Raw genomic sequence first — 44,938 nt, forward strand, 5'->3', positions numbered from 1 at the left:
TTCGATGCGGACGCCGCGCCGTCACCATCGACGCCGGCTACGGCGGCCGGCGGCGCCGGGCGCCCCCGATGGATCGCCGTTTGTGCAACGGCCCGGCCCATGACGCACCCCGCGGCTCGGGCGGCGAGGTTCACTAGGCCGATCATCGTGTCGCCGAGCCGGCCCTCGGCCAGGTCGCCGGCGGCCGAGCGCGAGAGGTGCCGGACCGTCTCGGTCAGATACGGCTTGGCGCTCTTGCGGTTCTTGCCGAGCGCGTAGCTTGCGAAATACGAGTGCCGGAACGCCTGGCGGGTCACCGCGTAAAGCCCGCCGCCCGGAACGTGATCGACTTGCGCCTTGGGCTCGTAAACGAGCGTGAATCCCGCCTGCGCGAGGCGGATGCTGATATCGACGTCTTCCCCGGCGCGCTCGAAGGAGGCGTCGAATCCGCCAACCTTCTCGAGCGCGTCGCGCCGAAACGCGCAGCAAAGACCCATCACCATCCAGGCGCCGTCGATGGCGTGCGTTCCGTGGTCCTGCGGCGTCGTGCGCGCGCGCCAGCGCTGCACCGAATTGACGATCGCGGCTTCCAGGCCCCGCCCGCCGACCGCGCCGACGCGCTTCTTGCGAAACGGCCGCAAGAGCGACGCGATGCAATCTTCGTACGGCACGGCGTCCGCATCGAAATAGACGACGACGTCGGCCTCCGTCGCGCGCCAGATCGTGTTACGGGCCGCGGCAAGGCCGAGGTTGCGGGAGTGCGTCAACACTCGGGCGCCGGCCGCGGCGGCCTCCGCGCCCGTTCCGTCCGTCGACGCGTCGTCGATGACGATGATCTCGTCCGCGGCGCGCGTCTGGCCCAAAACGGCCTCGACAACGCGCGCGACGGTGGGCGCCGCGTTATACGCAGGGATTCCGACGCAAATACGCATGATGAACCTCGAAAAAAGAGAAAAGATTGACGGCCACTTCGTAACCGCTCGATTCGGGCGGGCCGCAAAACGCAAGCTCCGGTGGCGATCGGGCGGTCTAGTTTCCTTGAATAACCTTGGTCGAATGTACTCCCGGCCGAGCGCCGCGTCCACGCGTTTTTGTCGGATTTTTCGCGCGATGCGAGGTGCCTAACGAGGATCGGCCGCCGGGTCAGAAATCCCGGATGGTGAACTGAACGTCGCGCCGGCCGTTGAATTCGTTGATTCCGAGCGTGAAGGCGATATCGACGCGCTCGGCGACGTCGCCATAGCGGTCGGCCATGCGCCAGCCCATGGCGGTGACGGCGCCCGAACCGGCGGTGGCCAGGCGCAGCTTGAGATGCTGTCCCTTGAGGATTTCCTTGTGCACCACGCGGGCGCCGCGCGTCGCCAGCACCGGCGTCGGATTGCCGATGCCGAACGGCGCCATCCGGTCGATCTGCCGCGCCGTGCGCTCGTCGGCCTCGTCGACCGGGCAGACCGCGTTGATTTGCAGGCTCGGCAGCAGATCGTCCGCGCGAAGATGCGAGCGCGCGTGCGTTTCGAAGGCGGCCATGAAGGGCTCGAGATTTTCGCGCTGGATCGTCAGCCCGACCGCCTGTGCGTGCCCACCGAATTTCTCGAGGTGCCCTCCGCAGGCGTTCACCGCGGCGAAAAGATCGAAACCGCCGATCGAACGCCCGCTTCCGCGCCCCTGGTCGCCGTCGAACCCGATGACGATCGCCGGGCGGTGAAATTCGTCCACGATGCGGCTCGCGACGATGCCCACGACGCCGTGATGCCACCCGTCGCCGGGGACGACCAGCGTGAACATCCCGCGCGGGGCGACGACGTCTTCCACCACCCGGCGGGCGCGATCCAGGATCGATTGCTCGATCTGGCGGCGCCGGTTGTTATCGCGGTCGAGCGCCTCGGAAAGGCGCGCGGCCTCGGCCCCATCGCGCGTGCGCAGCAGATCGACCGCGGCGGCCGCGGACGCAAGCCGCCCCGCCGCGTTCAGGCGCGGGCCGAGCGCGAAACCGATGTGCCCGCAGGTCATGCGCTTGCCGGAAAGGCCCGCCACCTCAGCCAGTGCCGCCACGCCCGGTCGTTTCCGCTGATCGAGCCTCGCCAGCCCCGCCGTGACGAGAATGCGGTTGACCCCGGTGATCGGCGCGAGATCGGCCACCGTGCCGAGCGCGACAAGATCGAGCGTGTCGCGAAGGTCGAGATCGTCGCGCGCGATGACGCCGCGCCGCGCAAGTTCCGCCCGGAGCGCGCCCGCGAGGAAAAATGCGATGCCAACGCCGGCCAGCGCGTGCCCGGCGAAGGCGCACCCCGCCTGATGCGGGTTCACGATCGCGTCGGCGCACGGCATCGTTTCGGGCAACTCGTGATGATCCGTCACGATGACGCGCGCGCCGAGGCGCCTGGCCGTTTCGCACGCCTCGTGACCCGTGATGCCCGTGTCGACGGTGATGATGAGTTTCGCGCCGCGTGTCACGACGGCCTCGACGATCGAGGCGTGAAAGCCGTATCCGTGGTCGTCGCGCTCGGGCAGCGCATAGAATGCGGGATGGCCGAGCGCCTCGAAAACGTCGAGCAGAAGCGCCGTCGCGGTCGTGCCGTCCACGTCGTAGTCGCCGTAAACGCAGATGGGATCGCGCTTATCGAGCGCGTCGAGAATCAGTTCGACGGCGCGAGCAAGCCCGGCGACGCCGACCGGCCGCGGCCGAGTCGTTCCTGAAGCCGGCCTTGGGGTCGCTGCCGCGGCGGCGTCCGCAAAGCCGCGCTGCGCGAGTACAGTGGCGGCGAGCGGCGTGAGGTCGAGCGCCTTCGCGAGCCGCCTCGCGCTGTCGTCGTTGCGGGGAAGCTCGATCCAGCGGCGCCGGGGCATGGTCAGCGCTTGCGTGTCGCCTGCCGGCGGCGGCGGGAATACGCCTCGAGCGCGACGTACGTCGGCGTGGCGATGAACAGCGTCGAATAAGTGCCGACGAAAACGCCAAGCAGCAGGGCGAAGGAGAAGTCGCGGATGATCTCCGAGCCGAGCGCGTACATCGCCGCGACGACCAAGAGGACGGTCAGCGAGGTGAGAATCGTGCGCGAGAGCGTGTCGTTGAGGCAGCGGTTGACGAGCGCGCTCAGTTCCATGCCGCGATAGGTCGTATGGCCTTCGCGGATGCGGTCAAACACGACGATCGTGTCGTTCACCGAATAACCGGCGATGGTCAAAAGCGCGGCGACGACCGTCAGGGATATCTCCCGGCCGGTGAGCGCGAAGGCGCCGGCGACGATGATGACGTCGTGCGCGATGGCGATGACGGCGCCCGGCGAGTAGCGGACGTTAAAGCGCCACGCGAGATACGCGAGGATGCCGAGCATCGAGAAGGTCACCGCGGACAAGGCCTTCCGCCGCAGATCCGCGCCGACGCGCGCGCCGACCATATCGGTGGAGACGATTTCCACACTGCCGAAACGCGCATTAAGCGCCTCGACGATGCGATGAACGGTGTCCGGGAGCGCTTCCTCGCCGTCGCCCGCTTGAGGCGCCTGTCCCTTGGCCTTGATGGCAAAGACGTTGCGCCCCTCGATCATGAACGACACAACATCGGCTCCGCCGATGCCGGCGCCCGTCACGGTGTCGCGGACCTCGCCCGCCGTCACGCCCTCGGGAAACTGCGCGCGGAGTTCCACGCCGCCCGCGAAGTCGATGCCGTAGTTGAAGCCCTTCAGGAAGAATACGGCGAACGACACCACGATGAGGACGCCCGAAAAGATCGCCGCCGGGCGCGAAAACTTCAGGAAGTCGATATTGGTTCCGGGTTTGATGAACTCCATACCGACCCTCAGATGGAAAGCGTCTTCATCGTGCGACGGCGCTGGAAGATGTGGTCATAGACAAGGCGCGTGCAAATGACGGCGGTGAAAACCGTGGCGGCAAGACCGATCATCAGCGTGACCGCGAACCCGCGAATCGGACCGGTGCCGAACTGGTAGAGAAAAATGCCGGCGAGCGCGGTCGTGATGTTCGAATCCAGGACCGCGGACAGCGCCTTGTCGTAGCCCGACTCCACCGCGCTTCTCGGCGTCTTGCCGGCGCGCAATTCCTCGCGGATGCGCTCGTTGACGATGACGTTCGCGTCCACGGCCATGCCGATCGTCAGGATGATGCCCGCGATGCCCGGCAAGGTCAGCGTGGCGCCGAAAAGCGCGAGGCCGCCCATGATCATGAGCACGTTCGCGACAAGCGCGCCGACCGCGATGGCGCCCGCGCGCCGGTAGTAGATGATCATGAAGATGACGACGGCCGCGCCGCCGACGATAAAGGACAGGAAGCCCTTTTTTATCGAGTCCTCGCCGAGCGTCGGGCCGACGGTGCGCTCTTCCTCGATCTCGACCGGCACCGGAAGCGATCCGGCGCGCAACACGATGGCCAGATCGCGCGCCTCGTCGTTCGTGAAATCGCCGGTGATCTGGCCGTGCGCGAAGATGCGCGACTGAACGTTCGGCGCGCTCACCACCTTATCGTCGAGAAGGATGACCAGCGGCTTTCCGATGTTCGCGCCGGTCAGCTCGGCGAACTGCTTCGCGCCGCCGGAGCCGAACTGGAAGCTCACCGCGGGCCGCTGGAGATTGTCCACGGAGCGCCGCGCGTCGACGAGATCCTTGCCCGATGCGTCCGGGACCTTCTTCAGAAGGTAGTAACCGCCGAGGTTCCGTTCCTTCTCGGACGAGGCGTAAATTTCGTATCCCTGGTTGAGCAGGCTCCCGAAACGCTGTTCGAGCTCCTCGCGCGTGTTCGCCCGGTGTCCCGGCTCCGCGAGAATCTTGAATTCCAGAACCGCCGTTTTGCCGATGAGCGACTTGGCGCGTTCCGGATCGACGATGCCCGGCAGCCGGACGACGATCTGATCGGAACCTTGCGTGTAGATCTGCGGTTCCTTCACCGCGAATTCGTCGATGCGGTTGGTGATCGTCTCCTGCGCCTGCAACAAAGCGTTCTGCTTCAGGTAGTCGATCTCACGCGGATCCATCGCGAGCACAAGCGCGCTGCCCTGATCGTCAATTTCGTAGCGCGACCAGTATTCGTTCAGGTAGGCCTTGGCCTGCTCGCGCATGGCGTCGGTGGCGAACGTCAGGCGCAGGCGAAGGCCGTCGACGACCTCCACGCTCGCGGGCTTTGCGTTTTTTTCCGCGAGCGCCTCATCGAGCCGCTTGGCGTCGTTTCCGACCTCGTCCGTGATGGCCTTTTCCGTTTGCACGGCGAGCACGACGTGCATGCCGCCCTTCAGGTCGAGGCCGAGGTTGATCGAATCCAGCCGCGCGGGGCCGAACTGGATCGTCTCTTTGCCGAAGATGTTCGGTAGCAGGAACACCACGCAAAGGCCGAGCACTCCGAGAACGAGCACCGTGCGCGGCGTCAGGTTCTTACGCATGAAAAATCTCGGCTCCGGTCCGGGAAATGGGTGCGCGCCCGCATGGGCGGCGCCGAAGACTAATCAGTTTGCCCCCGCGTGGCAACCGGGGCGCCCGTCAAATCCGCCGCGGCCGATCCGGCCCGTTCCCATGACCGGCGCCGGTTGCGGTCGCCCCTTGTCCGGCACGAAATGCCTACGACTTTGCGGCTTCGTCCGCCTTGTGATAGCTGCTCACCTGGCTCTTCACGAACTTGACCTGCGTATCCTTGGCGATCTCCAGCGTCACCACGCCGCGCGTGTCGTCGACAGCCACCACCGAGCCGATGATGCCGCTGGCCGTCACCACCTTGTCGCCGCGCTTGAGCGCCTCCAGGAATGTCTTGTGCTCCTTGGCGCGTTTGGACTGCGGACGCAGGATGAAAAAATAGAACACCAGGACGATCAGGACGATCGGGACGATATTGAACGCCGCCTCGCCCGGCGAACCGCCGGCGCCCTGGGCATAGGCGTTTGTCGCGAAAAAAAACATCACGGCTCCTCGGAGATGTCAGACGCGGAAGTTTCCGGCATGAAGCGGCGCGCATAGTAGTCCGCGAATCGCCCCTCGTAAATGGCCGCGCGCGCGCCTTTCACAAGTGCGATGTAGTACGCCACATTGTGGATGGTCAACAGGCGGTGTACGAGAATTTCGTCCGCCAGAAACAGGTGGCGAAGGTACGCCCGCGAGAACGTGCGGCAGGTGTAGCAGGCGCATTCGGCGTCCAGCGGGATATCGGCGTCGCGATGGATCGCGTTGCGGATGATCACCTTGCCGTCACTCGTGAACGCCTGCCCGTTCCTCGCGTTTCTTGTCGGCATGACGCAGTCGAACATATCCACGCCCAGGCGGATCGCGTCGAGCAGATCGTTCGGCGTGCCGATGCCCATGACGTAGCGCGGGCGATCCGCCGGCAAAAGCGGCACCGCGTGCGCCATGATGCGCAGCATCGTCTCCTTGTCCTCGCCGACCGACAGGCCGCCCAAGGCGTAGCCGTCAAAGCCGAGCGCGACGATCTCCTCCACGCTCTTCGCACGCAGGTCCTCGTGCATGCCGCCCTGCACGATGCCGAAAAGCGCCTGATCCTCGCGCGTCTTCGCCGCCAGGCACCGCGCGGCCCAGCGCGCGGTCAGCGCCGTCGCGCGTTCCACGTCCGCCCGCGGCGCGGGATACGGCGGGCACTCGTCGAACGCCATCGCGATGTCCGCGCCGAGCGCCTCCTGAATCCCAATGGCGCTCTCGGGCGTGAACCGGTGCCGGCTGCCGTCAACCGGGCTTTGAAACGTGACGCCGTCCTCGTCGATCTTGCGGAGCTTCGCGAGCGAAAAGACCTGAAAGCCGCCAGAGTCCGTGAGGATCGCGCGCGGCCAGCCCATGAATTTGTGCAGGCCGCCAAGCGTGCGGATCAGGTCGTGCCCCGGGCGCAGATACAGATGAAACGTGTTGCCAAGGAGGATCTCGGTGCCGGTCGCCGCAAGGTCGTCCGGGCCGAGCGCCTTGACGGTCCCCTGCGTTCCGACAGGCATGAAGACGGGCGTCTCCACCACGCCGTGCGCGGTGTGCATCGCCCCCGCGCGCGCGTCGCCATCGGTTGCACGCACTTCGAATCGGAATCGGCTTGTCATTCTGAGAGGAGTGTCGTCCTGAACGCTCTTGTCATCCTGAGCGCTCTTGTCATCCTGAGCGGAGCGAAGGATCTCGCCGGCGCCCCATCACGCGTTCGCCGAACCGCGCGGCTTGCGCGGCTTGCGCGGCGCCTTCGGTTTCGGCGCGGGTGCGTTATCCGCGTCGCCGCTTACGACGCGCATCGTCCCGCGTCGCCGCGGCACGACCATTTCCTGAATGAACGCCTCGATGTAGCGGTTGATTTCGCCGGGCATCTCGAGAGGCGCGTAGTGCGTGCCGCCTTCAAGCACATGCAGACGGCAATCCGGCAGCATCTTGCTTGCGTCCTCGGCGACCGCGACGGGCGTGAAAAAATCCCTGGTCGCGGCGATGACGCACGCCGGCATGGTGATCTCCCGTAAAAACGGCCGCGCGTCGTGCCGGCCGAGCTCGATCATGATCTGCGCGTAGGTGTCCATCTCCATGTTGACGTATTCGACGAGCATCTCACGGATCAGCTCGCCGCCTCCCTGCCAGAAAAGCCCCGTCGCGCCAATGATGTCCACCGCCTGCGGAAAATGCGCGAGCTGCCGCACGATCAGCTCGTATGGCCGATGCGCGGCCTTCATCAGATGGAAAAGCGGCGGCAACACGTAACCGGCGTAGTGCGTGTGCAGGGCGGTGTCGAACGGCCGCCCGGCCGCGCCGCAAAGAAGCACGATCGCCGTCGTACGCTCCGGCCGGCGCAGTGCGTGTTCCAGCACCACCTGCGACCCCATGCTCCACCCGACGAGCGTCGCTTCGTCCACGCTCTCGATATCCATGAGCCGCGCGAGGTCGTCGGCATGATCGGGAATCGTGCAGCGCGAAAGGTCGGGCCGCCCGGACTTGAACAGCCCGCGATAATCCCAACACAGCACGCGGTGCGTCTTCATCAGGTGGCGAACGAGGTACTCCCACACGACAAACGAACCGCCGAGGCCGTTCGCGAGAACGATGACCGGCCCCTCGCCGACATCCTGATAGCGGATGCGCGTGCCGTCGTACGCGGTAAAGTCTTTCTCTTTCAGTCCTTCGATCGCCATGCCGTCCCTCGAATCGATGAATGCGTCAGTTAATCAAAAATGTTGGGGTATGCATAGGACGCGGTGATGGTGATGCGGTATCGACCGCGCGCTCCGTCGCGCCACGGGCGCGACCGCGCTTGCGGCCCTGACGTCGCAACGCGCCGCGCGCCCGCGACTCACGGCCTACGCGTCGACGTCCGCCGGAACCGCGCGCGCAGGCTCGGATAGATGAAGCAGAACGTCAGCGCCGCAAGGAACGCGAAATTCTGCTTGGCGAAAAACGTCAGGTACGTCGGCGTGGCGCTCAGTGTGAGGTCGATCTGGGTGATGAGCTGCCCGGCCTGGAACGCGAGCTTGCCAAGGCGCGCCATCATCGTGCTCCAGCCCCACATCGCGAACACGAACGCGGCGAGCGCCCATTTCAAGAAGCCCGCGCGTTTCGCCCAGGCGTCGCGCCACGCCGCGATCGGGCGCACACTGACGGTCATCAGCGCGAATGTCGCCAGACCGGTGATCCACGCGGCGGGGTTATCGCCGATGTTCGGGACGGCGACCGAAAGCGCGATGCCGATGTAGAAGATGTAAACCCAATGGACGACAAGAAAGACAAGGCTTTCCTGCCCCCAATATTCGATGGCGCGCCCGGCTTTCGACTCGCCGCGATAGAAGGTCTCGCCGATCGTAAGGAGCAGCGGTAAAAGACCGGCGGCCATGACGAGGTAGCGCGCGTTCGCCTTCAAAAGGAACACCGCGGGCGTCGTGCCACGAAGCGGCGGCAGCAGGTGCGCGAACGCGAACAACAGCGCGCCGGCGATCATCCACCGCCGGCGCCCGCTCGCCGCGCGGCTCGTGCGATCGACAATGACGCCGTAGATGAAAAAGCCCGTCCACGGAATCGGCCCGAAGAACGCGATGAAATAGCGGATCGGCCGTACGCGCTCCATCGTGGCGTCGGTGATGGGCCCGGGGCCGACGATCGCCAGCGCCGCGAAAAATACGAACAGCACGTAGAGCGTCATCAGCCACGTCGGCGCGCGCATCCGCAAAAAGATGTACGTGACGAGCGTGCCGATCGCGATGGCCTGGATGATGTCGATGAAAAGCGACGTGCCGACGCACAGGTTGTACGTCCAGCCGAGCGCGAATAACGCCACGGAGCTTTTCAGGTAGAAGCGCGTCGCGTTCAGGTTCGGGTGCCTTGCCGCGCTCGCGAGAAAATTCTGGACGTTGATGCCGGAGGCGAACATGAAAAGCGCGGAGAAAAGCTCGCCGTAGTGGTTGTACAAAAGGCGCAGCGGATCGACCGTCACGTCCTCGCCATACACGTTCGCGCGCAACGGGTGGCCGATCGTCATCACGATAAGCGCCAGCCCGCGCAAAAAATCGAGCTCGCGCCGCCGCGAGACGGGCGCGGCACCCGGCGCGTTTACGGGCATCATCGGCGCGCTCATGGCGCGGCCGGGCGCATCGAACGCTCGCGAAGGCGCATGCGGACGTGCGGGTACAGAATCGTAAACGAAAACGCGGCCGCGAACGCGAACACGACGGCGACGGCGCGCATCGCCTTCGCGCCGGGCGCAATGCCGCGGCTCGCGGCGGCAAGCGCGACGAGAAAACACATCATCCAGCCGGCGAGGCCGGCGTAAAAGACGCGCCACGCCTTTTTCGGAAACTCGGGCTTTTTAAGCCACGCGTCGCGGCGCTCGGCGATGAGGCGCACGGTCAACGCCATCATGAACAGCGTGACGATGCCCGACGCCCAGGCGCCGACCGATTCGTTGAACCGGTGTTCAAACGCGAGCTGCCACGGGCGCAGCATGAAGATGAAAAACCAGTGGAACACGAGAAAGACGAGGCTCTCGGTGCCCCACCATTCCAGAAGACGCGCAACCGGAAATCCTCCTCGATACCAGCGCCGGCAGGCCAGGTGCAAGAACGGCAACAGGCCAAGCGCCATCACGAGGTAGCGCGGGTTCGCCTTGAATAGCAACGCGGCGGGTTTTGTCCCTTCAAGCGGCGGCAGGAAATGACCCGCGACAAATAACGCCAGCGCGAGCGGTATCGCGACAAGCTCCGCGCGCCCGCGCGGGATGCGGTCGATGAGCAATCCATAGCTGAAAAACCCGAGCCACGGGATCGGCCCGAACATCGCCACCGCGTAGCGCAGCCATCCGACGCGCTCGAGCGTGTGTTCGCCGAGCGGCTGCGGCCCGACGATCGCCAACCCTGCCGCAAGCAGCGCGGCGGTGATGATGGCGAGCGAAATCGCGGACGCGCGAATGCGAAGCAGCATGTAAGCGAACAGCGTTCCGACGGCGATCGCCTGGATGATGTCGATGACCACCAGCGTCCCGACGATCATGTTGTACGTCGAGCCCATTAGATAAAGCGCGACGGACGCGCGCACGTAAAAGCGCGTCGCATCGAAATCCGGCGTGCGCGCGGCGGATGCCACGAAGTTCTGCACGTTGATCGCGCTCATGAACATGAACATCGCGGAGAACAGCTCGCCGTAGACGTTGTAATGAAAACGCACCACATCTACCGATGTTTCCGCAAGATTCACGCGCAGCGGATGCCCGACCGTCATCACCACGAGCGCAAGCCCGCGCAGAAAATCGAGCTCGCGGCGGCGCGGCGTTTTCGCGGCGGGCTCCGGCGCGCTTTCGGATGCGGCGTTTTCGGTCACGCGCGAGTTTTACCGGCGAGGCGCGTGCGCATCAATGGGGCGATCGAGTGCGGAGGAAAATCGCAATCGGCGGTACACGGACAGCACAGGGGAGACACAGAGAGCACGGGGTTTTCTAAAATGAAGACAAGACTCCCCGTGTCCTCCGTGGCTTCTCCGTGATCTCAGTGTACCGTCGAATGTTCGGAAACCGGACCGGGTACGGGCATGCGCGCGTCGCGCGCGATCAGTCGCGCAGCAGCGAACGTGCGATGACGAGGCGCTGGATCTCGCTTGTGCCTTCGTAGAGCGTCGTCACCTTGCAGTCGCGATAGTGACGCTCGACGGGATAGTCCGTGCAGTATCCGTAGCCGCCAAAGACCTGCACCGCTTCCTTGCAGACGCGGTTGGCCGCTTCGCTGGCGAAGACCTTGGCCATCGACGCCTCCCGCGTGAAGCGCCCACGTCCCTGCTCCTTGAGCCACGCGGCGCGCAGCGCCAGAAGCTGGGCCGCGTCGAGTTCGGTCGCCATGTCGGCGATCTTGTGCTGGATCGCACCGATTTCGGTGAGCGGCTTGCCGAACGCCTCCCGGGTCGGCGCGTACGCCAGCGCGGCGCGCATCGCCGCGCGACCGATGCCGATCGCCTGGCTTGCCACGCCGATGCGGCCGCCGTCGAGCGATCCCATCGCGACGCGAAACCCGCGCCCCTCATCGAGCACGCGGTTTTGGACCGGCACGCGGCAATTCTCAAAGACAAGCTCGCAGGTGTTGGAGCCGTTCAGCCCCATCTTCTTCTCTTCCTTGCCGACGGTCATGCCGGGCGTGCCGCGCTCGATGAGAAACGCGGAGATGCCGTCCGATCCTTCTCCGCCCGTTCGCGCGAAGACGAGATACACACTCGCCCATGCCGCGCTCGTGATGAACACCTTCTGGCCGTTCAGCACGTACGCGTCGCCATCGCGCTCGGCGCGCGTGCGGATGTTCGTCGCGTCGGAGCCGGCCTGCGCCTCCGTGAGCACGAACGCGCCGACAGGGAATTCGCCGGAAACGAGCATCGGGATGAAGCGCCGTTTTTGTTCGTCCGTTCCGTCACGATTGATCGCTTCGGCGACCATGTTGGTCACGCTCATGACGACGCACAGCGACGCGTCGGCCTCGGCGACTTCCATCTGCGCCAGCGCCTGCGCCACCGCGCCCGCCGCGCCGCCGCCAAATTCCTCCGGAACGCACATGGCGAAAAGACCCATCCCGGCAAGCTGCCGGACGGACTCAATCGGAAATCGCCCGGTGCGATCCACGTCCGCGGCCTTCGGCGCAAGCTCGCCCTGGGCGAAATCGCGCACGGCCTCGCGGATCATCCGTTGTTCATCGGTGAACGCGAAGTCCACGCGCTATCCCTTGAAGAGGTTCGACGCGATGACGAGGCGCTGGATTTCGCTTGTGCCCTCGTAGATCTCGGTGATCTTCGCGTCGCGGTAGAGGCGCTCCATCGGGAATTCGCGGATGTAGCCGTACCCGCCGAAGACCTGGATGCCCTCGCGCACGGCGCGCATCGCCGCCTCCGCCGCGAAGAGCTTGGCCATCGACGCCTGCGTCGTGAACTTCTGGCCCGTGTCTTTCATCCATGCGGCGCGATGCGCGAGCAGGCGCGCGGCGTCGAGCTCGGTCGCCATATCCGCGATCTTCCACTGGATCGCCTGAAAGTTGCTGATCGGCTGCCCGAATGCCTGCCGCTCCTTCGCGTACTTCACCGATTCCTCGAGCGCGCGCCGGCCGATGCCGATCGCCTGGGCCGCGATGCCGATGCGCCCGCCATCGAGCGTGGACAGCGCGACCTTGAAGCCGTCGCCGATCGCGCCGAGGCGATTTTCGTCCGGCACCACGGCGCCGTCGAACACGAGCTCGGTCGTGCTGGAACCGCGGATGCCAAGCTTGTCCTCGATCTTGCCGACCGAAAATCCCGGCGTGCCGGCCTCGACGATGAACGCCGTGATGCCGCGATGGCCCTTCTCGCGATCGGTCTGCGCGAACACGATGGCGACCTTCGCCTCGCGCCCGTTCGTGATGAAATTCTTGGTGCCGGTCAGCGCCCAACCGTCGCCCTTTTTGACGGCAAAGGTGTGCTGGCGGCTCGCATCGGAGCCCGCCTGCGGCTCCGTGAGCGCGAAACAGCCGATCCACTCGCCGGAAGCCATGCGCGAGAGATACTTCTTCTTCTGATCCTCGCTGCCCCATTTGGCGATCGGATCGCACGCGAGCGACGAGTGCGCCGAAAGCACCACGCCCGTCGACGCGCACGCGTACGAAATCTCCTCGACCGCGATCGCGTAGGAAAGATAGTCCATCCCCGCGCCGCCGTAGTCCGGCGAATACGGAATGCCCATCAGGCCAAGGCCGGCCATCCTGGCGATGATCTCTTCCGGATATCGGTGATGCTCGTCGATTTCCGCGGCTTTAGGCAGCACCTCTTTGGCCGCGAAATCGCGCACCATGTCGCGAAGCGCGCCTTGTTCGTCGGTGAGTTCGAAACGCACGGCGGTTATCGATCTTCGAACTTGGCGGGACGTTTTTCGAGAAACGCGGCCATGCCTTCTTGTTTGTCGTGCGTCGAGAAGAGCGTCGCGAACTGGTCGCGCTCCACCGACAGGCCTTCGTCCATCGAGGCGTCCACGCCGCGATTCACGGCATCGAGAATCGACGCGATCGCGATCGCGCCCTTGCCCGCGATTTTCGCGGCCGTCGCCTTCGCGGCGGCGAGCACTTCCGCCGGCGGCAGGACCTTGTTGACGAGCCCCAGGCGATACGCCTCGTCCGCGCCGATCATATCGCCCGTCAGCATCAGTTCCTTGGCGCGCGCGCGGCCGATAAGACGCGGCAGGCGCTGCGTTCCGCCGAATCCAGGGATGATGCCGAGGTTGATCTCCGGCTGCCCGAACTTCGCCTTCTCCGACGCGTAGACGAAATCGCACGCCATCGCGAGCTCTGTGCCGCCACCGAGCGCGAATCCGTTGACCGCGGCGATAAACGGCTTTGGCGAGTTTTCGATTGCCGAAAAAACGGCCTGCCCGCCCCTGGCGAACTTGAGCCCCGCGCCGGGGTCGAGGTTCAGCATCTCGGAGATGTCCGCGCCGGCGACAAACGCCTTTTCGCCCGCGCCGGTCACAACGACGGCCTTCACGTTCTTGTCGTCCTCGATCTCCTTGACCACGTGCCCGAGTTCCTCGATCACCCTCGAGTTCAGCGCGTTCAGCTTGTCGGGCCGGTTGATCGTCACGGTCGCGACGCGGCCGTCCACCTCGTACAACAGCGTTTCGAAATTCATTTCATACTCCCCGTCATGAGATTCAAAGAAATGGACCGGGAGCCCCGACCCTTGGGACCGCGGGCGGCTCGCCCGCTTCGATCGCGCCCTGGAAAGGCGCTCCTACAATGCCGTGACCACGCGCACTCGCGCCAGCCAATTCTTCCCTTCGCGCTCTTTGCGTTTTCTTCGCGCCTTCGCGGTGAAAATCAAATTCTCTCCACCACCAGCGCGAAGCCCTCGCCGCCGCCGATGCATAGCGTCGCGAGACCGTATCGCGCGCCGCGGTCCTTCATCGCGTATAAAAGCGTCGTCAGGATGCGCGCACCGGACGCGCCGATCGGATGCCCGATCGCCACGGCGCCGCCGTTCACGTCCACCTTCGTCGGGTCGAGTCCGAGCTCGTCCATCGTCGCGAGCGACACGACCGAAAACGCCTGATTGATCTCCCACAGGTCGATCTGCTCCTTCGACACGTCCGCCTTGGCAAGCGCGTTTTTGATCGCGTCGATGGGCGCGAGCGTGAAGCGTTCCGGCTCGCGCGCCGCCGTCGCCTGCGCGACGATGCGGGCTAGCGGTTTCCATCCTTTCGATTTCGCGTACTCCGCGTCGGCGACCACGAGCGCCGCCGCGCCGTCGTTCAGGCTCGACGCGTTCGCCGCCGTCACAACGCCGTCCTTCGTGAACGCCGGTTTTAGGGACGGGATCTTGTCAAACATCACGCGGCCCGGCTCTTCGTCCGTATCGACAACCGTCGTTCCCTTCTTGCCCGCGATTTCCACCGGAACGATCTCGTCCTTGAACTTACCGGACTCGATCGCCGCGATCGCGCGCTTGTAACTTTCGGTCGCGAACGCATCGAGCTTTTCGCGCGTGATGCCGCGCTCGGCCGCCGTCTCGTCGGCGAATTTGCCCATGTGCGCGTCGCCGTAGGCGTCCCACAGGCCGTCGAGAATCATCGTATCCACGAGCTTCCAGTCGCCCATGCGCTGGCCCTCGCGCGAGCCCTTCAGCGCATGCGGCGCGGCGGACATGTTCTCCATGCCACCCGCGACGACGACCTTCGCATCGCCCGCGATGATCGCCTGCGCCGCCAGTCCGACGGCCTTCAGCCCCGATCCGCAAACCTTGTTGATCGTCATCGCGCCGACGTTTTTCGGCAGACCGGCGAAGATCCCCGCCTGGCGCGCGGGCGCCTGGCCGAGCGCGGCCGGCAGAACGCACCCCATGATGACCTCGCTCACCTCGTCCGGCGCGACGCCGGCGCGGCTGAGCGCTTCCTTGATGGCTATGGCGCCGAGTTTCGGCGCGGGAACCGACGCAAGCGCGCCGTTGAAGCTGCCGACGGGCGTACGCGCCGCGCCGACAATCCATACTTCTTTCGACATGAGAACCCCCGGGGGAACAAGCGGAAAACAAATGCGACGCAACGAATCCGTTGCCGAGCGATTATCGTAAAAGCGCAGGCATGAAGCGTCAACGCCGCCATGACGCGCCGCGTCGCATTTTCATCGCGACAAGACAGTGCCGCAAACGTAGCGCAGCGGAGTGCGCGGTCGGCTTCGCGTTCGCTTCGCGCCTTCGCGGTGAATCCTCAGACGAGCTTCATCTGATCGCCACTTTTGGGCGGCACGCGAAAATGCTCCGTCGAAAGCGGGCGCACCGGCCGATCGAGACCGTATCGCTTCCTTGCGGCGGCAAAGCGCGTCGCGATCATCTCCGCGTAAACCCCCGTACCGCGGATGCGTTCGCCGAATTTCGCCGAGTTCAGCTCGCCGCCGCGCGTATCGCGCACGCGGTTCAATACGCGATTGGCACGGTCAGGGTATTTCTGCCCGAGCCAGTCGGCAAAGATCTGCTTGACCTCAAACGGCAGGCGCATCATCTGAAACGCGCCGCTCGCCGCGCCCGCATCGGCCGCCGCCTTGCAGATCGCGTCGATCTCGTGATCGGTCAGGCCCGGCACGACCGGCGCGACCATCACGCCCACCGGCACGCCCGCCGCGTGCAATTCGCGGATCGTTCGCAGGCGCGCGGCGGGTACGGCGCCGCGCGGCTCCATCTTGCGCGCGGTGTCGTCCGATAGCGTCGTCACGCTGATGAAGACATTGCACAGGTCCTTGGCCGCGCCGGCCTTCAGAATGTCCAGGTCGCGCAGTACGAGCGACGATTTGGTCACGATCCCGAACGGATGCCCGAACTCGAGAAGCGTCTCGAGGATGCCGCGCGTCAGGTGAAAGCGGCGCTCGGCCGGCTGGTACGGATCGGTGTTCGTGCCAAGCGCGATCATTTCCGGCGCGTAGCCGCGCTTCGACAATTCGGCGCGCAGTCTCGCCACGGCGTCGGGCTTGTAGAAAATCCTTGTTTCGAAATCCAGGCCCGGCGACAGGTCGTGGAAGGCGTGCGACGGGCGCGCATAACAATAAACGCACCCGTGTTCGCAGCCGTTGTAGGGATTGATGGAGCGCGAAAACGGGATGTCCGGCGAGTCGTTTTTCGCGATGATCGTCCGCACCGAAAGCGGAATGTACTCAGTGCGCGCGTCCGGTTCCGGCTCCTCGTCCCACCAGATATCCGGATCGCGTTCGGTTTTTGAGACAGCAAACCGCCCCGGCGGATTGCTGACGGCGCCTCGCGCCGGGCTTTTGGTCGTTCGCATCGTCACGGGCTGATTGTCGCACAGCGCGGCGCGGCCGTCAGGGTCAGGACATTGCCCGGAAATTCAGGGCGGCTTTCGCAGGCGGTTGAAAGGCTTGCGGAAGTTCGCGTTCGGGAAGTGAAACGGCGATTTTTGGGGAAACTTTCGGCCAATTCCGTATTTCCAATTCGCGTCGATCCCGGTAGCATGAATGACCTCTTGAATACCGGGGCGAAATCCGCGGAACGCCGTGTTCCACGGGCTTCGCCTCGCGAGCGTCACGGGATCGGGTCACGCGCATGCCACACGGATTTCCATCGAGCGGAATCCCGACCGGATTCCTCATCCCGGTCAGCGCGCTGTTTGTCCTTCTTCTCGTCACGATCCTTCTCGTTTTAAGACGCACGCTTCGCCTTCGCCGGTTCATCGACACGGCGATGCAATTGCAGGATACCGCGCGGCGCATCGAGCTGCCGCATCAGGCGCTCGAGGCGCACGCCTTCATTACCGCGCTCGACGATCGAGGGCGCGTCGTGTACGCGAACGACGCCCTCGCACGCCGCGTCGGCTCCTCGCCGTCGGATCTGGCCGGTGTGCGTTTCGCCGATCTGATCGCGGACGGCGACGCCCTGGCGCGCGAGATGCTCGACGCGCTGGCGATCGATGGCGTCTGGCAACGCGTGCTGACATTCGAGGCGCCGGTGCCCCTCGTGACGGAATCCACGGTCATCACGCTCGCGGACAAGTCGATCCGCCCCGCGCGCTACCTGGCCGTGCACACGGACATCACCGAGCACGTGCAGACGCGCGCCGCCCTGGAGGAACGCGAGGTCAGCTATCGCGCGCTCGTCGATCATTCGCCGGACGGCATTTTCGTATTGCGCGACGGTGCGATCGAGTTCGCGAACGATACCGGCGCCCGGATGCTCGGGTACGGCGACGCCCAGGCCGTTGCGGGGCGCCCCTATTTCCCGTTCGAGGCGGAGGCGACCGGCGAGGACGTGACGACCCTGGCCACCCGCGCGCTTACGACCGGAAAGGCGATCGACACGACGGACGGCGTGGTCCTCCGCGATGACGGCACGCGGCTTGACGCCTCGTTCGTGGCCATTCCGTTCGCGCCCGGCGGGCGATTCGGTGTGCTGGTCATTTTGCGCGACATCGGCAAGCGCAAGGCGGTCGAGCGCGCGATCGGCGAGCACGAACGCCTGATGCGTTCGCTCGTCTCGCACCTGGGCGACGGCCTGTTGCTCGTTGACGGACTCGGCAACGTCTTGCTGGCGAATCCCGCGGCGGCCGCCCTGTTCGGGCGCGCGGAAGGCGAAATCGTCGGGCTCGACGTCGCGGACATGATCGGCGCGCAAGCGCGTAACAAGATCCGCGATCACTTCGGCGCGATGAATGGAAGCCAGGAGAAAACCCCCGCTCCGGGCGACGCGTTTCACAGTGAGATACGCGTGACGCGCAAGGACGGCTCGACGTTCGCCGCAGAGATCGACGTCAACTACATGACCTCGCGGCAGGGGGCGCTGTATATCGCGACCCTCCGCGACATCACGCGGCGGCAACTCGAGGCCGAGGCGCTGCGCGTCGCGAAGGAACGCGCCGAGGCGGCGAGCGCCTCGAAAAGCCAGTTCCTCGCGAATATGAGCCATGAGTTGCGAACGCCGCTCAATGCGATCATCGGGTTTTCCGATCTGCTGCGCGCGAGCCTCACATCCGCGGGCGACAAGCTCGGCGCCTCGAACTCGCAGCACATCCATAACGCCGGCAAGCATCTGCTCGCGCTCATCAACGACATTCTCGATTTCGCCAAGATGGACGCGGGGCTTTTCGAAGTGCGCCGCAAGGCGTTCGATCTGTCTCAGATGCTGACGGAATTGGCCGACACCTACGCGGAGATCGGCCGGCAACATTCGTTGCGCTTTCTGGCCGACATCCCCAAGCGCCTCGGCCACCTTTACGGCGACGAACTTCGCATCCGGCAGGTGCTCGTCAACCTTTTATCGAATGCGGTGAAATACACGGATGTGGACGGGCGCTTCGGGATGCGCGCGTGGTCCGAGGGCGATCGCGCGCATATCGAAGTTTGGGATACGGGCGTCGGCGTACCCGTCGAGCAGCGCGAATCGATTTTCCTGCCTTTTGTTCAGGGCGAAAATCCGATCAAGAAACAGGTCTCCGGCACCGGGCTCGGATTGACGATCTCCAAGGACCTTGTCGAGATGCACGGGGGTACGCTCACATTGTCGAGCGAACCGCGCCACGGAAGCAGTTTTCTCATCACCCTGCCCGGCCTGGATACGGCGCCGCAAAGCGAGGTGCCGGCCGAACGCGCGCCGGCGCCCGAACCCGAACGCGAGCCGCGCTCGGTGCTTTTGCTTGTCGAGGACGTCGCCGGGCAGTTCCGCCGCGCGGAGGCGGTGCTGACGACGCTCGGCTGGCGCGTCATCTGGGCGCGCAGCGGCGAGGAGGCGGTCCGTCTCGCGGGCAGTCACGAACCCGTGCTTGTCTTGCTCGACACGAGCCTGCCCGGAGAAATCACGGCGGACGTACTGCGTTCGTTGCGGGCGGTCCGGGGCGATCTACCGGTGTTCGCGATGGCGCCGGACATCGGACTGCACGGCGACGCGCCGTACCGCCAGCTCGGCTTCGACGGCCTGATCACCAAGCCGCTCGTGCGCCGGTCGATCGGCCAAAAACTTCGCAACTACAAGCCGCGCGAGGAACGCGCCCCCGCCGCCGCCGCGAGCGACGCCTAGAGGTTTCCGCACTCCAGGATTTCGGGGAATCCGTCGGCGCGGCTCCGCAAATCCTCGAGCAACTCGACGAACTGGATCATCGCCGGGCGCCATCCCTCGGGCGTCGGATGCTTGAACGGATAGCTCGGGTTGAACGATTCGCGCCCGGTGGCCTTGATCAGTTCGATTAAAAGCGCGCCGGGCGCGAAATCGAACGCCACGAGAACCGGCTTGAGCAGATCCAGATCGATCGGCTCCTCGTACAGGAAGTTCCGCTCGAACGCGCGGAACAGGTACATCAGGTTGATCGTGTCGGTCTTGGACAACTCGATGCCGAGGTCGAAGACCGGCCAGAACTCGTCGTCATCGAAGCGGAAGTTACGATTCGTGTCGCGATACCCCACGGCGCGGCCGTACTGGTTGTCCGTGCTGGCAAGTATGGCGGAGAGCATCTTCGCCCATTCGCCGAACATGTGGCCGATGGCGTCTCCCGCCTCGCTCATGTTCTTGACGGACTCTTCGTACGGTTCAAGCAGGCTGCCCGCGTTCGGGAAGATCGGATCGAACATCGTGTTGCGGATCGACTTGAGGAAGTCGTTCAGCAGAACCTTGCAGATCGATCCTGAAAACGTGAACTGGTCGAAGGTGACCACGTTGATATCGAGATTCTGTGCCGCCACGATGCGCACGAACGCGTGCCAGAACTGCGCGAGACCGGCGGAGAGATACAGCTCCGCGTCGGAGAAACGCCCGGGCAGATTGATCTCGAAAACTGGCTCGCGCAGCTCCCATTTGTAGGTGCGCAGGTAGTACTGGTAGTCGTCGGGCCGCGCGATCAGGCGGTCGACGAAGCTCAGCGTCTCGGGAATGCGCTTGTCGCCCACCTGGTTGATGATCACCTGCAGGCCGACGACGGTGTGCTCGAAACACGTGCGGTCGAAGCGGTGGCACTCGAACTCCGCGCGGTTCAGATAGCACTTGCTGTGCTTTTCGACGTACATGCGCGGGCATTGTTCGATGCACTCGTCCACGTCGTAGGTCGTGGGCGGGTTGATGTTGCCGCAGCGGTCGAGCGATTCGCACAGACGCCGGCAATCCTGCGGCGTCGTCTGGACGATCCACTCCGCGGCGCCGTAGCGCATGTCCTCGCATGTCGGCGCGGCGAGTACTTCCTCGAACATGAACGGCTGCAACTTGAACGGGCAATCGGCGACGCAGTTGTAGCGGTCGGTCCGAAACTCGTCGAGATAGTCGCAAGACTCGATCCGCTCGCAGGCGCGCTCGCAATCTGAGCGCGAGGGCTCCTTGACGTACACGCCGGACAACAGATCGATGATGCCCGTCAGGTTGCGCCAGATGAGCTGGTTGTTCGCCAGCACCGTTCCCCAAAGCGCGGCCGGATGATCCGGCGCGATGCCGCGGGCGCGCAAAAAGAGATTGTACGCCTCGCCCGCGTCGCCGGCCTCGAGCGAACGGCGTCCCTCGCGCAGCAGCGTGTAGAGATCTGCTCCTTCCGGATCGTCGCCCATGCAGGCGACGATCAGGACCGAGGAGGCCAGAAGGAGCAGGGCGGCAAGAATGATCGTGCGTTTCGAGGTCATGGCGTCGAGCCCATCTTGTAACGGTCCGGCACCGCCAGGGGCAAGCCGATGCCGAGTCCGATGGTGTAGACATCACGGAAAATCAGCGCGTTGCGCCCGTCGGTCTGGTATTCCATCGACAGGTTCAAAAGACCGGGGATATAAAGCGGCGTCAGCGGCACGTTCAGCGACATCAAAAGCTTGCCGTCGTCGCCGTAGCCGACAAGGCCGATCTCGTCGACGAGCTGCTTGAAGCCCTCGCTCGACGAGCGAAAACCCGGCGCGCCCGCGAACCCGTGGCGGTACGCAATCGAAAACGGGCCCGCGCCGATGCCGAACTGCGCGGCGAACCAGGGGCCCGGCGTGTAGTAGTAGTGCGAAGGCACGTCCGTCAGATCGGGGAAAATATCGACATCCACGCCCTGGCTCGAGAGATAATCCTTCACGTCCTGGTTCAGCGGCGGGAACTCGGGGCTCTCGCGCCTCGTCTCCAGAAAGTAAGCCCCTTCGAGCGTCAGGCTGAACGAAACGGACTTTACGGGATCCGGCGGGCGCGTATCGAAGGTCGTGCCGAACTTGGCGCCCCACGCGCCCGCGCCGGTGTCGATGTCCGGTCCCAGGCCGAAGATCAGGTTTTGTTGCGGGTGCGCGCGGTGCGAGGTCGGGAGGAAGACGCCGCCCTGAATCGACGTGGAGAAAAACTCCTCGCGATAGTAATTCCATTTCGCATCGACGGTGGTGTCGCCGAAGTCGACCGGATCCGAATCGTAGGTTGTCTTGGGAACGGGACGGCCGAGTTCGACCATCAGGTCGTAAAAATCGTCGAGCGTCACCAGGCCCACCTGATCGGAGCTGCCCGGCGTGAAGATCGGTTCGATGTCGATGTGGATAATCGCCCAGAAGGTGCTGATACCGACCATGAAGCGGTCGGTCACGCCGTACTGAAAGCCCGCGCCGTAACCTTGCAGGCGGCCCTTGATGCCGAAATCGAACTCGAAAAACTTGCCCTTGTGCTCGAAGGGATCGTCCGCGGAGATGACCGGCACGACGTCCACGATCTTGCGGTGCTCGTCAAATCGTTTCCAGGCGCGCCGGTGCTGCCACCCGAAAAAGAGGATGCCGTAGCCTTCCGGGATTGTGCCGGATGCGCCCCAGAGATCCATCCCGAGCAACAACTGCTCCTGAAAACGGATCCACTCGCCGTATCGCCCAAACCACGGCTTCTCGACGGGCAAGTCCGCCGCATTGTCGTCGGAAAGCGGAACGGGCAGATCGGTTTTCGTCTCCGTCGGCGTATCCGACGGCTCGATCTGCGCGAACGCGATGTTCGCGACGAGCGTGACCAGCGCAAGGACGCACACCGCCGCGCGCCGCGCTCTCCAGTTTCTCATAGCACCCTCCGCCGGCGGCGCTATTGTCGGCCGGCCGCATCGGCGTATCGGATTGAGGAAATCAAGGAAAAAGGCCAGCAAACGTAGCACGCCTGAACGCACCCGCAAAGCGTTCCCATCGCGTGAGGCAACCCGGTTATGCCGGTAACGGATATCGCCGTCAAATCGTGCTTTGATATGGCGTCTTTTCCGCGGAAATCGGCGCGCGATTTTGGGGTCGCGCCCGAAGTGCGTTCACACATTTCGAACATGGGGGATGACTATGCGGTGCATGCTCAAGGCGAAAATTCCCGTGGAGGCGGGAAACCGGGCGATCAAGGACGGCACGCTTCAACAGACCATCGAACGGGTCGTCGAACTGCTCAAGCCGGAGGCTGTGTACTTCACGGCAGACACCGGCTCGCGCTGCGGCCTCTTCTTTTTCGACATGACGGATTCGTCGCAGCTTCCGTCGATCGCCGAGCCGCTTTTTATGAACCTGAACGCGACGCTCGAGGTTACGCCGGTCATGAATCCGGACGATCTGGAAAAGGGCCTGGCCGAGGCGGTCAAGCGCGGCTGGTAGTTCGATGATAAGGCCAGGGCGGCGGCGCGCGCCGCCGTCCGTGCGCCTCAAAGGCCGTCGATCGCCGCGGCAAGCGCTTCCTTGACGCGATCGCCGACGGTCGGTCCGAAAAACGTCGAATCCGATTCGTAGGCGTCGGTTTCGTATTCGCTTGGCGTCGTCAGGTATCCCATATAGCCGTTGGCCGGCGCGACGACGAGGCACGTCGTCTCTTGCGGACACAACGTTTCGATATGCCAGCCGATCTTCGTCGTCGGTTCGCCCGGCACGGTCAGGATGCGGATCGGGCCGAGCGCGATCGCCTGAAATGCGAGTTCGGGCGTGGTGTAGAACGCCTTGGAGATGAATTCCGGCGCCTTCCATCGAAAGATCGGGCGGATCGTGACATCGCGAAACGCGCGGCGCACGCTGCTGGCGCGAATACCGTCGATCGCCAGCGGCCGTGCCGCGCCGTAAACCTCGCGAGCCTTTTCGGCGACGCGCAGGCCGTATTCCTCCATGTTCCGCACTTCCTCGGTCACGGTGTCTTCCCAGTCCGGCATCGGCGCGGTATCCCCAAGGCTCCCGTTCCAGTAGATCGCGACCGCCGTCGGCCCCATCGCGTTTTCCATCTCGCGATAGACGACGGACGGGAAATCCGCGGAGAACGCCATGTTCTTGGGAGACAGCACCGTCGGATGCGCCGTGAAATGTACGATCGCGCCGATCTCCGTTCCATCGAGCGCGGTAACGCGCAAAACCGACAGCCTGCGGTTTGTCGGGTAGCGCAGCGGATCGACCGGATTCGTGCTCTTGCCGAGGCCGTGTTCGAAACCCGGGTCGAGGCGGCTGCGGTTGAGATTCTCGACCTCGCGCATCGCGTACGAAACCCGCGCCGGCCGTGCGGAGGCCTGCGCCTCGCGCACCGCGTTCGCGATGCGTTCGACGGTCAGGTCGCGCAGCTCCTCGTCGAACGACCCCATCGCGAGCCGCGCGACGAAGCTGCGGTCGTACCCGGAAAAGGCCGCGTGCGTGTGCGTCGCCGCGATGAGCACGTTGTCTTGCGTGAACCCGTCCGCGGCAAGCCGGTCGATTACCAGATCGCGCAACGGGGTGTTGACGTAACACAGGTCGGTCCCGACAAGCGCGACGCTGCGCCCCTCGCGGTCGGTGATGACAAGCGCGCGCGCCATGATGGGATCAAGCGCCCCGCGCGCCGGTTTCTTGCGGCGGTCGCCGTAGCCGTTCAGCGAGACGTGAAAGCGCCCGAGATCCGGCGTGAGATCCACGGTCGCCATGCCGGCCATGACGGCGCCGTCGGGAAGCGACGAGTCCATCGCGATTTTCTCCTCGGCCGCGGCCGGCGTGACGAACGCAAACACCGCCGCCGCAAGAGCCACGGCCGCGATGCGTGCGCCGCACCCGATCGCGGATGGCGTGCCCAAGGGGTCCATAACTTTTCTCATATTCCTGGATTCTCGATAATCAATGCCCAAAAGTCCCACGGACCCGCCGCTTTGCCGTCAAGCGATTGCGCACGTATTCCGAATCGGTTAATGGCGAACGTTCCCGATACGCGAGGCATCATTTTGTCGTTTGACGACATCACTGTCCACCGGCTGACCGACGACGACCTGACGGAGGAGCTCGAGCGCCGCTGGAACGAGATTGCGAGCGCGTTTGGGCTTGCGAACGTCGCGCACACGCCCGCGTGGCATCGGCATTACCACGCCCGCAGCAAAACGTCCGCGGCGTTCGGCGTCAAGCGCGCCGGTGCGTGGATCGGCTTTTTCAACCTCAAGATCGGCGGCGACGCCATCCTGTTCACGATCGCGGAAAAACCGATCTGGAGCGTTCCGGTATCGCTCGCGGAGATCGCTTACCCCGGTGTGCCGGTGCCGGGCGACGACGACCTTCTCGAACATGTGCTCGCCGGGGCGATGGAACAGCTTCGCGATGTCGATGGCTTGCGCATCGACGCGATGCGTCTCGATTCGCCTTTTTACCGTCGCCTGAAAGCCGGTGAACGCGACGCGCGCGGCCCGTTCGCCGGATACATCCACCACGTCATGCCCGAGCAGACGCGATATCTGATTGAACACGAAGGCGACAAGCCGTTTCTGGAACGGTTTTCGGGCAAGACGCGAAACACGCTGAAACGCAAAAGAAAAAAGCTCGCGGAGCGCGCCGGCGGCGAGGTCCGCACGACGATGTTTACGCGGCCCGGCCAGATGGACGACTTTTTCCGCGATGCGCTCGTGGTGTACCGATCGACCTGGCAGCACCGCGTCCTCGGCACGACGATCGCCGCCGAGGAGGAGCGGCGCGAGCGAGGCCTGGCGGCTGAGGGCCTGTTCCTGGGCTTCATTCTTTACGCGGGAGACAGACCGATCGCGATGTGCAGCGGCAACGCCTGGAACGGAACTTTTTATTACAACACCGTCGGCTACGATCCCGCGTATCAGGATTTCAGCCCGGGCCTGTTGCTGCTCGCGGATCTGACGACGCGCCTGTTCGACGAGGGCGACGCGGTGCGCCGCGTCGATCTCGGTTTTGGCCATGCCGACTACAAGAAGATGTTCGGCACGTCGAACTATCCGGAGGCCTATTACGTCCTTTATCACAACACGCCGCGCATCCGGCGCGCGTTGCGGCTTCGCCGCGTGTATACGTGGCTTTACGACCTCGCCTTGCGTCCGATCGAACGCTTCAACCTGAAAGCGCGAATCAAGAAGCTGTTGCGCTGACGCCCTATTTCGCCTTCTTGTCCTTCTGCGCCGCGATGTAGCGTTCCACGCCGCGGTTGGCTTCCATGAGGTTCGGCTTGGTGAGCGAAAGCGCGAAGCTTTCAATCGTCGGCACGACCGTTCGCAGGATCACCTTAGGCACGTGGTGAATCTTGTCGATGTCGATGCGTAGCTCGCCCCCGATACGCACGCGCGTCGTCGATCCCTCGGCCTCGAATCGGTTAACGCCGGAGACACGCACCGCGTCGCTGAGCGCGGGGACGGTGATTTCGAAGTGGACGACGTGGTCGACGTTGTTCCATGTGGCGGTATCGGTCCACATCATCATGTTTTCGGGGATCAGGCGCGCGGCTACGCCCGGCAGCCGCGCCCGGGCGTGCCATTCGAGCACCGCGAAGACCCCTGTCTCCGTTTCCTCGCGGCTCACCAGATCGATCCGGCGGATATTCGGCAGGAACTCGGCGATCTTCGGCATCCGGTCGCGATAAATGGGCCACACCTTGTCGATCGGATATCCGATCGTGTCGTCGAACTCGAAGTGCTTTGCGATTTCATCGCGGCGACCCATGCGTTAGCCCTCGCGCGCTTCTTTCCGTTTCTTGATTTCGAGCGCCGTCTTGAGCCCTTTTTCGCGGATCGTCTTGATCGCGACGCGCGCCGGCGTCACCACATGGAATCGTTTGGCGTGCCGGCGCAGCGCGGCGTCGTCGATCTCGATACCCAGCCCCGGCGCCTGCGGCAAGGCGATCGCGCCGCGTTCGTTCACGAGCCACGGCGTTTTCAGGATCGCGTCGCGCCCGGCAGGGATCCAACCCGGCGGCTCGTACGGATATTCCAGAAGCTGCGGGGTTTTCGCCGCCGCCTTCAGATGCGCGTTGATCAGAAGGCCGATGCCGTTGGTCCACGTGTGCGGCGAATAGCCGACACCTCGCGCGCGGCATTCCGCGATCGCCCAGCGGGCATCCTCGATGCCGCCGGCGAACGTCGCGTCCGGCTGCAAAATGCCGAACGCCCCCTTCTCCAGTGACGTGCGCAACTCCTGCCGGCTGCCGAAAAGCTCGCCGCCGGCGATCGGCGTTTTCACTTGGCGGCGCACCTCGGCGTAGCCGTCGAAATCGTGCATGTCGAGCGGTTCCTCGATCCACGCGATGCCGAGTTCGTCGCACGCCTTCCCGAAACGCACCGCGCGCTCCACGTCCCACAGCGGCGCGTCGTCGATCAGCGTGACGCGCCAGCCCTGATTGGCGTCCACCATGATTTGGAAATCGGGTCCGACCTCCTCGCGCACGCGGCGCAGGATATCGATGTCCTCGTCCTCGGAGAACGAATGCACGCGGATCTTCACGCCACGGAAGCCCTGCCGGCGGATGTTGTCGAGATACGGTTTGCGCTCGTCGAACGGGCGAAGCGATCCGGTCGAGGCGTAGCAGGGCAGTTCGTCAACCGTCTCGTCGTTGCCGGCGACAAGCTTGTACACGGGCTTGCCCTCGGCCTTGCCGCGGATGTCCCAGAAAGCAGGCTCGATCCACCAGTTGCGCCAGCCCAGGTACGTCGCCTCCTTCAGGCGCTGGCGCACCGTGGCGATATCGAGCGCGTCCGCGCCGATCAAAAACCCGCCGAGCAATTCGCCGAGCCCCTCGCGTTCCGTCGTGAACGCGGCGCCCGCGGATACGCCGACAAGGCCGTCGTCGGTCGTGACGCGGATCAGCGTGAAGCGGTTGTGCGTCTGCGCGTAACCGGGAATCCAGGACGGATAAAACGGCGCGGAAAGTTTCGCGTCGACGTGAAACAGCTCGATGCGGGAAACGCGCGGCATGCCGGCCCCCTTGTGCGCTATTCGCCGATGATCTTGATGAGCGCCCGCTTTTTGCGGCGCCCGTCGAATTCGAAATAGAAAATCTGTTCCCACGGGCCAAAGTCCAGGCGCCCGTCCGTGATCGCGACGATGACCTCGCGCCCCATCACCTGCCGTTTCAGGTGCGCGTCGCCGTTGTCCTCGCCCGTGCGGTTGTGGAGATATTGATCGGTCGGCGCGTGCGGCGCGAGCTTTTCGAGCCAGCGGTCGTAGTCCTTGTGGAGGCCCGACTCGTCGTCGTTGATGAAGACGCTCGCTGTGATGTGCATGGCGTTGACGAGCGCGAGCCCGTTTTTCACGCCGCTCTTGCGGACGGCGTCCTCCACGTCGGGCGTGATGTTTTTCAGCCCTCGCCGCTCGGGAAAGTTGAACCACAGCTCCTGGCGAAGGTGTTTCATGAAAATTGTTCCCCCTTAAAAAAACGCGCGCGCACGTTAGCACGAAGAGGCGGGAAGTTTGAAAGTCTGGAAGTCCGGAAGTCCAGAATGTCACCGCCTACCGCCCCGCTTGAGCCGGCGCGCCGGCGTGTGTCATCGTAGGGCATGCCTTCCGATCCGCATCGCAACCACCGCCGCCGCCTGATCGTCCTTGTCGTTATCCTTGTCGCGCTTCTTGCCGTGTCCGCCTTCGCCGGCGGATACGACGACGCGCGCGAACGGATGGTGAAAACGACGATCGCGGATCGCGGCGTCACGGACGAGCGCGTCCTCGCCGCGATGCGCAAGGTGCCGCGTCACGAGTTCGTTCCCCCGGCGCTGCGCCCGATCGCCTACACCGACACGGCCTTGCCGATCGCGCGCGGGCAGACGATCAGCCAGCCGTACATCGTCGCGTTCATGACCGAGGCCGCGAGGATCGGGCCGAAGGACAAGGTGCTCGAGATCGGAACCGGCTCCGGATATCAGGCCGCGGTGCTCGCCGAGGTTGCGCGCGAGGTCTACTCGATCGAGATTCTCTGCGACCTTGCCGAAAGCGCGCAGAAAACGCTGAAGCGCATCGGTTATGGCCGGGTGAAGGTGAAGTGCGGGGACGGCTTTCGGGGATGGCCGGAGAATGCGCCGTTCGACGCGATCCTCGTGACCGCCGCGCCAAAGGAAGTTCCCAGGCCGCTCATCGAACAGCTCGCCGAGGGAGGCCGCCTTGTAATTCCCGTGGGCGAGTCATTCCAGAACCTGGCGCGATACGTCAAACGCAAGGGCGATTTCGTGCGCGAAGATCTGCTGCCCGTGCGTTTCGTGCCGATGACCGGGCCGGGCACCGGCGTGCCGACGCCAACCGCGCCATGACGCGCCGCGTCGCATGAGTTTCGAGCCTTTGCGCGTCCCTCGCCCGGCCGCTTACGCCATCGTGGCGGCGCTGTTTGGCGTGGTTATCTACCTTGCCGCGAACCTTGTGACCGACGAGCCGGCGATATATCTCGACCTGACCCTTGAATGGGACGAGGCGCGCACGGACCACGAATTTTACACGATGACGAACGTGGAAGGAGACGCGCCTGCGCGGCAGGTCGTCGAGATCGGCGTGCCGTGTGCCGTCGATCGGCGCACGCTCGTGAATCATCTGCGCGGCGCCCTGTTGGCGGCCGAAAATACGGCCGAGCGCGACGAGCCCTGCATCGGCGCGCGCGCGTGGCTCGTGGAATATGGCGACCGCCGCTGCGGGCCGATCGCCGCCGCGCGTTTCTGCCCGCGCGGCAACATCAAACCGCCCTGGCGATTCGAATTGATGTGGCGCGACCCGCGCGAGATCGCACCCGCCGGCATTGATCCCTGGGAGTTCATCGATGGCGTTTGCCGTTCGGCGATCAAGGACGTCCGCTGCCCGTTCGACCCGGCCGCCGCGGTCATTCCGTTGCAGGGAATGGTGTTGAGCGAACCGGTGGTGATCGAGCGGGAATATCGGGCGACAGGCGACTGATGGCTTTTCAACACAAAGTCACAAAGGGCACGAAGGTCAGACACAAAATGACTTTTGTGTCGTTCGTGTATTTTGTGGTTTTGTGTTGAATTGCGATTCGACCGCGATCAGCCGGCCGCCTCCGCCAGTTCCCCCGCGGTCACGAACTCCACGCCGCGCAATTTGAGATCGCGAATCAACGCGCGCAGGCGCGGCTCCATCTTCGCGAGGTTGTTGTAGTGGCGAAATCGCGCGCCGGCGGAGATGCCCGACACGCGCGGCTGGGCAGGATCAAACTCCCACGGGTGGCAGTAGAAAACCGCGTGGCCGAAGGCGTCGAGAACGCGGTGCATACCCGCGTTGTAGATCGGGCCGGGGATCAGGCGAAAGTATCCGCCGCCGCCCCACCCCACGCGCTTTCCCGCGAACGGCAGGTTCGCGACGCCAAGCTCGGTGAAACCGTCCGCGTCGCGAAGGATGCCCGGCGCGATCCGATCGAACGCCGAAAAGTCCGCTCGGCCGTAGCGGTCGTGTCCGCTCGTGTCGTTGTATGACGCGTCGTAGCGATAACCGCATTCGCGAGCGATACGCACGACGCGGTCGTCGATCGAAAAACTCGGCGCTCGATAGCCCGCGATTTCGGCGCCCGCGATCCGTTCGAGCACGCGTTTGCTTTCGGCGAGATTCCAGCGCACGCGCTCCTCGTCGTGCTCGAAATTCGAGATGTGATCCATGCTGTGCGACGCGATCTCAAATCCCTCGCCCGCAATGCGTTTGACGAGATCGGGATAGCGTTCGGCCACCTGCCCGACCACAAAAAACGTCGCGCGGCCGACGCCTTCCTCACGCAGGATCGCGAGCACGCGCTCCGTCGCCGGCACGACGCGCGATTCGAGGTTCGGCCACGACGAGATCGGGCATGCCGGGCGCAGGTTCTCGACCATGAACCATTCCTCGACATCGACGGTGAGGGCGAAACGGTGCGTCATTGACGTGATACTAGCGGGCGCCGTGCCGTGACGCGACAAGTTTTTGACCATTTCGCGAAGGATTCCTCCGTGTTCTCCGTGTCTCCTCCGTGATCTCCGTGTACCGCCGAATGCGTTCCCGCGTGTTGCGCGCCCGCGCCGCGAAATGCCAATATGCGCGCGCGTTTTGGGAGGTTCGATGAAGGGCATCATTCTGGCCGGCGGGACCGCGACGCGGATGCGCCCGCTGACCGACATCACGAACAAGCACCTTTTGCCCGTCGGGCGCGTGCCGATGATTTACCACCCCATCGCCAAATTTAAGCGCGCGGGGATCACGGACATCCTCGTCGTCACCGGCCGCGACCACATGGGGCACATGGTTCAGCAGCTCGGCTCGGGCCACCAGTTCGGCCTGGAATTCACGTTTCGCGTGCAGGACCGGCCCGGCGGTATCGCCCAGGCTTTGGGCCTTGCGCGCGGGTTTGCCGCGGGCGACGCCGTGGCCGTGCACCTTGGCGACAACATCTTCGAGGACGACATCGCGCCGTTCGCCGACGATTTCCGCGCCGGCGACGCCCACGGCGCGATGATCTTCGTCAAGGAAGTGGACGATCCGGAGCGCTTCGGCGTCGCGACGATCGAAGGCGACCGCGTCACCGGCATCGAGGAAAAACCCGCGAACCCCCGATCGAATCTCGCGGTGACGGGACTGTATTTTTACGACGCCACGGTGTTTGATGTCGTGCCGACGCTTGTGCCGTCCCGGCGCGGCGAACTTGAAATCACGGACGTGAACAACCACTACATCCGCCGCGGCGAGATGCGCCTGGCCCGCGTGTCCGGATTCTGGTCGGACGCGGGCACGTTCGAATCGTGGCACCGCGCCAACGCGGTGGCCTTTTCCATGGACTTCGGCGACCTGTTCGAGAAGGAATGACGATGGCGCGCGAACTGATCCACGGCGTAAAAGTCAAACCGCTCCGCGTCATCCCCGACGAACGCGGGCGGCTGATGGAAATCCTTCGCGTCGACGACGATATCTTCGAGAAATTCGGCCAGGTGTACATGACGACCGCCTACCCCGGCGTCGTGAAAGCGTGGCACTACCACCACCTGCAAACGGACCACTTCGCCGTCGTGCGCGGGATGATGAAGCTCGTGCTGTGGGACGGGCGCGATCCCGCGCTCGGACACGGATACCAGGGGGAAACGTCGCCGACCGCGAACATGGTGAACGAGTTTTTTCTCGGCGTGCACAATCCCATGCTCGTGAAGATCCCCGCGCTCGTCATGCACGGCTTCAAGGCCGTCGGCGACGAAGAGGCCATCGTCATCAACACGCCGACGATGCCCTATCGCTACGACGATCCCGACGAGTTCCGCATCGATCCGCATGATGGCGGCATCCCGTACGACTGGTCGCGGAAAGACGGCTAGATGGCCGCCCGGCGTATCCTCGTCACCGGCGCGGCCGGTTTCATCGGCGCAAATTTCGTTCGCGAACTGCTCGGCGCCGACCCCGAAGCGTTTGTCGTGGGGCTGGACGCGCTGACGTATGCCGGCAACCTGGAAAACCTCGCCGGCCTGCCGGACGACCGCTTCCGGTTCGAGAAGGCGGATATCCGCGACCGCGATCGGCTCGACGCCCTTTTCGCGCAAGACCGCTACACGCACGTCGTCAACTTCGCGGCGGAAAGCCACGTCGATCGTTCGATCGCCGGGCCGGAGATCTTCGTCGACGTCAACGTGCGCGGCACGCTGACGCTTCTGGAAGCCGTACGGCGTCACGGCGGCGCGCGCTTCGTGCAGATCGGCACCGACGAGGTGTACGGCTCGCTCGGCCCCGAGGGCGCGTTCACCGAGGACAGCCCGATCAGGCCGAGCAGCCCCTACTCCGCGTCGAAGGCCGGCGCCGACCACATCGCGCTCGCGTATCACGTGACGTTCGGGATGGACGTTCTTGTGACGCGGTGCTCGAACAATTACGGGCCGTATCAATTTCCCGAAAAGCTCATCCCGCTGATGATCCTGAACGGCCTGCGCGGCGAGCCGCTGCCCGTGTACGGCGACGGCAAAAACGTGCGCGACTGGATCCACGTGCGCGATCACGCGCGCGCGATTCTCTCCGTCATCGAACGCGGGCGCGCGGGCGAGGTTTACAATATCGGCGCGAAAAACGAATGGGCGAATATCGATATCGTGCATCTGGTTTGCGACATCGTGGACGAAACGCGCGGTAACGCGCCGGGCACGAGCCGAAAGCTCATCCGTTTCGTGAAGGACCGTCCGGGGCACGACCGCCGCTACGCGATCGATTCGGCGAAGCTCGCGCGCGAGATCGGCCACGAGGCTTCGATCGATTTTCCGGCGGGAATTCGCGAGACGGTGGCGTGGTACGTCGAAAACGAATCGTGGTGGACGCGCATCCTCTCCGGCGAATACAGGCGTTACTACGACGCGATGTACAAGGATCGCGGCGCGGCGGACGCGTAGCGAGAGAGAGATTCCTTGTTGACGCACCGTTGTGCTTTGAGCGCGACCGCCAGCCGGGGCTGGCCAGGTCCTTCGCTTCGCTCAGGATGACGAAAAGTCTCGCAGGATGACGAAAAGTCGCTCAGGATGACGAAAAGTCGCGCAGGATGACGAAAAGTCGCCCAAGATGACGAAAAGGCCCGCGCGGGGCCTTTTCGATGAGCCGTTTCCGGCAAATTCACCACGTCATCAGTACTTCACGCCGCAGCCGTACGCCTTGGTCTGCGCCGGGTCGGGCGTCTTGCCGGCCTTGTGCGCGGCGAGCGCCTTGTCGATGTAGTTGGTGACGCCATCCTTCTTGCGCGGGCTCGCGTTGTCGTCCATCGCGCCGGCATAAATCACCTTGCCCTTTTCGTCGATAACGAACATGTGGGGCGTCGTTTTCGCGCCGTAGCTCTTTCCGACCGTTCCGTCCTTGTCGTAGAGCGTCGTCGTCGCGTCGCCGTTTTCGTCGAGCCATTTTTTGTATTCCGCGGGCTCGAGGTAATCGCCGTGATCGGCCTTCGTGCTGTTGACCGCGAGGAACACGACGTCGGGGTGATTTTCCGCAAGCGTCGGCATCGTCTTTTCCTTCGCGTGCCGGACGATGAACGGGCAGCCTGGATTCGTCCATTCGAGCACGACGACCTTGCCCTTGTACGCGTCAAGCGCGTGCGTCTTGCCGTCGATGCCCGTCAGCGAAAACGCGGGCGCGGCGTCCCCGACTCTGACATCCGCCAACCCCTTTTCGGCACAGCCCGCGACGACGAACATCACCGCGAGGATCGCCACAATTCCACCGGTGTTTAGACCTCGTTTCATGAATCCTCCGTTAAAAACCCGCTCCCTGACGGTCGCGGTCCCAATGATCAGACCCGCTTCCTCACGGTCGCGGTTCCAATGATCAGACCCGCATCCTGATGGTTGCGGTTCGTATCCGGATCTGGAAAAACGCGGGCACGGTCAAATGCGCGCCGCCGCGGCGTAGCGCGCCTCGACGTCCGCGAAATCCACGACGTTCCACCACGCCTTGATGTAGTCGCCGCGCTTGTTTTGGTACTTCAGGTAATACGCGTGCTCCCAGACATCGACGACAAGAATCGGGATCGCTCCGACGACCGACGTGTTCTGGTGATTGTGGACCGAAAGAACGTAGAGCTTCCGAAACAGGGGGTGATACGCCAGCATCCCCCAGCCGTTACCCTCGACCTTTCCCGCCGCGGCGGTCAGGTGCGTTTTCATTTTGTCGAGCGAGCCGAAATCGCGCGCGATCGCATTGGCGAGCGCCCCTTCGGGCGCGCCCTTTTTCGCGTCCGCCGGCTTCATGTTGTTCCAGAACGTCGTGTGATTGGCGTGGCCGCTGCCGTGAAATGCCAGCGCCAATTCCGCCTTGCCGATCGCGCCGGCGTCGCCGGCGTCGCGCGCCTTTGCCAGCGCCTGTTCCGCCTCGTTCAGGCCGTCCACGTAGCCCTTGTGGTGGATGTCGTGATGGAGCTGCATCGTTTTGGCGTCGATGTGCGGTTCAAGCGCGTCGTAGGCGTACGGCAGCGGCGGCAGCTCGTGTTTGCCGTCGGCAACGTAACCGGCGCCGGGCAGCGCCACCTTTTGCAGACTCGGCTTGTCGGCCAAGGCGGATCGCCGGTCGAATAGCGCCAGCCCGCCAAGGGCGGCCGCGGATGCCGCCAATACGTTTCGTCGCGTCGGCATCAAGATTTCCTCCTCGATAAAGGGACCCCGGCGTCGCCGGGCAAGACTAGGCGCGCACGACCGCGCTTTCCGTGGAGCCGATTACGCTTTTGAACGACGGCTCTATCGGCCGCGAACGATGTGCCCGAGCGAGCGCTCCTGCCTTTCGCGCAGGCCGATATCGATCAACTCGTAGACCTTCGCCTTCACGATTTCCTGACACTCCTCGACGATGGCGGGGTCATTTTCGGCTTCCGGCGGATACGGAAGATGGATCGGCTCGCCCACGTATTGCGTCATTTTGACGGGTAGCGGGAACAGGCCGAGTCCGACCGGCACGCTGATCGGCAGCAACACCTTCTTCGTGCGGAACAATTGGTAGGCGGTGGTGTAGCCGTCGAAAAAAACGCGGTAGGTGTCGTCCGTGCCCACGTTCGCGGACGGGATGATCGGCGCGCGGTTGCGAAGCGCCAGGCGGACAAAGCCTGTGCGCCCGCGCCACAAAAGCCGGTAGCGGTATTTCGAGGATTTCCACGCCTCCTTCGACCCGCCGGGCATGATGAAGATGAGGTTCTCGTCTTGCAGCAGGCGATCGCCGTTTTCGTGGCTGCCGACCACCATCCCCATATCCATGAAAAGTTGGCGCAGCCACGGCAGGCGATAGATGCGCCAGTCCGTCAGGCCGCGTCCCCAACGGCCGCGATGCCGCCAGATTTCGTAGAACAAAAACCAACCGTCCACCGGCAGAAGGCCGTGATTCGATACGATGATCGCACGGCCCTTGCGGGGGATGTGTTCAAGGCCGTTGACCTCGTAGCGGAAATAGGTTTTCAGCACCCACTCGAGCGGTTCGAGCGCGTGCAACACCTCCTCGCGCACAAGGTCGAGGCGATCTTCGTCGCCGTCGCGATAGCTGTCGTACGGAACGTATTTTTCCACCGCTTTCCAGACATTGCGCAAAAACGCGAAGAACTGCTCGGAGGGCAATTCGAAATCGTCCGTGCTTTTGGGTGCGGCGATATCGACGCTTTCGGCCGGCTTAACGGCGCGCGCAACCGCCTCTTCCTCGCCCGCGCGACGCAAGATCAGCCGGCGGACCCGCGCGCGGTCCTCCGGCGAGAGGCGCTCATAGTCGCCGACCAGCCGTTCGATCGACGGTTTGCGCGCGGCGTCTCCTGGCTTAACATCGCTCGCGGGGCGCCGGGCTCCGTTTTGCTGTTCGCGCCGTTCCTTTTCCAGCGTGGAGGTCGCCAATCGTGCCTGCCTTTCTGTCACGCGTGACGCTCGGTCGCTCGGGGTTGTCGGTCGGTCCGCTCGGCATCGCCGGCGGATACGGCGTCGGCTATCGCGGCCTGTTCAAAGCTTTTGATGCCGGCGTCAATTACTGGTACCACGGATCGAGGCGCGCCGGCGGCATGTCCGCCGCCATCCGCGACCTGTGTGCCGCGGGCCATCGTAGCGACCTCGTCATCGTCCTGCAAAGCTATTCGCGATCGGGCGCGCTTTTGACCGCGACGACGCAGTTTGGCATGAAGCGGCTCGCGATCGAACAGCTCGACGTGCTTTTGCTCGGCTGGTTTGACCGGCCGCCGCCGGCGCGGGTGCTCGACGCGGCGCGCGATCTTCGCGAAAAGGGGCTCGTCCGGCACATCGCGATCTCCTCGCACAACCGGCCTCGCTTTCTCGAATACGCGGGAATCGACGACATCGACATCCTGCACGTGCGCTACAACGCCGCGCACACCGGCGCGGAAAACGAGGTGTTTTCGCATCTTCCCGCGCCGCGCCCCGGCGTCGTTTCGTACACGAACACGCGCTGGGGGCATCTGCTGAAATCAAGGTTGATGCCCGACGGCGAAACGCCGATGCGCGGGCGCGACTGCTACCGCTTCGCGATGAGCCATCCTTCGGTCGATGTGGCGATCGCGGGTCCGTCGAACGCCGACGAGCTCGACGAGGCGCTGGCCGCCCTTGTCGAGGGGCCGATCCTGCCGGACGAAGAGGAGCGATTCCGGCGGATCGGAAGCCACGTGCGCGCGCACGGCCCGGTGCGCACGCGCCCTTTCTGGAGCGGCGCCTAGGACGCTCCGTCACCCCCGAGCGACGCGTGCGTTCCGTCGCAGTACGGCTTGTTGCCGCTGTGCTTGCACTGGCACAGGGCGACGCGCTTTTTCTCCGTCAGTTCGACAACGCGCGGCGAAAACTCCGTGCCTCGATGCGATCCGTCGCAAAACGGCTGATTTTGCGAATCCCCGCACGCGCACCATTTGTACGTGCCGGGTTCCAGCTCAAGAACGGCCGGGAATCGTTCGGCGATCCTGGGGTCTGCCATCGGTTCCTCCCATTGCGTGGTTACTTCGCGTCATGGCGCGCGATGCCAAGCTGTTCGCGAAAGGTCGCGGTGTCCGTCGCCGGCCGCTCGCACGCGCCCTGCCGGCAGACATAAGCGGTGCCCGCCCCGCCAAGCGGCGTCTTGCCCGCGGTGATCGGAACGGCTTGCGCGGGCGTATCATCCTTAGCCCCGTCGCCTTCGGGTACGACGGCCAGGACGACGTGCGGCAGGAAATTTTCGCGAACGACCTCCAGAAACGGTTCGACGTCGCCGTCGGCGGGACGCACCAGCACGACCTCGCGCGTCGCGGCGTGACGAAAGTCGATGGCGATCAGCATCTCCGACAGGGCGACCGGCGCGCGCTCGAGGACGGGAGAAAACGCGCTCAACAACTTGTCCGCGCGCGCGCGGTAGGCGTCGTCGGCCGTGTAGGCGTGCAATCGCAGAAGGTTCTGGCAGGCGATGGAATTGCCGGACGGCTCGGCGCCGTCGTAGGCGGGTTTCTCGCGCGCAAGCAGCGCCTCGTGATCGTTCGCGGTCATGAAATACCCTCCCGCCTCGTCGGCGTAATGTCCATCGAGCGTGGTCTGTAACGCCGTGGCCTGGGTGAACCAACGCACATCCCCGGTCGCCTCGAAAAGTGAAAGCAGGCCCGCGATCATGAAGGCGTAGTCGTCCAGGTACGCCCGATGCCGCGCGCGGCCGTCCTTCCAGGTGTGGAAAAGGCGGCCGTCGCGGCGCATTTCGGACAACACGAAATCGGCGGCGCGAGTCGCGCGGGCGATGGCGTCGGGGTCGTCGAGCACGAGACCCGCCCGCGCGAGGGCCTGAATCATGAGGCCGTTCCACGACGCGAGGATCTTCTCGTCGCGCAGCGGCGCGGGGCGCCCCGCGCGCACGGCCAGGAGCCATTCGCGCGCCTCGTCGATGACGCGGCGCAGCTCACCCGCGTCCATCGACAATTCGCGCGCCACCTCGCCGATCGGACGCGGCGTGTTAAGGATATTGCGTCCCTCGAAGTTGCCGTGCGGCGTCACCGCGTAATAGCGGCTGACGATTCCGGCGCGCTCGCCGCCGAGCGCGTCGGCCAATTCATCGGGCGTCCACGTGAAAAACCAGCCTTCCTCCATGTGGCCGTCGGGCGTGACGCTGTCGGCGTCGGTCGCGGAATAGAAAGCGCCCTCGGGCGAGGTCATGTCGCGCGCGACATATTGGACAATCTCGCGCGCGACGCGCTCGAAATCCGGATCGCCCGTGGTTTGCCAGCCCTCGAGGTACGCCGCGAGCAGCAGCGCGTTGTCGTAGAGCATTTTCTCGAAGTGCGGCACGAGCCACGCCTCGTCCACGGAATAGCGGTGGAATCCGCCGGCGACGTGGTCGTACATGCCGCCCGCGGCCATCCGGCGCAGCGTGTTCGCGGCCATTTCGCGGTATTCGGGCTTGTTCGTCAGGCGGACGTAGCGCAAGAACAGCCGCACCGGCAGGCTGCTCGGAAATTTCGGCGACCCGGCCATGCCGCCGTACATGTCGTCGTAATTCGCGGTGTAATAACGCATTGCCTCGTGCACGGCGTCGAGCGTCGGGGCGTCGCCGGTCTGCCGCTGCGAGAGATTCGCGCGTATGGCCTCGGCAACGCGCGCGGCCGAACTGGCGACGCGATCGGGCTGCTCGTGAAAGGCCTGGGACAATCGATCGAGCAGCGACAGAAACCCGACGGGGGAGCCGCGATCGCCGTCGCGCGCGGGAAAATACGTGCCGCCGTAGTACGGCTTGCGATCGTGCGTCAGCCAGACGGTCATCGGCCAGCCGCCGTGCCCGGTCAGCATCTGCACCGCGTTCATGTAGATCGCGTCCACGTCCGGGCGCTCCTCGCGATCGACCTTGATCGGCACGTAGCGCTCGTTGAGAAACGCCGCGACTTGCTCATCCTCGAACGACTCGTGCTCCATGACGTGGCACCAGTGACAGGTCGAATAGCCGATGGAAAGCAGGACCGGCACGTTGCGGGCCTTGGCCTCCTCAAAAGCCTCGTCGCCCCAGGCGTACCAGTTCACCGGGTTGTGCGCGTGCTGGAGCAGGTAAGGGCTCGTCTCGAGGACGAGCCGGTTCACGTATTTCGCGCGGCCGTCGTCGAGAAGGTGCCGCGTGCGCGGCGCCCAAGCCGCGCCCCTGGCGGCGTACGCGGCGAGCAGGTCGCGCATCAGGCCGTCCGCGTAAGGTGGAACGCCTGGAGGGGATTGCGTCATGTTCCGGAATTCTCCCTGGTCCACCGCGTGGTTCGTCGCGTTCTTGCGGCACGCCGGCACGGAAAGCGCGACGGCGACCGCAAGGACGCCGGCCGCGAATCGACGACGGGTCCGTCGCGCCGGGACGAACGCGGGCGTGTAAGGCCGAAGCATGCACGCCTTGATACGGCGACGCAAACGCCATCGCGACATCACCATCCGCCAACGGTGAGCCGGATCACCGTCGCGTACGCCGCCTAGCGCAGACCGACGGATTTTTGCAACACGCGGTCGAGGATCGCGCGCGGCATCAGAAAAACAAGAAACGGCGCGATGCGCGAAAGCAGGTGACGCCGATACCGCGCGCGCGGGCGACGGCCGTTTACCAGATCGAGAATCAGCCGCGCGATGGATTCGGGCGTGACGGCGTCCTTGTTGATGTTCGCGATCATGTCGAGCGTCTTCGAATAAGCCGCCCCGTAGGGAGAGCCGGGATTCATCAGGACCGGTTCCGAATGATGCCGCGCCGTCTTGAAAAACCGCGTCGCGACCGGCCCGGGTTCGATCAACACGACGCGCACGCCGAACGGCGAAAGTTCCATGCGCAACGCGTCGCTCCACGCCTCCATCGCGTGTTTGGTCGCCGCGTAGATACCGCCGAACGGCGAGGAAAGCACGCCCGTCACGCTGCTGACGTTGACGATGAGCCCTTCCCCGGCGGCGCGCATCGCCGGACAGAACGCCTGCACGAGCGCGATGGCCGCGAAGGTGTTGACCTCGAACATCTCGCGGATCGTCGCCGGCGGCGTCTCCTCGATCGCCGAGCGCGCGCCGAATCCCGCGTTGTTGACGAGCACGTTCGGATCGCCCATCCGTTCGCGAATTTCCCGGACGAGGCGATCGACCTGGTCCGCGAGCGCGAGATCCGCCAGAAACGGCGTGACGTTTTCGATGGCGGCGAGCGCAATGGCGTCGTCGTTTTTGCGTACGACCGCGGCCACGCGATACCCCGCGCCCGCGAGCATCCGCGTCGCGGCAAGGCCGATGCCGCTGCCCGCGCCGGTGACGACGACAACGCGCGATGGCCGGCCCGCCGCCCTCATTCGGCGCGCACCACGATGAGTTTTTCCTGGGTCAATTCGCGTACCGCGAAGGGCACGCCGCCGACGCCGAGACCGGATTTCTTACGGCCGCCGAACGGCATGCCGTCCACGCGAAACGCCGTGTGGTCGTTGACCATCACCGCGGACGCATCAAGGCGCGATGCGAAATGAAACGCGCGGCCGATATCGCGCGTGGCGACCGCGGCCTGGAACGACCACGGCGTCGCGTTGGCGAGCGCGATGGCCTCGTCGTCGTCCGCGTACGCGCGCACCGCGACGACCGGTCCGAAGATCTCTTCATTCATGAGTAGCGAATCGTCGGGCGGATCGGCGATCACGGTCGGCGCGTAGCTCTGATGGGGAAGCGCGCGCCCGCCGCACACCACGCGCGCGCCGGCGTCCGCCGCCTTGTCGATCCACGCCTGAATGCGCTCGATATCGCGCGCGCGGATGATCGGCCCGACCTGCGTTTTCTCGTCCAAGGGATCGCCGACGATAAGGCGCCCGGCGCCCTCCGCGATGCGGCGCGTGAGATCGACCGCAATGGCTTTGTGCGCGAAAACCCGTTGCACGCTCACGCACACCTGCCCCGCGTGATAAAAGCCGCCCTTCAGGATCTGCGGCACGACGGCGCCAAGATCGGCGGTTTCATCGACGATAAACGGCGCGACGCCGCCGTGTTCCAGACCGATGCGCACGCCCGGCGCGATCTTGCCGCGCAGCATCCAGCCGACGCGCGCGCTTCCGATGAACGAGAGGTACGCGATGCGCGGGCTCGTCGCCAGGCGCTCGCCGACATCGGCGTCGCCGGGCAGCACCGTGGTCCACGCGCGCGGCAAGCCGGCCTCGACGAGCAGTTCGATGACGCGGATCGCGCTGACAGGCGTTTCCGGCGCGGGTTTGACAAGGACGGGGCACCCCGCGGCGATCGCCGGCGCGGCCTGATGCGCAATGAGATTGACAGGGTGGTTGAACGCGCTGATCGCGGCCACGACGCCGATCGGCTCGCGCGTCGTGAACGCGAGGCGTCCGGCCGCCGCGGGCGTGCCGCGCATGGGAATTTCGTCGCCGTGAACGCGCGTTGCCTCCTCGGCGGAAAGATCGAACGTATTGGCCGCGCGGGCGACCTCGATGCGCGCGTCGGCAAGCGGCTTTCCACCCTCCAGCGCGATCGTGTGCGCGAAATCCTCCGCGCGATCGCGAAGAAGATTCGCCGAGCGCTTCAGGATCGAGGCACGCTCGTAGGCGGGGATCCACGCCGCGCGATCGGCAAACGTACCCGCCGCGATGTCGATGGCGCGATCGACGGCGTCAAGGCTCGCGTATTCGACGCGCGCGACGATCTCGCCGCTGTACGGCGAGCGGACGTCCTGCATCCCCGCGCCACGCGCCACGGAGTCCGCCAGTTGGAGCTTGTGCGTGTTCATGAGTCCATCATGTCCATTGCGTCCATGATGTCCATATTGTCCGCAGAAGCGGCCGATCCGGTTTGAAAAAGGCGTGCCAATCACAACGGGCCGGCGAATGTTCGCCGGCCCGTTGCGCGCATCAGGTCAGTTTGTCGGGAACAGGATGTCCGAGAAGATCCCGATGAAGTCGTTGTTCGCGCCCATGATGTCCTGGTCGAGCACGGTGATGCCGTAGCCCTCGAACGTCGGCAACTGGATGCCGCCGAGGAACTCGGAGAGCAGCGGAATCAGGATATCCGCCAGAAGCGGCGCGACGTCCTCGAAGAGGTTGTTGTCCCAATTGATGAGCGGCTCCGCGAACACGTAGATCGCCATTTCCGGATCGCCGAAGAAGAGCTCGATCGTGTTGTCCGGGAACTTCACGCCCATGTCCGCGGGCAGGATGAGCCCGACCGCCATTTGCAGGAACAGCACTTCATCCGCGCCGGTATCGACGAACATGTTGACTTCAAGCTCGCCCATCTGGATTTCGACCGGGATGTAAGTCGGGGAGCCGCCCTGCGGCGCGACGTACAACACCGGCGGGAATTGCGGGCGCAGCTTCACGATGATGTCGCCGGACGCCGCGGCGTCGAGACCCGGGAAGATCAGGTTGATGAGCGCGTTGGACGTATCGACGCCGAGGTCGAGATCCTGCGAGATCAAACCGGTGCGATAGAGGAGATTGAGCGCCTGGTTCAGGAAGTCGTCCGCGAGCATAACACCGATGCCGTACGGATTCGCCGAGCCGGGCATGTATTTGCCCATCGCGTTGTGCGGGGGAACGATGCCCGGGGTGTAGAGCGACCCGCCGTGGTTCGGGATGCCCGGCACGATGTCGGGCGTATCCATCGACATATCCATGTAGAAGGAGCCGCCGTCCTCGTCCCACGTGATGTGGTCAAAGGCGTACTCCACGGCGAACGAAATACCGCCCACGTCGAACGTGAAGCTCGTCGGAATCTGGTTCAGCAGCTCTTCCAGAAGCGGCGGCACGGCATCGGACAGGACATCCTCGATGAGATCCTCGATGATGTCCTCGATCGTGTCTTCGAACAGATCCTCGAGCGAGTCGGGGAAGTTGTTGATGTCGAAGTTGAAGCCGGACAGCAACATGCGGATGCGCTCGATTTCCACGGTGAACCGGTCGTTCTCGTCCACGTAGATGAACGCGTCGGCGATCATGCGCACGCGGTCGAAGCCCACGTCGCCGGAGATCGAATAGCCAATGCCAAGTATGGTGCCCTTGACCTTGAATTCGAGATCGATGTCGTCAACCCACGCGTCGAGCTCGATGCCGAGGTCCGGCAGAACGTCGAGCGTGAACCAGGGGTTGCCGAACGATGCGTAGCGCACCTCGGCGCGCGCGCTGGCCAGCGTGATGCCCCACAGCTTCACCTTCTCGTCGAAGATCGGGTTCATCGCGTAGAGCATTTCGGGAATCTGGTCCACCAGTTCCTGAAGGATCGGCAGAACGACCTGCGACAGTTGCAGGAAGCCCGATTCGTTGATGCGCAGGCGCATCGAGTTCGGCACCAGCGCGCCGTCGGGGACTTTGGGTCCGTTCATCACGGATACCGACGCCTTCGCGTGATTGCCGCTGCCGCCCTCGACGACCTCGATCTGAAGGACATTCAGACCCGTGCCGAGCAGATGGTTGTGCGAGAACTGGCACGCGTTCGGCGGCCCGGAGAGGTCGCGCGGGGTCGCCGGAGAATCCGAGAAGTAGGCGACATCGTTGATGTAATCGCACCCGTGGACGATGCCCGAGAACAGCGTCGAACCCTGGTTCATCCAGAGCCCGCGATCCGGCGTCCAGATTTCGATGTCCGGCGCGGTCATGTCGATCACCTGCACCGAATCCGTGTCCGAAAGGCCGTTCCACGGCGGCGCCGCGGTCGCCGTGATGTCGTAGATGCCCTGGTTGTTGAACGTGATGTCGCCGGCCGCCGGCGTGTTCAATTGTACGCCGAACGTCGGGTTGACGGCAAACGCCGCGGGCACCTCCGTGACGATATTGCCCCACTGGTCGCGAAGCACCGCCGCCGGGTGCGTGTAGCCGCCTTCGGGAATCACCGGATCGGGAATCAAAAGGTCGATGCGCCATGGGTCGCCCGCACGCACGATGACGATTTTTTCGTCAAAGACGTTGCTGCCCTCGACGGTGCCGCGCACCGCGACCTCTCCGGCCCGCGTGAACGTCAGGTAGCCCGGGTTGCCCTGCGTGATGGAAACGCCGTAATTCGGCCACGCGCTCCATATCACCTTGCCGTAGGTTTCCTGGCCTTGCTCGTTGTAAACGGTGGCCGTCGCGGAAATCTGCTGGCCCGCCGGGACGTCGTAATCGGAAAGCTCGATCTCAACGCTTCCGGGCGCCTGCGCGTCCACCCACACGTAAGCGTAGCCCTCGACAAATTCGCCGCCGACGATGGCGGAGATGTTGATCTTGAACTGGCCGGGCTGCGTGAACAGCACCGTCTGCGCGAACTCGTCCACCACCGCGCCGGTCGGCGGCACGACGTCCCAATCGACATTCGTCGTCCCGGTGACGTCGTTGCCGTTCTCGTCAATGACGGCGTAAGTCACGTTGACGACCTCGCCTGTCTCGATCTGGTTGCGGTCGACCGACACGTCGATGTGCGCCGGGACGATCTCGATCGAGAAGTAGCTGTAGGCCTCGACGATGCCGTCCGGATTTACCTCCGGATCGACATGGTTAGGATGCGTGCCGTAGATGCGCAGCGTGTAATCGCCGGCGTCGACGTAGGGGAACTCGCCGGAGATGAAGCCGCCGCCGATCGAGAGATCGCCGGTCCAGTCGTCGTATCCGCCGCCGTCGTCCACGAGCACGTGGATCGTGCCCGGATTGATGTTGAGATACGTCGCGACGACGCCGATGTCGCGTATGTTGTACGTCGAACCGGGTGCCGGCTCGATGATCTCGATCTCGCCCATGTTGATCTTGAAGATCACGGACGCCTGCGTTTGCCCGGTGACGTTTTCGGCCAGCACGGTCAGGGTGTGCGTTCCCGCGTCGAACGCCAGCGTCCCGTACACCTGCGTCGGCGTGACCGCCAGATAGGCGGTGACATCGTCCCCGTCCACCGTCACCACGACCGTGTCCGCGCGCAGCAGATCCGCCTGGATGTCCAGGATGTATCCCTGCACCGTCTGGTTGTTCGTGGGCTGATTGATTTTCACGTACGGCGACGGGATGGTCGTTGTCGTCGTGGTGGTCGTCGT

38 protein-coding genes are annotated in these 44,938 nt (G+C 64.5%); 9 read left to right on the top strand and 29 right to left on the bottom strand.

Features of this window, described 5'->3' with window-relative positions; all coding sequences use genetic code 11:
- From K8I61_14985 to K8I61_15050, 14 genes are all read right to left on the bottom strand, one after another.
- Positions 1-911, bottom strand: a 911-nt coding sequence (locus K8I61_14985) for a glycosyltransferase (GenBank protein ID MBZ0273341.1), incomplete at its 3' end; no start/stop codon positions are given.
- Positions 912-1,122: 211 nt separating this feature from the next.
- Complete coding sequence (recJ, locus tag K8I61_14990) at positions 1,123-2,826, bottom strand: single-stranded-DNA-specific exonuclease RecJ (GenBank protein MBZ0273342.1); 1,704 nt, start codon at positions 2,824-2,826, stop codon at positions 1,123-1,125.
- A 2-nt stretch (positions 2,827-2,828) separates the two neighbouring features.
- Positions 2,829-3,767, bottom strand: coding sequence for a protein translocase subunit SecF (secF, locus tag K8I61_14995; protein ID MBZ0273343.1), 939 nt, complete (start codon positions 3,765-3,767; stop codon positions 2,829-2,831).
- Positions 3,768-3,775: 8 nt separating this feature from the next.
- Positions 3,776-5,365, bottom strand: coding sequence for a protein translocase subunit SecD (secD, locus tag K8I61_15000; GenBank protein ID MBZ0273344.1), 1,590 nt, complete (start codon positions 5,363-5,365; stop codon positions 3,776-3,778).
- Between the two features lie 175 nt (positions 5,366-5,540).
- Positions 5,541-5,879, bottom strand: coding sequence for a preprotein translocase subunit YajC (gene yajC / locus K8I61_15005; protein ID MBZ0273345.1), 339 nt, complete (start codon positions 5,877-5,879; stop codon positions 5,541-5,543).
- Complete coding sequence (gene tgt, locus K8I61_15010; protein ID MBZ0273346.1) at positions 5,876-7,009, bottom strand: tRNA guanosine(34) transglycosylase Tgt; 1,134 nt, start codon at positions 7,007-7,009, stop codon at positions 5,876-5,878. Before tgt ends, yajC begins: the two co-directional genes overlap by 4 nt.
- A gap of 87 nt (positions 7,010-7,096) precedes the next feature.
- Positions 7,097-8,074 (bottom strand): alpha/beta hydrolase, encoded by a 978-nt coding sequence (locus tag K8I61_15015; protein MBZ0273347.1) that lies wholly within the window; start codon positions 8,072-8,074, stop codon positions 7,097-7,099.
- Between the two features lie 158 nt (positions 8,075-8,232).
- Positions 8,233-9,495, bottom strand: coding sequence for a DUF1624 domain-containing protein (locus K8I61_15020; GenBank protein ID MBZ0273348.1), 1,263 nt, complete (start codon positions 9,493-9,495; stop codon positions 8,233-8,235).
- An 8-nt stretch (positions 9,496-9,503) separates the two neighbouring features.
- Positions 9,504-10,745 (bottom strand): acyltransferase, encoded by a 1,242-nt coding sequence (locus K8I61_15025; GenBank protein ID MBZ0273349.1) that lies wholly within the window; start codon positions 10,743-10,745, stop codon positions 9,504-9,506.
- Positions 10,746-10,971: 226 nt separating this feature from the next.
- Positions 10,972-12,114: an acyl-CoA dehydrogenase family protein gene (locus K8I61_15030; protein MBZ0273350.1), complete on the bottom strand. Its 1,143-nt coding sequence runs from the start codon at positions 12,112-12,114 to the stop codon at positions 10,972-10,974.
- A 3-nt stretch (positions 12,115-12,117) separates the two neighbouring features.
- Positions 12,118-13,260, bottom strand: a complete 1,143-nt coding sequence (locus K8I61_15035; protein ID MBZ0273351.1) for an acyl-CoA dehydrogenase — start codon at positions 13,258-13,260, stop codon at positions 12,118-12,120.
- Positions 13,261-13,265: 5 nt separating this feature from the next.
- Positions 13,266-14,048 (bottom strand): enoyl-CoA hydratase/isomerase family protein, encoded by a 783-nt coding sequence (locus K8I61_15040; GenBank protein ID MBZ0273352.1) that lies wholly within the window; start codon positions 14,046-14,048, stop codon positions 13,266-13,268.
- Between the two features lie 188 nt (positions 14,049-14,236).
- On the bottom strand, positions 14,237-15,415 hold the full coding sequence (locus K8I61_15045) for an acetyl-CoA C-acetyltransferase (GenBank protein ID MBZ0273353.1): 1,179 nt from the start codon (positions 15,413-15,415) through the stop codon (positions 14,237-14,239).
- 206 nt (positions 15,416-15,621) lie between these two features.
- Positions 15,622-16,686, bottom strand: coding sequence for a PA0069 family radical SAM protein (locus K8I61_15050; GenBank protein ID MBZ0273354.1), 1,065 nt, complete (start codon positions 16,684-16,686; stop codon positions 15,622-15,624).
- Between the two features lie 278 nt (positions 16,687-16,964).
- Between K8I61_15050 and K8I61_15055 the strand changes: the two genes are divergently transcribed.
- Positions 16,965-19,427 carry a PAS domain S-box protein gene (locus tag K8I61_15055; protein MBZ0273355.1) on the top strand — a complete coding sequence of 821 codons (2,463 nt, stop codon included), beginning with the start codon at positions 16,965-16,967 and terminating at the stop codon, positions 19,425-19,427.
- On the opposite strand, the gene K8I61_15060 is transcribed toward K8I61_15055, so the two are convergent.
- Both K8I61_15060 and K8I61_15065 read right to left on the bottom strand, forming a co-directional pair.
- Entirely contained in the window at positions 19,424-21,007 is a 1,584-nt protein-coding gene (locus K8I61_15060) for a hypothetical protein (protein MBZ0273356.1), read from the bottom strand. The two genes, K8I61_15055 and K8I61_15060, sit on opposite strands and share 4 nt — an antisense overlap.
- Complete coding sequence (locus K8I61_15065) at positions 21,004-22,377, bottom strand: hypothetical protein (GenBank protein ID MBZ0273357.1); 1,374 nt, start codon at positions 22,375-22,377, stop codon at positions 21,004-21,006. The genes K8I61_15060 and K8I61_15065 overlap by 4 nt, the downstream gene beginning before the upstream one ends.
- Positions 22,378-22,639: 262 nt before the next feature.
- On the opposite strand from K8I61_15065, the gene K8I61_15070 reads away from it, so the two are divergent.
- On the top strand, positions 22,640-22,942 hold the full coding sequence (locus K8I61_15070) for a hypothetical protein (protein MBZ0273358.1): 303 nt from the start codon (positions 22,640-22,642) through the stop codon (positions 22,940-22,942).
- A gap of 47 nt (positions 22,943-22,989) precedes the next feature.
- Here K8I61_15070 and K8I61_15075 read toward each other — a convergent pair whose 3' ends face one another.
- Positions 22,990-24,387, bottom strand: a complete 1,398-nt coding sequence (locus tag K8I61_15075; protein ID MBZ0273359.1) for a neutral/alkaline non-lysosomal ceramidase N-terminal domain-containing protein — start codon at positions 24,385-24,387, stop codon at positions 22,990-22,992.
- A gap of 90 nt (positions 24,388-24,477) precedes the next feature.
- Here K8I61_15075 and K8I61_15080 point away from each other — a divergent pair, with 90 nt between their 5' ends.
- The gene (locus tag K8I61_15080; protein ID MBZ0273360.1) at positions 24,478-25,668 is read left to right on the top strand and encodes a GNAT family N-acetyltransferase; all 1,191 of its coding nucleotides are present in this window, start codon (positions 24,478-24,480) and stop codon (positions 25,666-25,668) included.
- 4 nt (positions 25,669-25,672) lie between these two features.
- Here K8I61_15080 and K8I61_15085 read toward each other — a convergent pair whose 3' ends face one another.
- Genes K8I61_15085 through K8I61_15095 form a run of 3 tightly spaced genes read right to left on the bottom strand, consistent with a single transcriptional unit; the run spans position 25,673 to position 27,921 of the window.
- Entirely contained in the window at positions 25,673-26,236 is a 564-nt protein-coding gene (locus tag K8I61_15085; GenBank protein ID MBZ0273361.1) for a DUF2505 family protein, read from the bottom strand.
- Positions 26,237-26,239: 3 nt separating this feature from the next.
- Positions 26,240-27,484 (bottom strand): mandelate racemase/muconate lactonizing enzyme family protein, encoded by a 1,245-nt coding sequence (locus K8I61_15090; protein MBZ0273362.1) that lies wholly within the window; start codon positions 27,482-27,484, stop codon positions 26,240-26,242.
- Between the two features lie 17 nt (positions 27,485-27,501).
- A complete protein-coding gene (locus tag K8I61_15095; GenBank protein ID MBZ0273363.1) occupies positions 27,502-27,921 on the bottom strand; it encodes a secondary thiamine-phosphate synthase enzyme YjbQ in 420 nt (139 codons plus the stop codon).
- Between the two features lie 144 nt (positions 27,922-28,065).
- On the opposite strand from K8I61_15095, the gene K8I61_15100 reads away from it, so the two are divergent.
- Positions 28,066-28,809, top strand: a complete 744-nt coding sequence (locus K8I61_15100; protein ID MBZ0273364.1) for a protein-L-isoaspartate(D-aspartate) O-methyltransferase — start codon at positions 28,066-28,068, stop codon at positions 28,807-28,809.
- Between the two features lie 13 nt (positions 28,810-28,822).
- A complete protein-coding gene (locus K8I61_15105; GenBank protein ID MBZ0273365.1) occupies positions 28,823-29,440 on the top strand; it encodes a hypothetical protein in 618 nt (205 codons plus the stop codon).
- 107 nt (positions 29,441-29,547) lie between these two features.
- On the opposite strand, the gene K8I61_15110 is transcribed toward K8I61_15105, so the two are convergent.
- Complete coding sequence (locus K8I61_15110; GenBank protein MBZ0273366.1) at positions 29,548-30,408, bottom strand: polysaccharide deacetylase family protein; 861 nt, start codon at positions 30,406-30,408, stop codon at positions 29,548-29,550.
- A 178-nt stretch (positions 30,409-30,586) separates the two neighbouring features.
- Between K8I61_15110 and K8I61_15115 the strand changes: the two genes are divergently transcribed.
- From K8I61_15115 to rfbB, 3 genes are read left to right on the top strand one after another with little or no spacing between them, the layout of a single operon-like run.
- Positions 30,587-31,327 (top strand): NTP transferase domain-containing protein, encoded by a 741-nt coding sequence (locus tag K8I61_15115; GenBank protein MBZ0273367.1) that lies wholly within the window; start codon positions 30,587-30,589, stop codon positions 31,325-31,327.
- A 14-nt stretch (positions 31,328-31,341) separates the two neighbouring features.
- Positions 31,342-31,827 carry a dTDP-4-dehydrorhamnose 3,5-epimerase family protein gene (locus K8I61_15120; GenBank protein ID MBZ0273368.1) on the top strand — a complete coding sequence of 162 codons (486 nt, stop codon included), beginning with the start codon at positions 31,342-31,344 and terminating at the stop codon, positions 31,825-31,827.
- A complete protein-coding gene (gene rfbB / locus K8I61_15125; GenBank protein MBZ0273369.1) occupies positions 31,828-32,883 on the top strand; it encodes a dTDP-glucose 4,6-dehydratase in 1,056 nt (351 codons plus the stop codon).
- 228 nt (positions 32,884-33,111) lie between these two features.
- On the opposite strand, the gene K8I61_15130 is transcribed toward rfbB, so the two are convergent.
- The 3 genes from K8I61_15130 to K8I61_15140 all read right to left on the bottom strand — a co-directional run bounded on the left by K8I61_15130 (position 33,112) and on the right by K8I61_15140 (position 35,841).
- Positions 33,112-33,675, bottom strand: a complete 564-nt coding sequence (locus K8I61_15130; GenBank protein MBZ0273370.1) for a redoxin domain-containing protein — start codon at positions 33,673-33,675, stop codon at positions 33,112-33,114.
- 189 nt (positions 33,676-33,864) lie between these two features.
- Positions 33,865-34,608, bottom strand: coding sequence for a superoxide dismutase (locus K8I61_15135; protein MBZ0273371.1), 744 nt, complete (start codon positions 34,606-34,608; stop codon positions 33,865-33,867).
- A 102-nt stretch (positions 34,609-34,710) separates the two neighbouring features.
- Entirely contained in the window at positions 34,711-35,841 is a 1,131-nt protein-coding gene (locus K8I61_15140) for an acyltransferase family protein (GenBank protein MBZ0273372.1), read from the bottom strand.
- A gap of 2 nt (positions 35,842-35,843) precedes the next feature.
- On the opposite strand from K8I61_15140, the gene K8I61_15145 reads away from it, so the two are divergent.
- Positions 35,844-36,668 (top strand): aldo/keto reductase, encoded by an 825-nt coding sequence (locus K8I61_15145; protein MBZ0273373.1) that lies wholly within the window; start codon positions 35,844-35,846, stop codon positions 36,666-36,668.
- On the opposite strand, the gene K8I61_15150 is transcribed toward K8I61_15145, so the two are convergent.
- The 5 genes from K8I61_15150 to K8I61_15170 form a co-directional block, all read right to left on the bottom strand.
- A complete protein-coding gene (locus tag K8I61_15150) occupies positions 36,665-36,919 on the bottom strand; it encodes a CDGSH iron-sulfur domain-containing protein (protein MBZ0273374.1) in 255 nt (84 codons plus the stop codon). The genes K8I61_15145 and K8I61_15150 overlap by 4 nt on opposite strands.
- Before the next feature lie 20 nt (positions 36,920-36,939).
- A complete protein-coding gene (locus K8I61_15155) occupies positions 36,940-39,165 on the bottom strand; it encodes a thioredoxin domain-containing protein (protein MBZ0273375.1) in 2,226 nt (741 codons plus the stop codon).
- A 236-nt stretch (positions 39,166-39,401) separates the two neighbouring features.
- Positions 39,402-40,247: an SDR family oxidoreductase gene (locus tag K8I61_15160; protein MBZ0273376.1), complete on the bottom strand. Its 846-nt coding sequence runs from the start codon at positions 40,245-40,247 to the stop codon at positions 39,402-39,404.
- A complete protein-coding gene (locus K8I61_15165; protein ID MBZ0273377.1) occupies positions 40,244-41,623 on the bottom strand; it encodes an aldehyde dehydrogenase family protein in 1,380 nt (459 codons plus the stop codon). The genes K8I61_15160 and K8I61_15165 overlap by 4 nt, the downstream gene beginning before the upstream one ends.
- 177 nt (positions 41,624-41,800) lie before the next feature.
- Positions 41,801-44,938 (bottom strand): hypothetical protein (locus tag K8I61_15170; GenBank protein MBZ0273378.1); only part of this gene is annotated, 3,138 nt, incomplete at its 5' end.

It is taken from the genome of bacterium (genome assembly GCA_019912885.1).
Classification (GTDB): domain Bacteria; phylum Lernaellota; class Lernaellaia; order JACKCT01; family JACKCT01; genus JAIOHV01.

Excerpts from the sequence above, each read along its gene's own strand:
- rfbB (MBZ0273369.1), top strand. The coding sequence starts at position 31,828 with ATGGCCGCCCGGCGTATCCTCGTCACCGGCGCGGCCGGTTTCATCGGC.
- K8I61_15070 (MBZ0273358.1), top strand. The coding sequence starts at position 22,640 with ATGCGGTGCATGCTCAAGGCGAAAATTCCCGTGGAGGCGGGAAACCGG.
- K8I61_15160 (MBZ0273376.1), bottom strand. The coding sequence starts at position 40,247 with ATGAGGGCGGCGGGCCGGCCATCGCGCGTTGTCGTCGTCACCGGCGCG.
- K8I61_15050 (MBZ0273354.1), bottom strand. The coding sequence starts at position 16,686 with ATGCGAACGACCAAAAGCCCGGCGCGAGGCGCCGTCAGCAATCCGCCG.
- K8I61_15040 (MBZ0273352.1), bottom strand. The coding sequence starts at position 14,048 with ATGAATTTCGAAACGCTGTTGTACGAGGTGGACGGCCGCGTCGCGACC.
- K8I61_15085 (MBZ0273361.1), bottom strand. The coding sequence starts at position 26,236 with ATGGGTCGCCGCGATGAAATCGCAAAGCACTTCGAGTTCGACGACACG.
- K8I61_15065 (MBZ0273357.1), bottom strand. The coding sequence starts at position 22,377 with ATGAGAAACTGGAGAGCGCGGCGCGCGGCGGTGTGCGTCCTTGCGCTG.
- K8I61_15165 (MBZ0273377.1), bottom strand. The coding sequence starts at position 41,623 with ATGCAGGACGTCCGCTCGCCGTACAGCGGCGAGATCGTCGCGCGCGTC.
- K8I61_15150 (MBZ0273374.1), bottom strand. The coding sequence starts at position 36,919 with ATGGCAGACCCCAGGATCGCCGAACGATTCCCGGCCGTTCTTGAGCTG.
- K8I61_15020 (MBZ0273348.1), bottom strand. The coding sequence starts at position 9,495 with ATGATGCCCGTAAACGCGCCGGGTGCCGCGCCCGTCTCGCGGCGGCGC.
- K8I61_15045 (MBZ0273353.1), bottom strand. The coding sequence starts at position 15,415 with ATGTCGAAAGAAGTATGGATTGTCGGCGCGGCGCGTACGCCCGTCGGC.
- K8I61_15090 (MBZ0273362.1), bottom strand. The coding sequence starts at position 27,484 with ATGCCGCGCGTTTCCCGCATCGAGCTGTTTCACGTCGACGCGAAACTT.
- tgt (MBZ0273346.1), bottom strand. The coding sequence starts at position 7,009 with ATGACAAGCCGATTCCGATTCGAAGTGCGTGCAACCGATGGCGACGCG.
- K8I61_15080 (MBZ0273360.1), top strand. The coding sequence starts at position 24,478 with ATGGCGAACGTTCCCGATACGCGAGGCATCATTTTGTCGTTTGACGAC.
- K8I61_15015 (MBZ0273347.1), bottom strand. The coding sequence starts at position 8,074 with ATGGCGATCGAAGGACTGAAAGAGAAAGACTTTACCGCGTACGACGGC.
- K8I61_15100 (MBZ0273364.1), top strand. The coding sequence starts at position 28,066 with ATGCCTTCCGATCCGCATCGCAACCACCGCCGCCGCCTGATCGTCCTT.
- recJ (MBZ0273342.1), bottom strand. The coding sequence starts at position 2,826 with ATGCCCCGGCGCCGCTGGATCGAGCTTCCCCGCAACGACGACAGCGCG.
- K8I61_15135 (MBZ0273371.1), bottom strand. The coding sequence starts at position 34,608 with ATGCCGACGCGACGAAACGTATTGGCGGCATCCGCGGCCGCCCTTGGC.
- secD (MBZ0273344.1), bottom strand. The coding sequence starts at position 5,365 with ATGCGTAAGAACCTGACGCCGCGCACGGTGCTCGTTCTCGGAGTGCTC.
- secF (MBZ0273343.1), bottom strand. The coding sequence starts at position 3,767 with ATGGAGTTCATCAAACCCGGAACCAATATCGACTTCCTGAAGTTTTCG.
- K8I61_15075 (MBZ0273359.1), bottom strand. The coding sequence starts at position 24,387 with ATGAGAAAAGTTATGGACCCCTTGGGCACGCCATCCGCGATCGGGTGC.
- K8I61_15060 (MBZ0273356.1), bottom strand. The coding sequence starts at position 21,007 with ATGACCTCGAAACGCACGATCATTCTTGCCGCCCTGCTCCTTCTGGCC.
- K8I61_15105 (MBZ0273365.1), top strand. The coding sequence starts at position 28,823 with ATGAGTTTCGAGCCTTTGCGCGTCCCTCGCCCGGCCGCTTACGCCATC.
- K8I61_15055 (MBZ0273355.1), top strand. The coding sequence starts at position 16,965 with ATGCCACACGGATTTCCATCGAGCGGAATCCCGACCGGATTCCTCATC.
- K8I61_15110 (MBZ0273366.1), bottom strand. The coding sequence starts at position 30,408 with ATGACGCACCGTTTCGCCCTCACCGTCGATGTCGAGGAATGGTTCATG.
- K8I61_15095 (MBZ0273363.1), bottom strand. The coding sequence starts at position 27,921 with ATGAAACACCTTCGCCAGGAGCTGTGGTTCAACTTTCCCGAGCGGCGA.
- K8I61_15155 (MBZ0273375.1), bottom strand. The coding sequence starts at position 39,165 with ATGACGCAATCCCCTCCAGGCGTTCCACCTTACGCGGACGGCCTGATG.
- K8I61_15115 (MBZ0273367.1), top strand. The coding sequence starts at position 30,587 with ATGAAGGGCATCATTCTGGCCGGCGGGACCGCGACGCGGATGCGCCCG.
- K8I61_15130 (MBZ0273370.1), bottom strand. The coding sequence starts at position 33,675 with ATGTTCGTCGTCGCGGGCTGTGCCGAAAAGGGGTTGGCGGATGTCAGA.